Annotated in this window: 47 protein-coding genes, 1 tRNA gene and 2 pseudogenes; 25 read left to right on the forward strand and 25 right to left on the reverse strand. The window is 42.0% G+C overall.

Annotated elements, in window-relative coordinates:
* The first annotated feature begins 1,009 nt into the window (after positions 1 to 1,009).
* A complete protein-coding gene (locus tag PR808_RS04990) occupies positions 1,010 to 1,438 on the forward strand; it encodes a hypothetical protein (protein ID WP_206085221.1) in 429 nt (142 codons plus the stop codon).
* Between the two features lie 219 nt (positions 1,439 to 1,657).
* On the opposite strand, the pseudogene tnpA reads toward PR808_RS04990, so the two are convergent.
* The 4 genes and pseudogenes from tnpA to acs all read right to left on the reverse strand — a co-directional run bounded on the left by tnpA (position 1,658) and on the right by acs (position 6,284).
* Positions 1,658 to 2,099: pseudogene (tnpA, locus tag PR808_RS04995) on the reverse strand (IS200/IS605 family transposase).
* Positions 2,100 to 2,175: 76 nt separating this feature from the next.
* Positions 2,176 to 3,825, reverse strand: coding sequence for a cation/acetate symporter ActP (gene actP, locus PR808_RS05000; protein ID WP_206085220.1), 1,650 nt, complete (start codon positions 3,823 to 3,825; stop codon positions 2,176 to 2,178).
* Positions 3,822 to 4,133 carry a DUF485 domain-containing protein gene (locus PR808_RS05005; RefSeq protein ID WP_206085219.1) on the reverse strand — a complete coding sequence of 104 codons (312 nt, stop codon included), beginning with the start codon at positions 4,131 to 4,133 and terminating at the stop codon, positions 3,822 to 3,824. Before PR808_RS05005 ends, actP begins: the two co-directional genes overlap by 4 nt.
* A gap of 195 nt (positions 4,134 to 4,328) precedes the next feature.
* On the reverse strand, positions 4,329 to 6,284 hold the full coding sequence (acs, locus tag PR808_RS05010; protein ID WP_272538843.1) for an acetate--CoA ligase: 1,956 nt from the start codon (positions 6,282 to 6,284) through the stop codon (positions 4,329 to 4,331).
* Between the two features lie 418 nt (positions 6,285 to 6,702).
* Between acs and sodA the strand changes: the two genes are divergently transcribed.
* Positions 6,703 to 7,329, forward strand: coding sequence for a superoxide dismutase [Mn] (gene sodA / locus PR808_RS05015; RefSeq protein WP_206085217.1), 627 nt, complete (start codon positions 6,703 to 6,705; stop codon positions 7,327 to 7,329).
* Between the two features lie 142 nt (positions 7,330 to 7,471).
* Positions 7,472 to 8,152 (forward strand): 6-hydroxyaminopurine reductase, encoded by a 681-nt coding sequence (yiiM, locus tag PR808_RS05020; protein WP_272538844.1) that lies wholly within the window; start codon positions 7,472 to 7,474, stop codon positions 8,150 to 8,152.
* On the opposite strand, the gene PR808_RS05025 is transcribed toward yiiM, so the two are convergent.
* Positions 8,149 to 9,777 (reverse strand): ATP-binding cassette domain-containing protein, encoded by a 1,629-nt coding sequence (locus tag PR808_RS05025; RefSeq protein WP_272538845.1) that lies wholly within the window; start codon positions 9,775 to 9,777, stop codon positions 8,149 to 8,151. The two genes, yiiM and PR808_RS05025, sit on opposite strands and share 4 nt — an antisense overlap.
* Positions 9,770 to 11,455: an ABC transporter ATP-binding protein gene (locus PR808_RS05030; RefSeq protein WP_272538846.1), complete on the reverse strand. Its 1,686-nt coding sequence runs from the start codon at positions 11,453 to 11,455 to the stop codon at positions 9,770 to 9,772. Before PR808_RS05030 ends, PR808_RS05025 begins: the two co-directional genes overlap by 8 nt.
* A gap of 171 nt (positions 11,456 to 11,626) precedes the next feature.
* Here PR808_RS05030 and PR808_RS05035 point away from each other — a divergent pair, with 171 nt between their 5' ends.
* Positions 11,627 to 12,532, forward strand: coding sequence for a LysR substrate-binding domain-containing protein (locus PR808_RS05035; protein ID WP_272538847.1), 906 nt, complete (start codon positions 11,627 to 11,629; stop codon positions 12,530 to 12,532).
* Positions 12,533 to 12,575: 43 nt separating this feature from the next.
* On the opposite strand, the gene PR808_RS05040 is transcribed toward PR808_RS05035, so the two are convergent.
* The gene (locus PR808_RS05040; protein ID WP_272538848.1) at positions 12,576 to 13,451 is read right to left on the reverse strand and encodes a pirin family protein; all 876 of its coding nucleotides are present in this window, start codon (positions 13,449 to 13,451) and stop codon (positions 12,576 to 12,578) included.
* Between the two features lie 265 nt (positions 13,452 to 13,716).
* Here PR808_RS05040 and PR808_RS05045 point away from each other — a divergent pair, with 265 nt between their 5' ends.
* Positions 13,717 to 14,394: a hydrolase gene (locus PR808_RS05045; RefSeq protein WP_206085211.1), complete on the forward strand. Its 678-nt coding sequence runs from the start codon at positions 13,717 to 13,719 to the stop codon at positions 14,392 to 14,394.
* Between the two features lie 215 nt (positions 14,395 to 14,609).
* Here the strand turns inward: PR808_RS05045 and trpS are convergent, their stop codons facing one another.
* The 11 genes from trpS to pilM all read right to left on the reverse strand — a co-directional run bounded on the left by trpS (position 14,610) and on the right by pilM (position 24,435).
* Complete coding sequence (gene trpS / locus PR808_RS05050; RefSeq protein ID WP_206085210.1) at positions 14,610 to 15,653, reverse strand: tryptophan--tRNA ligase; 1,044 nt, start codon at positions 15,651 to 15,653, stop codon at positions 14,610 to 14,612.
* A gap of 18 nt (positions 15,654 to 15,671) precedes the next feature.
* Complete coding sequence (locus PR808_RS05055; protein ID WP_206085209.1) at positions 15,672 to 16,364, reverse strand: phosphoglycolate phosphatase; 693 nt, start codon at positions 16,362 to 16,364, stop codon at positions 15,672 to 15,674.
* A complete protein-coding gene (gene rpe, locus PR808_RS05060; RefSeq protein ID WP_206085208.1) occupies positions 16,361 to 17,035 on the reverse strand; it encodes a ribulose-phosphate 3-epimerase in 675 nt (224 codons plus the stop codon). The genes PR808_RS05055 and rpe overlap by 4 nt, the downstream gene beginning before the upstream one ends.
* A 15-nt stretch (positions 17,036 to 17,050) precedes the next feature.
* The gene (gene dam / locus PR808_RS05065) at positions 17,051 to 17,953 is read right to left on the reverse strand and encodes an adenine-specific DNA-methyltransferase (RefSeq protein ID WP_206085207.1); all 903 of its coding nucleotides are present in this window, start codon (positions 17,951 to 17,953) and stop codon (positions 17,051 to 17,053) included.
* A gap of 82 nt (positions 17,954 to 18,035) precedes the next feature.
* A complete protein-coding gene (locus PR808_RS05070) occupies positions 18,036 to 18,944 on the reverse strand; it encodes an SPOR domain-containing protein (RefSeq protein WP_272538849.1) in 909 nt (302 codons plus the stop codon).
* Positions 18,945 to 19,239: 295 nt separating this feature from the next.
* Positions 19,240 to 20,328, reverse strand: coding sequence for a 3-dehydroquinate synthase (aroB, locus tag PR808_RS05075; protein ID WP_272538850.1), 1,089 nt, complete (start codon positions 20,326 to 20,328; stop codon positions 19,240 to 19,242).
* Between the two features lie 47 nt (positions 20,329 to 20,375).
* A complete protein-coding gene (aroK, locus tag PR808_RS05080) occupies positions 20,376 to 20,897 on the reverse strand; it encodes a shikimate kinase AroK (protein ID WP_047756505.1) in 522 nt (173 codons plus the stop codon).
* 506 nt (positions 20,898 to 21,403) lie between these two features.
* The gene (locus PR808_RS05085) at positions 21,404 to 22,465 is read right to left on the reverse strand and encodes a secretin N-terminal domain-containing protein (protein ID WP_336298561.1); all 1,062 of its coding nucleotides are present in this window, start codon (positions 22,463 to 22,465) and stop codon (positions 21,404 to 21,406) included.
* On the reverse strand, positions 22,452 to 23,003 hold the full coding sequence (locus PR808_RS05090; RefSeq protein WP_272538851.1) for a hypothetical protein: 552 nt from the start codon (positions 23,001 to 23,003) through the stop codon (positions 22,452 to 22,454). The genes PR808_RS05085 and PR808_RS05090 overlap by 14 nt, the downstream gene beginning before the upstream one ends.
* Positions 22,996 to 23,550: a PilN domain-containing protein gene (locus PR808_RS05095; protein WP_272538852.1), complete on the reverse strand. Its 555-nt coding sequence runs from the start codon at positions 23,548 to 23,550 to the stop codon at positions 22,996 to 22,998. The genes PR808_RS05090 and PR808_RS05095 overlap by 8 nt, the downstream gene beginning before the upstream one ends.
* A 3-nt stretch (positions 23,551 to 23,553) precedes the next feature.
* Positions 23,554 to 24,435 carry a pilus assembly protein PilM gene (gene pilM, locus PR808_RS05100; RefSeq protein WP_206085201.1) on the reverse strand — a complete coding sequence of 294 codons (882 nt, stop codon included), beginning with the start codon at positions 24,433 to 24,435 and terminating at the stop codon, positions 23,554 to 23,556.
* Positions 24,436 to 24,551: 116 nt separating this feature from the next.
* On the opposite strand from pilM, the gene mrcA reads away from it, so the two are divergent.
* The gene (gene mrcA, locus PR808_RS05105) at positions 24,552 to 27,068 is read left to right on the forward strand and encodes a peptidoglycan glycosyltransferase/peptidoglycan DD-transpeptidase MrcA (protein WP_206085200.1); all 2,517 of its coding nucleotides are present in this window, start codon (positions 24,552 to 24,554) and stop codon (positions 27,066 to 27,068) included.
* Between the two features lie 163 nt (positions 27,069 to 27,231).
* Here mrcA and nudE read toward each other — a convergent pair whose 3' ends face one another.
* A complete protein-coding gene (gene nudE / locus PR808_RS05110) occupies positions 27,232 to 27,783 on the reverse strand; it encodes an ADP compounds hydrolase NudE (protein WP_206085199.1) in 552 nt (183 codons plus the stop codon).
* 324 nt (positions 27,784 to 28,107) lie between these two features.
* Here nudE and PR808_RS05115 point away from each other — a divergent pair, with 324 nt between their 5' ends.
* From PR808_RS05115 to pckA, 4 genes are all read left to right on the forward strand, one after another.
* A complete protein-coding gene (locus PR808_RS05115; RefSeq protein WP_272538853.1) occupies positions 28,108 to 30,207 on the forward strand; it encodes an IgaA/UmoB family intracellular growth attenuator in 2,100 nt (699 codons plus the stop codon).
* A gap of 62 nt (positions 30,208 to 30,269) precedes the next feature.
* Positions 30,270 to 30,683 carry a ribosome-associated heat shock protein Hsp15 gene (hslR, locus tag PR808_RS05120; protein WP_047756490.1) on the forward strand — a complete coding sequence of 138 codons (414 nt, stop codon included), beginning with the start codon at positions 30,270 to 30,272 and terminating at the stop codon, positions 30,681 to 30,683.
* Positions 30,684 to 30,719: 36 nt separating this feature from the next.
* Complete coding sequence (gene hslO / locus PR808_RS05125) at positions 30,720 to 31,592, forward strand: Hsp33 family molecular chaperone HslO (protein WP_206085197.1); 873 nt, start codon at positions 30,720 to 30,722, stop codon at positions 31,590 to 31,592.
* 203 nt (positions 31,593 to 31,795) lie between these two features.
* Positions 31,796 to 33,415, forward strand: coding sequence for a phosphoenolpyruvate carboxykinase (ATP) (gene pckA / locus PR808_RS05130; protein ID WP_206085196.1), 1,620 nt, complete (start codon positions 31,796 to 31,798; stop codon positions 33,413 to 33,415).
* Between the two features lie 63 nt (positions 33,416 to 33,478).
* Here the strand turns inward: pckA and PR808_RS05135 are convergent, their stop codons facing one another.
* Together PR808_RS05135 and PR808_RS05140 are read right to left on the reverse strand one after the other, a co-directional pair.
* Complete coding sequence (locus PR808_RS05135) at positions 33,479 to 34,177, reverse strand: pirin family protein (protein ID WP_272538854.1); 699 nt, start codon at positions 34,175 to 34,177, stop codon at positions 33,479 to 33,481.
* A 506-nt stretch (positions 34,178 to 34,683) separates the two neighbouring features.
* Positions 34,684 to 35,883: an NAD(P)/FAD-dependent oxidoreductase gene (locus PR808_RS05140; RefSeq protein ID WP_272538855.1), complete on the reverse strand. Its 1,200-nt coding sequence runs from the start codon at positions 35,881 to 35,883 to the stop codon at positions 34,684 to 34,686.
* A 376-nt stretch (positions 35,884 to 36,259) separates the two neighbouring features.
* On the opposite strand from PR808_RS05140, the gene pitA reads away from it, so the two are divergent.
* Complete coding sequence (gene pitA / locus PR808_RS05145) at positions 36,260 to 37,750, forward strand: inorganic phosphate transporter PitA (RefSeq protein ID WP_206085233.1); 1,491 nt, start codon at positions 36,260 to 36,262, stop codon at positions 37,748 to 37,750.
* A 122-nt stretch (positions 37,751 to 37,872) separates the two neighbouring features.
* Here pitA and uspB read toward each other — a convergent pair whose 3' ends face one another.
* Positions 37,873 to 38,208: a universal stress protein UspB gene (gene uspB, locus PR808_RS05150; RefSeq protein ID WP_206085193.1), complete on the reverse strand. Its 336-nt coding sequence runs from the start codon at positions 38,206 to 38,208 to the stop codon at positions 37,873 to 37,875.
* A 446-nt stretch (positions 38,209 to 38,654) separates the two neighbouring features.
* Between uspB and uspA the strand changes: the two genes are divergently transcribed.
* Positions 38,655 to 39,089: a universal stress protein UspA gene (gene uspA / locus PR808_RS05155; protein WP_206085192.1), complete on the forward strand. Its 435-nt coding sequence runs from the start codon at positions 38,655 to 38,657 to the stop codon at positions 39,087 to 39,089.
* 267 nt (positions 39,090 to 39,356) lie between these two features.
* Positions 39,357 to 40,691: an NADP-specific glutamate dehydrogenase gene (gdhA, locus tag PR808_RS05160; protein ID WP_206085191.1), complete on the forward strand. Its 1,335-nt coding sequence runs from the start codon at positions 39,357 to 39,359 to the stop codon at positions 40,689 to 40,691.
* Positions 40,692 to 40,773: 82 nt separating this feature from the next.
* On the opposite strand, the gene rsmJ is transcribed toward gdhA, so the two are convergent.
* Positions 40,774 to 41,544, reverse strand: a complete 771-nt coding sequence (gene rsmJ, locus PR808_RS05165; RefSeq protein ID WP_272538856.1) for a 16S rRNA (guanine(1516)-N(2))-methyltransferase RsmJ — start codon at positions 41,542 to 41,544, stop codon at positions 40,774 to 40,776.
* Entirely contained in the window at positions 41,537 to 43,579 is a 2,043-nt protein-coding gene (gene prlC / locus PR808_RS05170) for an oligopeptidase A (protein WP_272538857.1), read from the reverse strand. Before prlC ends, rsmJ begins: the two co-directional genes overlap by 8 nt.
* Positions 43,580 to 43,888: 309 nt before the next feature.
* Between prlC and PR808_RS05175 the strand changes: the two genes are divergently transcribed.
* Positions 43,889 to 43,983 (forward strand) — tRNA-Sec (locus PR808_RS05175).
* A 119-nt stretch (positions 43,984 to 44,102) separates the two neighbouring features.
* Positions 44,103 to 44,635, forward strand: a pseudogene (locus tag PR808_RS05180) (virulence RhuM family protein); the annotation flags it as partial.
* 50 nt (positions 44,636 to 44,685) lie between these two features.
* Here PR808_RS05180 and PR808_RS05185 read toward each other — a convergent pair.
* Complete coding sequence (locus PR808_RS05185) at positions 44,686 to 45,048, reverse strand: YibL family ribosome-associated protein (RefSeq protein ID WP_206085186.1); 363 nt, start codon at positions 45,046 to 45,048, stop codon at positions 44,686 to 44,688.
* A 522-nt stretch (positions 45,049 to 45,570) separates the two neighbouring features.
* Between PR808_RS05185 and PR808_RS05190 the strand changes: the two genes are divergently transcribed.
* The 10 genes from PR808_RS05190 (at position 45,571) to PR808_RS05235 (ending at position 53,642) form a co-directional block, all read left to right on the forward strand.
* Positions 45,571 to 45,879: a helix-turn-helix domain-containing protein gene (locus PR808_RS05190; protein ID WP_206085185.1), complete on the forward strand. Its 309-nt coding sequence runs from the start codon at positions 45,571 to 45,573 to the stop codon at positions 45,877 to 45,879.
* Between the two features lie 167 nt (positions 45,880 to 46,046).
* Positions 46,047 to 46,595 carry a type 1 fimbrial major subunit FimA gene (fimA, locus tag PR808_RS05195; RefSeq protein ID WP_206085184.1) on the forward strand — a complete coding sequence of 183 codons (549 nt, stop codon included), beginning with the start codon at positions 46,047 to 46,049 and terminating at the stop codon, positions 46,593 to 46,595.
* An 80-nt stretch (positions 46,596 to 46,675) separates the two neighbouring features.
* A complete protein-coding gene (locus tag PR808_RS05200; RefSeq protein ID WP_206085183.1) occupies positions 46,676 to 47,212 on the forward strand; it encodes a fimbrial protein in 537 nt (178 codons plus the stop codon).
* Positions 47,213 to 47,273: 61 nt separating this feature from the next.
* On the forward strand, positions 47,274 to 47,972 hold the full coding sequence (locus PR808_RS05205) for a fimbria/pilus periplasmic chaperone (RefSeq protein WP_272538858.1): 699 nt from the start codon (positions 47,274 to 47,276) through the stop codon (positions 47,970 to 47,972).
* A 73-nt stretch (positions 47,973 to 48,045) separates the two neighbouring features.
* Complete coding sequence (locus PR808_RS05210; protein ID WP_206085181.1) at positions 48,046 to 50,685, forward strand: fimbrial biogenesis usher protein; 2,640 nt, start codon at positions 48,046 to 48,048, stop codon at positions 50,683 to 50,685.
* A gap of 10 nt (positions 50,686 to 50,695) precedes the next feature.
* Positions 50,696 to 51,232, forward strand: coding sequence for a fimbrial protein (locus PR808_RS05215; RefSeq protein WP_272538859.1), 537 nt, complete (start codon positions 50,696 to 50,698; stop codon positions 51,230 to 51,232).
* Between the two features lie 21 nt (positions 51,233 to 51,253).
* Positions 51,254 to 51,757: a fimbrial protein gene (locus PR808_RS05220; RefSeq protein ID WP_206085232.1), complete on the forward strand. Its 504-nt coding sequence runs from the start codon at positions 51,254 to 51,256 to the stop codon at positions 51,755 to 51,757.
* A 15-nt stretch (positions 51,758 to 51,772) separates the two neighbouring features.
* On the forward strand, positions 51,773 to 52,705 hold the full coding sequence (locus tag PR808_RS05225) for a fimbrial protein (RefSeq protein WP_206085231.1): 933 nt from the start codon (positions 51,773 to 51,775) through the stop codon (positions 52,703 to 52,705).
* An 80-nt stretch (positions 52,706 to 52,785) separates the two neighbouring features.
* Positions 52,786 to 53,100, forward strand: a complete 315-nt coding sequence (locus PR808_RS05230; protein WP_206085179.1) for a hypothetical protein — start codon at positions 52,786 to 52,788, stop codon at positions 53,098 to 53,100.
* A 155-nt stretch (positions 53,101 to 53,255) separates the two neighbouring features.
* Positions 53,256 to 53,642: a hypothetical protein gene (locus PR808_RS05235; RefSeq protein WP_272538860.1), complete on the forward strand. Its 387-nt coding sequence runs from the start codon at positions 53,256 to 53,258 to the stop codon at positions 53,640 to 53,642.
* The last annotated feature ends 100 nt before the right edge of the window (positions 53,643 to 53,742 follow it).

Raw genomic sequence — 53,742 nt, forward strand, 5'->3', positions numbered from 1 at the left:
TAAAAATGACGCAGTTTACGGTGGTTGAGTCGTTCGGTATGCTTCGCTTTGTTTACTCTGCCCGCTATTTTTATGGTTGAAAGAGGAAGAGACTCAAAAGCCATAAGTTAATCAATAATCCACTCAGCAATTAACGTGTTTTTTGATGATACTGTGCTGCGTAAGTGGATTTGATAAAGATTAGCGGGGATTCCTATTGTTGGCTCTGTCTTTTTCAACGCTGGTAAAGTATGGAGATGAAGCGACAAAGCCCCTCGTCAGCTAGTTATAAGCCAATCAGTAGTTCACTTAGCAATTAATTTGTTATCTATAACTCTTTTTATCATCGTTAATCAATAATCGGCTTAGCAATTAACAGGGGTTATCACATTGCTTATTGTTCCCACGCTTTTATTCTGCTTTTTACCATTCAATTGATTGCGTCTATGCATAGATAGTCGCTATAGCGATAAATCTATTTATGGAGTAGGTAGGTTAAAAGATAGGTGGCTTTCATTTACGGCTACTTTTTATCTCATTAGTAATAGATAAATTATGATCTATTAAAAATAATAATGACTTAACGTAATTATCTGGCTTGTTTGTTCTGATCCCGTTATATAATATTTATCAATTTTATGGTTTTTATGGTTTTAATTAATAGGTCAGAAATGTCCATTTTTTAAACGGTAAAGCTATAAAAATCAATAAATAAAAGAATATTAATTAATTTTACTCATATGATAAAACCTTATTCTGTGAGCGAATATTGAGTAAAAAAACAGGCAATTGTTTATTTTTTTATATAAAAATTGTTAAATTGATGTTTCATTTACTTGCATTTATACTGATTCAAAGTCGTTAATGGTGTATCTAGTTATCATGTTATCGATGAAGTTTGCTTATAAATGAAATTCTCAAAGGAAAGAAACTCGCGTTCTGATACGAAAGATAGACCGACTAAGCAAGTTATACCTTCTTATGCGTTGTATTTCTTGTAAACAAAACCTCTGTACCAAAGGTGGATCACATGAATAAAACAAAAAGCGCTAACCATAAAATTTTTGATCAAATCCTTTCTGTGAATAATCAGAAAGAGAAAGAATTTAACAATGGCCAAGATGGTGCAACGATTCTTTCTTTATTAGTGATGTTTTTTGTACCCTTTTTACTGCTAAATGCTGCGAGAGGCTTCCTTGGAATTGAGTATAGTTTTGCGTCCGTTGTGGGTATGTTAGCAATCAGTGGGATTATCACAGTAGCATTGTTTAAAATGCTAAAATTAGGTTCCCTATTTGCAGATAAACATGTTGTATTAGACCAATTACTTTCTCGTTATACGCCGAAAAATAAACAAGAATTCAAAAAATTACAAGAAGAGAGAAAAACAAATTCGGTTGAGTTTTATTCACTTGTAGAAAATTGGGCTGATGTAGAAAGACAACACTACGCAAGATAACAACGAATAACGAAAACAAAAATAAGTCCTTAAATATTATCAATATCCTTCTCTTCTCTATGTAGAAAGAAGGATTTTTTTTGCTTTGGTGAACTTACTATGGATTTTATTCAGGCTATAAACTTAAAGAGGTAAGGACAAAATTATAACCACCTACATAGAGGGTAGTTTGCTCTAGGCCTATAAAGGCTTGTTACCGACAGCGTCTAAATGACGCTTCTAGTTGTGTGTCTTTGTTACTTTGTCTTTTACCCTTGAGGGGTCTATATGCTCTTTCGTTCTCAGTTTATCTGAGATTAAATCTGGCTTTTCTTGCTCTTTGATATACTTCTGAATTGTTGCTTCATTTAGCCCTACCGTACTTACATAGTAGCCTTCTGACCAAAACTTCCTATTGCCAAATTGATATTTTAAATTCGCATGTCTATCAAAGTTCATCAATGAACTTTTACCCTTCAAATACCCCATAAAGCTTGAAACACTTAGCTTTGGGGATACTGACTAGCATATGAACATGATCTGGCATCAGATGGCCTTCGATTATTTCAACGCCTTTATACTTACAAAGGTCTCGTAAAATCTCACCTGCTCTTGAGCGAATATTATTAAAAATCACTTTCCGTCTGAATTTCGGCGAAAAGACGATATGGTATTTACACAGCCACTAAACTGGTTAAAGCCTTAAATAAAAAAACGGCTCGATATTCTGAGCCGTTTTGGGTGGCAATTAGGTGATGCTAGTGTGATTTACCTTGTTCGATACCCAAACCAATTTGTGAGCGAATAAACTGCTCTTTAAAGCGTTCTCTTTCCATTTTTCCTTGTTCTGAATTATCAGTCACAGAGAATAACCATGAAGCAATGAAAGCAACAGCCATGGAGAAAATAGCAGGGTATTCATAAGGATAGATTGGTTTTTCATGATGAAGGATACTGACCCAGATGGTTGGTCCTAAAATCATCAAGACAACCGCGGTAATTAACCCGAACCAACCGCCTGCTAATGCACCGCGAGTGGTGAGTTTGCGCCAGTACATGGACAGTAAAATAATCGGAAAGTTACAACTGGCTGCAATGGAAAATGCCAAACCAACCATGAAGGCAATGTTTTGTTTTTCAAACAAAATACCTAGGCCAATTGCAACAAAACCTAAGATCACGACTGTAATTTTTGAGACGCGTAATTCGTCTTTTTCGTCTGCTTTACCATTCTTCATTGCCATCGCATAAAGGTCATGGGATACCGCTGAAGCACCAGCAAGCGTTAAACCTGCAACAACCGCAAGGATAGTGGCGAAAGCAACTGCAGAAATAAAGCCAAGGAAGAAGTTACCACCAACGGCATCAGCAAGGTGAACTGCTGCCATATTGGTACCGCCAATCAGCGCGCCTGCTGCATCTTTAAATGCAGGGTTTGAGCTGACAAGGACAATCGCACCGAAACCAATAATGAAGGTTAATATGTAGAAGTAACCGATAAATCCTGTTGCATAGAACACGCTCTTACGGGCTTCTTTTGCATCACTAACTGTGAAGAAGCGCATAATAATATGAGGAAGACCTGCCGTACCGAACATCAAGGCTAAGCCGAGTGATAAAGCAGATATTGGGTCGGAAACGAGTCCCCCTGGGCTCATAATAGCAATGCCATTTTTATGAACGGCAACGGCTTCTTTAAATAAGGTATTAAAGTTAAAGCCGACGTGCTTCATGACCATTACTGCCATGAATGTGGCACCCGCTAATAATAAAATTGCTTTGATGATTTGCACCCATGTGGTCGCTAACATTCCACCAAACAGGACATATAGCACCATCAAGATACCGACAATCACAACAGCAACATGGTAATTTAGACCGAATAATAATTCGATTAATTTACCTGCACCTACCATTTGGGCAATGAGATAGAGTGCGACGACGACCAGTGAGCCTACTGCAGATAAAATTCGAATCGGTCTTTGTTTTAGTCGATAGGATGCAACGTCTGCGAAAGTGTATCGACCTAAATTACGTAAGCGCTCAGCAATTAAGAATAGAATGATCGGCCAGCCAATTAAGAAACCAATTGAGTAGATCAGCCCATCATAACCAGAAGTATAAACCAGCGCAGAGATCCCTAAGAAGGAGGCGGCGGACATAAAGTCCCCAGCAATTGCCATCCCATTTTGGAAGCCTGTAATTTTCCCACCTGCTGTATAGTAATCAGAGCGAGAACGCGTTCTTTTCGACGCCCAATAAGTGATATATAACGTAAATCCGACGAACAACAAGAACATCACAATAGCTTGAATATTGACAGGCTGACGTTCAACATCCCCTGTCAATGCATCGGAAAATGCCATTGATGAGGTAAAAAAGAGAATGAGTGAGAGCAAAGATTTCATTTTTCTACCTCTTTTAAAATTTCGGTCGTTAAACGGTCGTATTCACCATTAGCACGGATAACGTATAGCCCAGTTAACACAAACGAAATGACGATCAGTCCAACACCCACAGGGATCCCCCTAGTGATATATGAACCTTCCGCAATTGGTGTACCTAACCAGCTAGGGTCAAAAGCGATAAGAAAAATAAAACCAACATACAGGACAAGCGTTATTACTGATAACAACCATGAAAAGCGACTACGTTTTCTAACCAGTTCTTTGAAGCGAGGGTTATCCTCTACCTTTTCGTAAGCAGTAGCATTCATCAGAGTTCTCCTCTGTTATACTCGTCATACTTCAAGTTGCAGCTTTGTTGACTTCACTCACTCACACGAGTCACATACTTATGCATGCTCCTCGTGATTTGTTCGCTTGTCGCCTAGCTGCACCTCGAATTATTTAGAGTAAACCATCTTGTTGGGATGTATGTAAGGCCGCCTCTATGAGTTGGCCTTTTGGCGTTATGACATACTCATAGACTGTTTTTCTTCGAGTAGTTTTTCGACAACACCTGGATCTGCCAGCGTGGAGGTGTCTCCAAAGTTGCTGGTGTCCCCTGATGCAATTTTTCGTAGGATACGGCGCATGATTTTACCAGAACGGGTTTTCGGCAAAGAATCCGTCCAGTGAAGAACATCTGGCGTTGCGATTGGGCCTATTTCTTTACGTACCCAATTACGAACTTCGGTGTACAGCTCAGGAGAGGGTTCAACTCCCGATATTAATGTGACATAGGCATAGATTGCCTGCCCTTTAATATTATGAGGGATACCAACCACAGCGGCCTCTGCTACTTTTGGATGTGAGACGAGGGCGGATTCAATCTCTGCGGTTCCTAAACGGTGACCTGAGATATTCAATACATCGTCAACGCGGCCTGTGATCCAGTAATAACCATCTTCATCACGACGAGCACCATCCCCACTAAAGTACATGCCTTTAAAGGTAGAGAAATAGGTTTGCTCGAAGCGTTCGTGATCGCCAAATAAAGTACGGGCTTGACCTGGCCATGAATCGACAATGACTAAGTTACCTTCGGTTGCCCCGTCGATAGGTTCACCGAGGTTATCCACGAGTGCAGGACGGACACCAAAGAAAGGTAATGTAGCGGAACCTGGTTTTAACATAGTTGCGCCTGGCAGCGGCGTGATCATAAAACCACCCGTTTCGGTTTGCCACCATGTATCGACCACAGGGCAACGGCTGTTACCAATTTTCTTGTAGAACCATTCCCATGCTTCAGGGTTAATTGGCTCGCCAACAGAACCAAGAATACGTAATGAACTACGGTCGGTACCTTCAATCGCTTTGTCGCCTTCCGCCATTAATGCACGGATAGCGGTTGGTGCGGTATAAAGAATATTGACTTGGTGCTTATCAACGACCTGACTCATTCGATTAACGGATGGGTAATTTGGCACACCCTCAAACATCACGGTTTTTGCGCCATTGGATAATGGCCCATAGAGTAAGTAGCTATGACCCGTTACCCAGCCTACATCCGCAGTACACCAGTAGACTTCACCTGGATGGTAGTCAAAGGTATATTTAAATGTGAGTGTGGCATAAACCAGATAACCGCCAGTGGTGTGAAGAACCCCTTTGGGTTTGCCTGTTGAGCCAGAGGTATACAGAATGAACAACGGATCTTCCGCGCTCATTTCCTCTGGTGGGCAATCAGCGCTAACGCCTTGAGTGACATCATGCCACCATAAGTCGCGTCCTTCTACCCAGCTTGGAACATTGCCTGTACGTTGGTAGACAATGACATTCGCAACAGTAGTGACTTGCGGGTTAGCTAGTGCGTCATCCACATTTTTCTTCAATGGAATCGCACGCCCTGCGCGTAAGCCTTCATCTGCGGTGATAATCAGCTTCGCTTTACAGTCAATAACGCGACCAGAGACCGCCTCAGGAGAGAAGCCCGCAAAAATGACTGTATGGATAGCACCAATACGTGCACACGCTAGCATGGCGACCGCCGCTTCGACGACCATTGGCATGTAAATCGCCACGACATCCCCTTTGCGGATGCCTTGTTTCTTTAAGACGTTCGCAAACTGGCTCACATCATGATGCAGTTCGCGGTAAGTGACATTTTTTGACGATGAAGGATCATCGCCTTCCCAAATAATCGCTACTTGATCGCCTTTTTCAGCCAGGTGGCGATCCAAGCAGTTTGCACTTAAATTTAAAGTGCCATCTTCAAACCAGCGGATATCAATATGACCAGGGTCAAAAGAGGTATTTTTGACACGGGTATATGGTTTAATCCAATCAACGATTTTTCCTTTTTCGCCCCAAAATCCTTCAGGGTCTTGAATCGAACGTCGGTACTCATCGTTATACTGTTGTTCTGTAATCAGGGCATTTTTTGCAATTTCAGCAGGAACGGGATGTTTAGTTATTTGAGTCATATTATTATCTCCTTGCAGATGTTAATACTATGTCAAAAAATAGTTAACTAAAGCACGAAATATAAATTTGTTTTTCTTTTGCGCGGAAGATCACGTATTAATTGTAATGAGATTTGCAGGATTATCATTTGATGCTAAATCCCATATTGAAATATTAACCTGAAAATATTGAAATTGTTGGATGTAAAGAAAAATAAATCGTGCAGATATTGGTATTAGTTACTGTATAAACTAATTCTCATAGGGAATGCAAAAGACCACAATTTTAACATGGGTTTGATAATGATTTTCATTAACAGTAAAATAACTATAATAGAAAGAAATTCACAAGGTGCGAAACTACGCAAGTGCCATACCCTATGAACCTTGTGGTGAAAATGAGAAACATAGTGGTATTTACGTCACTGGAGACAATAAAATGAGTTATACATTACCAGCTTTACCTTATGCTTATGATGCGTTGGAACCACATTTTGACAAGCAAACCATGGAAATCCACCACACTAAGCACCATCAAACCTATGTGACTAACACCAACACGGCGTTAGAAAAATTACCTGAATTAGCAGGTCTTGATATTGACGTTCTCATTCAAAAATTAGACCAAATTCCAGCTGATCAACGTACTTTTGTGCGTAACAATGCGGGTGGCCACTCAAACCACAGCATGTTCTGGAAAGGTTTGAAATTAAACACTGAATTAAAAGGCGACCTGAAAGCGGCTATCGAGCGTGATTTTGGTAGCGTTGATGCATTCAAAGAGCTATTTGAGAAAGCTGCAGCAACTCGCTTTGGTTCTGGTTGGGCGTGGCTGGTTCTGAAAGATGACGGTAAATTAGCCGTTGTATCAACTGCTAACCAAGACAGCCCATTAATGGGTGAAGCGATTTCTGGCGCTTCAGGCTACCCAATCATTGGTTTAGATGTGTGGGAACATGCATATTACCTGAAATTCCAAAACCGTCGTCCTGATTACATCAAAGCGTTCTGGTCAGTGGTTAACTGGGATGAAGCAGCGGCACGTTTTGCAGCAAAAGCTAAATAATTAGACTTTTTAATTAAGTCACAAGTGGGCGTAGCATCGATGGTGCTGCGCCTTTTTTATTTCCTGTCCATTTGATTGTTATCTCGATTGGCATTCTTTATGATAAGGGCTTCGTCACCAATTTATGTGGAGAGCGCCGCCCATGTCATTCTTACCCCAAGTCTTTATCGGTAAAGTCCAAGCAACGCAATCTTGCGGTCGAAGTGCGATTCATAAACATGCGGTAGATGGGTTATTGGCGTTGGGACAGCTTGGGTTAGAGGGCGATGAGCAAGCAGAAACACGTTTTCATGGCGGGCCTGATAGAGCGCTATGCCACTATCCTCGTGACCATTATGAATTTTGGCTAAATGCGTATCCTGAACAAGACGATTTGTTTATGGCATCAACATTTGGTGAAAATATATCCACGATGGGAATGACCGAAGAGAATGTATTTATTGGCGATATCTATGCATGGGGAGATGCGCGAATTCAGGTTACTCAACCCCGCTCTCCTTGCTATAAGCTCAACGGCCTAACTGGTGTGGAAAACTTCGCTCAAATCATGCAAGACAACGGCCGTTGTGGGTGGTTATATCGCGTAATTAAAACGGGGAATGTCAGTGCTAATTCACCAATAACCCTATTGAGCCGCAACAGTGAGGTTTCAGTACAAGAGGCGATAATGATTGCATTTCACGCCCCTTATGATGAACAGCTATATCATAGACTCCTCAGTGCAGCGGGGTTATCTGCCAGTTGGAGCCTAACGATGCAAAACCGCCTCGATAATCATCGTATTGAAGAATTTAGCCACCGTTTATTTGGTAAACGGAGTTAGGAGTGACCGATAAATTGCTGGTACCAAGGCGTACCAGTCATAAGTTCCGCATGGCTGCCTTGAGCAATAATCTCTCCATCTTCCATATACACGATGTTATCTGCTAAACACGCAAGGTGAGGGTGATGGGTGACGACAATACGTGTTTGTTGTGTGGCCTGAGTAATGAGTTCAATCACTGACGCAGTATTGATGTTATCAAGGCTTGCTGTTGGTTCATCCATTAAAATGATGTCTGGATGGCGAAGAAGTAGCCGTGCAATACATAGGCGCTGTTTTTGCCCACCTGAAAGTGCCATACCACTCGCGCCGACGTCTCGGTTTAAAAAATCAGGAATATCCTCAAAATTTAACAGTGAAAGCAGAGTGTTAACCTCTCGGTCATCAATATTAGGCTCTTCTAATGTTAGGTTTTGGCGTACATTACCGCGAAATAGCGCGCTGTTTTGCAATAAAACCCCCCGCTTTGAACATAATGCTTCTTGGGATAACTCCATCAGGTTTTTATTACCGTAACTGACGGCACCCTGAGTCGGATCTTGCAGACGAGCGAGTAAGCTTAAGAGTGTGCTTTTCCCTGCGCCAGATGGGCCAACGATGGCTGTGAAAGTATTATGAGTAAAATTGACAGTAAGATTATTTAAAATTCGTTTCTTTTCATCATTATAGAAAGATAATTGTTGGCAACGGATATCGTTACTTTCAGGTGCAGGGGCTCGATAGGGAAACGTTAATTCAGGGGTAATCAATGCGGATTCGACCTGTTTAATCGATTGTTTTGCTTGTCTTACTGATTGATTTAAATGCGAAAGAAGCCAAAGAGGTTCAATAAACCGTGCTAATAACACCATCCCAGCTAACCATAAGCTCAATGGCATGTCACCCTGGTTCATTTCTTGAATACCTAAATAAAATAAAGCGATAAAAATGACTTGTATAGTGCCTGAAAATAGTAAATGGAATGGCAAACTTTGGCGCTGTAATTGTTTTTGTGTTTGGTACTGTGACGTTAATGCACAGGTGAGTTGTTGGTGTTGTATCTGGCTTACCCCAGCTCGCCGGATTAGCGGCTGGTGGAGCGCAAATTGGTCGAGTTGGCGAATAACATCTTGTTCAGATGCATGGGTTTGTTGCTCAAAAAAAGCCATTTTTTGTCCGCAAAGGCGTAAGGTAAATAATAAAACCAACCCAACAAATAAAAGTATGCATCCAAAAATAGGTTGGTAGAGAAATACGCCTAATACGACAGTAAATGGCGTGATTAGTCCGCTAATTATGGGGTGCAATAAATGAGCGGGAACTGACATAATGTGTGAAACAGGCCCAGCCACTAGGTGATTGACATTTTTTATTGGCTGTAATGACAAGGGTAAGTGGCGAATTAACGCGTTAGCAAGGTAGCGCATCACTAATCCCCCCGCTAAATAGCCTTTTTGGGTGGCAATAAAGGTGATCATGACGGACATCAGACTGCATACCGTCAGTAAAGTCGTCGGTACTATGATGTCTGATGACCAACTGAAAATAACATATACCAGTAATAACCCGCAGATCCCATCTAAAATAGCCGCAAATACCATCCAAAAAATGGCGCTGCGCACCGTATACAATAAGGATTTAAGCATGGTTTTCCTCCAAAGCACGCAGTAATTGCTGATAATCCATTGATGTATTTGCTAAGTCTTCGTGGGTACCTTGGGCAATTAGCTGGCCTTCTTTCAGTAGCAAGACTCGATTAGCGAGGTTTAAGCTGCCTAGATGATGAGTCACTAATACGCAAGTTCTCGCGTCAGATTGCAGTAGTGACAATACTCGTTGAGCATTTTGTGGGTCTAATGCAGAGGTGGGTTCATCGAACAGCAATAATGGTGCAGGAGATAATAAAGCTCGGGCAATGGCGAGCCGCTGAGATTCTCCACCCGATAACAGCATCTCTTTTCCAATCACACTATCGAGGCCTTTAGGGGATTGTTGCACCAGTGGCAATAAATTGAGGGCTTCAAGGTAGTGGTTCATGTCACTTTCTGTGGCGTGAGGGGCGAAAAGCTGTAAGTTTTCCCTTAGTGAGCAGGGCATTGGCTGCGGGTTTTGCATTACAATGGCAACTTGTTGATTTAACGCGGTTAACGAGAGTTCAGGTAACGGTATTTGGTTAAATAAAACAGTACCTTGTGAAGGGTCTAAAAAACGAGCCATGAGCTGTAATAATGTACTTTTTCCTGCACCCGAAGGCCCGACTATCGTGATGAGTTCACCATTAGCAATATCGATATCAACTTGAGATAAAAGGGTTTTGTCACTAAGTACAACGCTAACTTGAGTCAGTTGGAGGTGGCAAGCTATAGTATCGAGCGTTTTTTTGCCGTAGTGCATTTCAGGCTCATTCAATAATTTTTCAATACGTTGTGAGGCACTGACCGCAAGGTTTAATGCATCAGCACCGTGCCCCATAGCTGCAACGGGTGTAGCTATGCTTTGTATTAATAAAATAAATAGAATAACTTGCGCGAGTGAAATGGGGCTGGGAAGCAATATCGCCCCCAAAATAACCCAGAAAGACAGTAAGGTGGCACTGATACCGATTTGGGTGAGTGAACTTAATGCACCAATTTTACCAATCCAACGCATAAAAGCGGTTTCAAAATCTTTCAGTGCGAGTGATGCTCGTTTTTGTATCCCTTGGTTTGGGTATTGCCTAGTGAGTAAAGGGTTATCGGCTAATTCAGCATATTGGCTATAGAGGTGCCTTATGGTTTCATTGCGAGCGGTATATAAGTGTTGGTAGCGTGGTGCTTGCATTGCGCGGAACAAAAAAACTGCGGCAACTAAAGGGGTAAGGCAAAAAAGTGTGAGTAATACGTTTTGCCAGAGCAAAATGAGTATGGCAACAACGGGTACGATCATCAGTTTGGTGAGATCGGCAGGCGCGTGAGCCGTTAATTGGTGGAGATAGCGCACATCACGGTCAATCACCTGTGAAATACCCTCTCTCCCTTGCTGGGTGAAGTGATTTAAGGGTAATTTTCCTATTTTATCAATTAGTTGTAATTGAAGTTGGTGGCACAAACGGTTGTCTGTTTGGTGAGTGAGGTACATGGCGAGCGTTTGGCAAATTAACCAGCTTATTCCCCCAATGCAGGCGATAATGACCCAGTGGATATATTGATGAACGGGTGATACGGCAATTTGGCTGATGGCTACCCATGGTATGAGAGAGCAAAGACCTGCGATGGCTTGTAAAATCACAGCAACCAGTAAAATTGAGCGGTAGGGACGAAGCAATGTCCAAAGTGCGCGGTACATACAAACCTCCATAGCGAATCTATCACTGTAATTTATTTAGCTTTATTTAAGGGATTTAGTTGTTTTGCTGACCAGACTATTTGTTTTGTTTGCAGGGCAGAAAAGAGTGACGTTTCCTGTGTTTTGAGTAAGATAACGAAATGACATCGCAAGAGGATTGGGGAAAGTAAGATGCAATATGATTTAAATGACCTCTATTACTACGTCAAAGTGGTCGAACATGGCGGCTTTTCCCAAGCAGGTTTAGCATTAGGGATCCCAAAATCCAAGCTGAGCCGACGTATTGCCGATTTAGAACAAAAGCTCAATGTTTCATTAATTTACCGCTCAACACGTCAATTTCATGTCACGGAAGTGGGGCAAGTATTTTACCAGCAGTGTAAAAATGTGGTGGATGAAGCGGAAGTTGCCCATGAATTGATTTGTTCTGTTCAGTCACACCCTAAAGGCACGATAAAGCTATCGTGCCCAGTTGCGTTATTACAAGTTTATCTCAACGAATTACTTATTGATTTTATGGTGCAATACCCTGATATCGATATACAGATTTTAGCCGTTAACCGCCCCGTCGATGTCATTAGTGAAGGGCTGGATTTAGCCCTTCGCGTGCGTTCATTACCGTTAGATGATTCAGGACTAATGATGAAAGTATTGGGGTATTCACGGCGAATATTGGTGGCTAGCCCACAATTATTTGCAGAGCAAGGTGCACCCGTTGAGCCTGAAAAGCTGGTGGATTACCCTATTTTGGCGAATACAGAACATTCACAGAATTACACACTGACCTTAAAAAATAGCGATGATCTCAGCTTTACGCAGCATTTCACCCCTAAGTTAGCGACGACTGATGTATTAACCTTGTACCGTGCGGCACTCAAGGGGATTGGTATTGCGAGATTACCTTATGGGGTGGTGGAAAAGGAAATTGCGTCGGGGGAGCTGGTGGAAGTGTTGCCTGAATGGCGTTTCCCTGAAGATATTATTCATGCGGTTTATCCGTCACGTAAAGGGTTACTGCCATCAATCCAATTATTATTAAATTATTTAGCAGATAATATTTCACCGTTAGTGAAATAAAAATCCCCCGATAGCCTAGTGCTACCGAGGGATAATGCGTTATTTATTGCGTTTCAGGAATACGACCAAATTTACCACTGTTGAAGTCACTTACGGCTTCATTAATTTCTTCCATGCTATTCATAACAAATGGGCCATAACCAACAACAGGTTCATCAATAGGGTCGCCGCTTAATAGCAACACCAATGCGTCTTCTGTTGCTTCTAACACAATGTTGCTCTGCGTATCATCAAGGATCATCAGCTCGCCTTCATTTAAGGCAGAACGCCCATCAACAAATATCGAGCCACGTAGCATCACTAACCCTACATTACGACCAGATTTAGTCTGAATACCAACTGTTTTGCCTTTATTGAGCTGTAAATCCCAGACATCTAATGGGGTAAAGGTTTTTGCTGCCCCTTTATGACCTAAGTAATCCCCTGCGATAACGCGCAGTGTGCCTGCGTCATTGGGCAGCGTGACGTTCGGCATCGTTTGGCTTTCCAGTAGCTGGTAGCCAGGTGCGGCAGATTTGTCTTTTGCAGGCAAATTGACCCACAATTGCACCATATCAAGGGTACCGCCTTTTTTCATAAAGTCATCAGACTGGTATTCTTGGTGCAAAATACCCGATGCTGCCGTCATCCACTGAACATCCCCTGGGCCAATGACGCCACCTTCCCCCGTAGAATCGTGGTGAGCGACTTCCCCATCATAGACAATCGTGACCGTTTCAAACCCACGGTGTGGGTGTTCACCGACGCCACGATTCGCGGCATCTGAGCTTGGGAATGCAAATGGCCCTGCTCTATCGAGTAGTAAGAAAGGGTTTAGGTATTTCCCGTGGTTGCTGTAGCTAAACATTGAGCGAACAGGGAAACCATCACCAACCCAATGGCTCCGTGGAGATTGATAGATGCCAATAATTTTTTTCATGGTGAGACTCCTAATTCTGTTTTGATGAGCCAATCATAAAGCAGTGGTAAAACGTCGAGTAGTAGCAAAAATAGGTTTCATTGTTCTAATAAAGGAACAATTAGGGGTAGGGGTATTGTTCTATTTATAGAATAGTGTTTATCAAAACTCGGACTACTCAGCCTAAAATCGATGAATTAATCTAAATAACACGAAAAAAGAGCGAGTATCGTTCTATTTTTCATTCTAAATAGATTTCTTACTTCATCGATTGAGAGGCTTTATTATGAGTATTCCAGCGAATTTTAATGGTCAGCGTCCTGTTATTAACCCAGATGATGCAGTGATGTTATTAATTGATCACCAAAGCGGGCTTTTTCAAACTGTCGGTGATATGCCGATGACTGAATTGCGTGCTCGCGCCGCGGTTCTTGCCAAAATGGCTTCACTGGCAAAAATTCCAGTGATTACTACGGCTTCTGTACCACAAGGCCCAAATGGTCCTCTGATCCCTGAAATTCACCAAAATGCACCACATGCCCAATATATTGCGCGTCGTGGTGAAATCAATGCGTGGGACAACCCTGAATTTGTTGCAGCTGTGAAAGCGACAGGCAAAAAACAGCTGATAATTGCAGGCACCATCACCAGTGTTTGTATGGCTTTCCCTGCTATTAGTGCAGTGATGGATGGCTATCAAGTTTTTGTTGTGATTGATGCATCAGGCACTTACAGCAAAATGGCGCAAGAAATTACGTTAGCGCGCGTGGTTCAAGCAGGTGTAGTACCGATGGATACGGCGGCAGTTGCATCTGAGTTGCAAGGAACTTGGAACCGTGAAGACGCGGCGGAATGGGCGATGGCGTACACACAAATTTTCCCTGCTTATCAATTGCTGATCGAAAGCTACAGCAAAGCGCAGGACGTTTTGAAAAATAATGAACAATTAGATTCAGAACGTTAGTGCGCGATGACACCCACATTTAGCTTACAAAATTAAATCAGCCCGCCTTTATGAATGATAAAGGCGGGCTATTTGCAATTGTATTTGACCTTTAATCTGTCGAAGTTGTGTAATAAGCACATCATTAATTTCATAAATATCTAATGATGTATTTAATGCGCTTATAAACATGGGGGAATAGTTTCCCCCATTGATCCCGATTTAAACGGTGAATACTACAGCTGAGGACGTTTTACAAAGCCAATCGCTTCGTACACTTTGTCCAAGGTTTCCTGTGCACGAGCAGCGGCTTTGGTGGCACCTTCATCCATAATTTGGTTCAGCAATGCTTCGTTATCACGGAACTCATGGTAACGCGCCTGTAAGCCTGTCAGCATCTCAGATACCGCTTCTGCAACGGCACCTTTAAGATGACCGTACATTTGACCTTCAAATTCTGCCTCTAATTCTGCAATTTTCTTACCTGTCACACCAGCCATGATATCCAGCAAGTTGGAAACACCAGGTTTGTTTTCTAAATCATAACGAATGCGAGGCGGCTCTTCAGAGTCTGTCATGGCACGTTTGATTTTCTTCACAACCGATTTTGGGTCTTCAAGTAGTGCAATGACGTTATTGCGGTTGTCATCAGACTTGGACATTTTCTTGGTGGGATCTTGCAGTGCCATGACACGTGCACCGCCACCTGTTGGGATGAATGGATCTGGAACTGTGAAAATATCACCATAAATGGCATTGAAACGCTGTGCGATATCGCGGCTCAGTTCGAGGTGCTGTTTCTGGTCGATACCAACAGGTACTTGATTAGTTTGGTAAATCAAAATGTCCGCCGCCATCAATACGGGGTAATCAAATAAACCTGCGTTGATGTTTTCGGCATGGCGCGCTGATTTGTCTTTGAACTGCGTCATACGGCTTAATTCGCCGAAATAAGTGTAGCAATTCAGTGCCCAGCTGAGCTGTGCATGTTGTGGCACATGGGACTGTACGAAAATAGTACTTTTTTTCGGGTCAATGCCACAGGCTAAATAGAGCGCAAGGGTATCGAGGGTTCTTTTACGCAGTTCGACTGGGTCTTGGCGAACGGTGATTGCGTGTTGGTCAACGATACAGTAAATGCAGTCAAAATCATCTTGCATCTGTACCCACTGACGTAATGCACCCATGTAGTTACCGATGGTTAATTCACCGGAAGGCTGTGCGCCGCTGAATACGATAGGTTTCTGGGATTGCTTTAGTTTTTCAGTGGGAGTGCTCATTTTAAATTATGTCCTTGCTTATTTTATTTCAGATAAACCGATTGCAGGTAATAGGCCTGAAAAATGGGTTAACACGCAGTCAGGTTCAGTCAATGCAATAGATTCACCATAGTTATAACCGTAGGTCAGACCGACACACGGGCATTCAGCGTTTCGCGCTGCGATAATATCATTACGGGAATCACCGACAAAAAGCAATTCTTCTTTGCGTAAACCGAAAATCCCCATTGTTAAATAAAGGGGAGCAGGGTGCGGTTTTAAGGCTTTAACATCATCGCTGCCTAGCACAAGGGAGAAATAGTGGTCGATATTCAGTTTTTTTAGCAGTGGGGCAATGAAGGGAGTTGCTTTGTTTGTCACAATTCCCATTGGTAGCCCATGTTTTGCCAACTGTTCGAGCGTTTCTCTGACTTCAGGAAACAACTCGCTGCCTGTTGTGACAGACACGGCATAATATTTATCAAAGCTTTGGCGAGCTTGTTTTTGCAAATCAGGGGTGATGGTGGCATTAGCCCAAGTGAGCGCCCGTTCAACTAAGACATCGACACCATTACCAACCCAAACTGAGACGCGTTCTTTGCCCGCAGGGGGGAAACCAAAATCGTTTAGCATGTTGTCGATGGCTTCTGCTAAGCCACCTGCACTGTCAACAAGGGTTCCATCTAAATCGAAAGCAACGGCTTTGATATTCTCTAATACAACTTGAGTCATTGAGATACCTTTTGTAATTCAACACGCATTGCATCGATAACGGTTTTGTAATCTGGTTGATCGAAAATAGCCGAGCCTGCGACAAACGTGTCGGCACCCGCTGCGGCAATCTCTGCGATATTATTCACTTTCACTCCGCCATCGACTTCCAAACGAATATCATAACCACTTTCATCAATTAATTTACGGACTTGGCGCAATTTATTGAGGGTTTGTGGGATAAAGGATTGGCCACCAAAGCCCGGGTTAACCGACATCAGTAAAATCATGTCTACTTTGTCCATTACATAATCAAGGTAGCTCAGAGGGGTTGCTGGATTAAATACCAGGCCCGCTGTACAGCCGCTTTCTCTGATTAATTGCAATGAACGGTCAACGTGATCGCTGGCTTCAGGGTGAAAGCTAATGTGTGTTGCTCCTGCTTTTGCGAAATCAGGAATGATTCTGTCGACAGGTTTTACCATCAAATGCACATCAATTGGTGCGGTAATACCGTAATCACGCAATGCCTTACAAATCGGCGCACCAAAAGTCAGATTAGGAACATAATGGTTATCCATAACATCAAAATGCACGATATCTGCACCTGCCGCGAGAACCTTGGCGGTATCTTCGCCTAAACGGGCAAAGTCAGCAGATAAAATAGATGGGGCAATGAGGAAGTTTTTCATTATTGTCTCCGAGTATTAGTCGTTATCTGAGAGCCATTCAGCGCTAGGTACAGGTTGTTGCGTTTTTTTCTTATTCGTTTTTCTAGGAGAAAGGCTATTAAGTTCATTCGTATATAAAGCCAGTAATTCATTGACTTTACTACGGTTTAATATATTTCTACTAATGGTGCGACGTACTTTAACAATATGCAATTGAGCTTGATGATACCACTCTCTGGTTGAGGGGGTATCATGATTTGATATCAACACAGGGATTTTGCTTTCTGTTGATAGTTTATGTGCCAAAATCGCCAAATTTTGTTGTTCTAGCGCACTAAATGAATTGGTGTGGTAAGCCGTAAAATTAGCGGTCTCAGACAGTGGTGCATAAGGGGGATCGCAATATATGACGGAGCCCTCCCTTGCATTTAACAAGGTTTCACCATAGTGCTGGGTGATAAAGGTGGCTTGTTGCGCTTTTTCGGCAAACCACAAAAGTTCTTCTTTGGGGAAGTAGGGTTTTTTATAGCGGCCAAAAGGCACGTTAAATTCACCCTTTGAATTATAACGGCACAAACCATTATAACAGTGGCGATTTAAGTATAAAAAAAGCACGCTGCGCTTTTCCGTATCATCGGAGTTATTAAACGCTTCGCGCATCAAATAATACTGTTCTGAGGTATTAAATTCAGGTGTGAAGATGCGCTGGGCTTCTTCAATAAAAAAGTCAGTTCGGTGTTTAACTGTATTATAGAGATTGATGAGGTCACTGTTAATGTCTGCCAGTATGTATGAATTATAACTGGTATTCAAAAACACTGACCCTGCACCAACAAAAGGCTCAATTAAGCAATCGCCTAGTGGAAGGTGTTTTTTAATTTCTTCCACTAGGGGGTATTTACCCCCAGCCCATTTTAAAAAAGCGCGTTTTTTTTTCATGCCGTCTTATTATTACAATCGTTTAGAGTAACTGCATTTCTACTCTGTCAGGACAACATAATGCGCCCGGGGGAAAACGTTGTTATTTTTGATCCTGTTTGACTTGTTTCATATTTCTCACCCACGGTTTTTTCGCTTGAACAGCAGCAGGTAATGTCCCTATTGCATTTTTTGCGTCAGTGACTGAGTTATAGTTACCGTGAATAAGAACATACCAAGTTTGCCCATTACGAATAGTTTTATAAACTTTGTAGTTGGCAAGTTTGTTTTCTTTTGCAAAAGCTTCCAATGTGTCTGAACGGCTGGCGCTACTTAATTGAAGCGTATAGCTTCCAGCAGGTGCAGACATAACATTACTGCTTTGATTATTGGTCGTTGCAGCGGCTTTTGTAGGTTGCTTCGGTTGAGTTGGTTGTTTCGGCTCTACCGTTTTAGGCGGTGTTCTTTCTGGTGCCACAGGTTTTACCGTTGGCTGTTGCTCAACAGGCTTCATAACAGGTGGGTTCAGTGGTGTCACATTCTGTGGCTGCGTTGTGTCTGGTGTAGAGACCTGGCCTTGGTTTAAGGCGTCAACAACATCACCTGGAATTTCGATTCGCTCACCTAAACCATTTGGCTGCGTTTGGCGCTCACCTTGGGTTGGGGTTGGTGTGATTTGTGAACCCGTAATTTCTTGGGCTTGTCCTTGCTGGGTTTGACCTTGAGAATTAGTCAACGAGGAAGAACCCGATAAATCAATGTTTTGCCCACTATTATTACTGGTTGTTTGCTGACGTTCGTGTTCTGTCGGGGCTTTTAATGCAGAACTGATGGCAATAATCAGTAGTAATAAAACAAGTACACCGACACCAATCATGATGTGCTGGCGTGATAAGGCAATTTTTGGTTTTACAGCCGTCGATTGACGAGAACGCCCTGTTGGCCTATCTGATGTATCTGGCCTAAGGTCATTTTGACCTTGTGGCTGGTTATCTGGTTTAAATTCGTCCATTTTCCTCTCCCGAATAAAATTTGCCCATAGTAGAGATAAAATGTCTCTTATCAGTACAACCTATAACGACCAAATAGAGCTTTATTGCTCACTTTTAAAGCATAGATTCTTTCACGATACCATACTAACCCGAATGGTATTTTTTGTATGCTTTTTTGAAGTTCGTGTAGAGGCGTAGGCATACCGTATAATTTAACGACTTTGAACTGCATCTACCAGTAACATTTTAAAACACCAGTATAAATTAGGCATTTTCTTTGTTTTTGGCGATGCACAAGGCCATTTTGTCATAATTTTATGGTGTACAGGATGTTATTGCGGCAATTACCGTTTGCGAATCAAGATCTGAACGCATTTCTGAGTGCCCGATAGTGGTTGGTAGGATTAAGTGTAATTTTCCCCCCATCACTTTTTTATCACGCATCATATGCGGTAGGTAATCATCCGGCTTCATTTGTGAAGGGCCTTTGACTGGGAGTGAGGCGCGTTCTAACAGTGTAATAACGCGTTGTGTTTGTGCTGGCGTTAATTGGCCAATCAATTCAGCGGTTTTAGCCGCCATGACCATTCCCGCAGCGACGGCTTCACCATGTAACCAGACACCGTACCCCATATGTGCTTCGATAGCATGGCCGAAGGTATGGCCTAGGTTAAGTAATGCTCTAAGGCCACTGGTTTCTTTTTCATCGGCAGCCACAACTTGTGCTTTGAGTTCACAGCAACGGCGGATACAGTAAGCCATTGCTTGGTTATCCAGAGCAACCAGTGAATCAATATTGTTTTCCAACCAAGTGAAAAATTCACCATCAAGGATGATGCCATATTTAATGACTTCAGCGAGGCCAGAAGCTAGCTCTCTTGGTGTGAGTGTTTTTAAGCAATCGAGGTCGATGACAACAGAGGCAGGCTGGTAAAATGCCCCAATCATATTTTTCCCTAATGGATGATTGACTGCGGTTTTACCGCCGACAGAAGAATCTACTTGAGATAGCAATGTCGTTGGAACCTGAATAAAGCGAACACCACGTTGATAGCTTGCAGCAGCGAAACCTGTCAAATCACCGATAACGCCCCCACCAAGAGCGATGAGGGTAGTATCGCGGTTATGGTGTTTTTCCAGTAATGCAGTAAATACATCATTCATAATAAACAATGATTTATACTGTTCGCCATCGGGTAGGGTGATGGAATCCACTTTGACACCAGAAGCCTCTAGAACACGTTTTATCTTCTCAAGATAAATGGGTGCCAGTGTTTCATTTGTCACTATCATTGCTCGTTGACCTGCAGCTAATGGCCAAAATGCACCTGTTTGGTTATATAACCCAGGGGCAATATTGATTGGATAACTGCGTTCGTCCAGCGTAACGGTGACCTTTTCCATCTTGTTCTACCTTGAATTCATTACTGACAAAATAACACGATGATAAATTAGTTTTTTTCTAACATTTCGATGATTTGGCTAGCAACGACTTTGGCGCTTTGTTCATCCGTATGAATAGTAATATCTGCGATTTCTTCATACATAGGGTTGCGTTCGTCAGCCAATTTCTCGAGTACTTCACGCGCAGGTTCATCAACCTGTAGCAGTGGTCGTTTTTTATCACGTTGTGTACGAGAAAGTTGCTTCTCAATTGTGGTTTCGAGATAGACAACGACACCGCGAGCGGATAAACGGTTACGGGTTTCTTTAGACTTAACAGAACCGCCACCTGTCGCTAATACAATGCCTTGTTTCTCTGTGAGTTCATTGATGATTTTTTCTTCGCGATCACGAAAGCCTTCTTCGCCTTCAAGGTCGAATACCCAGCCGACATCCGCGCCGGTGCGTTTTTCTATCTCGTGATCAGAGTCGAAAAACTCCATATTAAGCTGTTGTGCCAACTGACGGCCAATAGTGCTTTTGCCAGCGCCCATCGGTCCAACCAGAAAGATATTGCGTTTCTCTGCCATGTTTTTTGGTATTACTACGATTATTCGTTAATGAACCCGCCCCGCCAATAAAAAATTAGCAGCGGGACCTAAACTGAAACCTCATTAGTGATGATGTGAGATCAGATAGGAAAATTATCTCAACACATCAACTAGGATTGCAACTATATAAATGTGGCACTAAGCGAACAAAGTGCCACATTTTCAATTACAGGTTTCTATATTTGAGCCGTCGTTATTGCCTAATGCATTGTTTAGCATGGTCTTTAACAGATTTAGAATACCATTAGGTGCATATAATTTCTGTTAATTGTAGAGCAAAATTATTGTGGCTGTTTTATAAGCGACTGACAGCTTGTTCTTTAATCTAAGGATAGTTAGAACATTCAATGGATAACCTTGTATGCTAAAACGACGTCAGCGTCAAATTTATCCGGTAGGTTTATGGCATAAAAAAAGTTTTTTTTTGTGTACTTTGACTTATTGTCTATTCAACTAATTGAAGTATAGATGTTATTTTACTCATACTAAATATTGATAAGTTTTGGTGTAATAAAAACGACAAGAACCCGTCTGTCGATATGTTCTGCGCTATTTGTAAACAATGCTCCTAAAAGAGGGACATGAGAAAGGAAGGGCAGACCCGTTTGTGTTGTTTCTTGTTTTTGCTGAAAAATTCCACCCAATATTAGGGTTTCATTATTTTTAATGGTGACTGAGGTGGCGATTTCTTGTTTGTTTATCGCTAAATGGTGATTTTGACTGCTAGTGAGCGCGGTATCTGGCGAGTTATGGCTAATTTTTAGGTTCAACTCTACTTTTTCATCACGGATAATCGTGGGTGTTACATCCATACCTAAGACAGCATCCTTAAATTGTACATGGGTCTTCTTTTCACTACTGGTGACATAAGGGATTTCGGTGCCTTGCTGGATGCTAGCGGCTTTTTGGTGTGAAGCCATGAGACGTGGGCTGGCAATAATAGATAATAAATTTTCTTTTTCTAACGCATTGAGCTTCATTTCAAGTAAACCTTCGCTTAGTTTTAAGACGTTAAATGAAAATTGCCCAGGTGCAAAGTGGTAGCGATTATAGCGATTAAGCCGGCTGTGTGTTGTATTGCCTGCAAGTAATCCCCATTCAAGGCCTAACTCCTGTAGTGCCGTTTTACTACTGCTAATAATATGCGCGGTGATCTGAACTTGTTGTTGAGGTAAATCTTTTTGTTTTATCCATTCTTCAATGAGTGTGAGGCGTTCTTGGCTATCTTTGATGATCACGCTATTTGTTGTCGCTTCGTGATGAATGGTTGCGTTTTTTGACAATAAAGCTATCTCGGGCTGTTTTAGTAATTGGTGAACCTCTTGCGCTTTTATTGAGACTAATTTGAAAATTTTCTCAATCCAAACCTCGTTATTGGTCTCTAAAGGTAAAGAATGTTTGGTGGCTTGAGGGGAAATATTTTCCTCAATTGGCAATAGTGGGACAAAAGGGTCGCGAATTTGCTCTGCAACAGCAGAGCTAAACATGAATATCAAAAAAACAGTTATTAGCCTTACAGCGGGGATTAAGGTGTTATTCATGGCCATTTTCATCCTTGATAGTGGTTAAATGAATTATTGATGACAGTGTCATTGAAGCAACCAATAAATTTTTTTTCGGGTTAAGGGTGACCTCTGAGTAGTGCCATTTATGGGGAGAGGGCGAGGAAATCAGCTTTTGAATAAAATGATAGATATCGGTGAAGCTGCCTTGTATTTCCATAAAATAACCTTCGTTGTTATTTATAGGTTGAAGCTTATTGAGTGTAACGGCGGACTGACTCATGAGTGCATTAAAATGCGAAAATAGTGCTAGAGGGCGGTTATCAAACACAGTGTGTTTTTCAATATTTTCAATTTGTTGTGCTAACTGATAGAGTGCAGGCAGTTGTTGAATTCGTTGTTCTTCCTTTTGAATGTAGTCAGATAAATGAGTTATTTCATTTTCTAATTCAATAAGTTGTATTGAAGACTTTTCCCAATAAATAAAATAGCCCGCAAATAGAAACAACCCAATAAAGACAACAACGGGTAAGGTTTGTCGCCAAAAAGAGCGATACCAAAAGGCATGGAATGTTTCATTCATTTGCCTCTCCTTGATGTTTTGCTGAAATGTGCAGACTATTTAATTGCTGATTTCGGCTGAGTTGTTTTAATTGAATTTCACTTAAATTTTTTTGGTTTTCCAGTTGTTGGCTAAAAAGAGCCATATTTTGAAAGTCATAGCTATTAGCTTTGATATTAAGTTGATCATTAATTAGCTGAAAAGAGGTCAGCCAGCTTTTTGACGGCGTTATCGTTGGTAAGCTACGCAGTAAAACCAGTAGTGCACGGTTGTTTTGTTCGATGACTTTATATTTGTTTTGTTTTTCCATTAGCTGGTTTAATTGAGCCTGTTGATGCGCTATCTTCAGGCTTAATTGCTGGATTTGCTGGCTTTTTTCTTGTGTGCTATATAGTGAAACTTGTTTGTTATTAAGATCAATCTGTTGAAATATATATAAAAAACAACAAGCAGTAAGTGTGGAGCAGCACAGTGCGCTAGTGAAAAGAATAAACTCACGTTTTTTTTTCATTATTTTTTGTTGCCGCCAAGGTAAAAAATTGACTTGGTATAGATTTGTGTTTTTCATGTCTTAAATATCCCCATGGCGTAGCGCCAGCCCAGCTGCGATCACAAAGTCCCCTAATTGGCGTGGCAGTTTTAGATTATGGTGTTGAAAGGCTTGTCGTAATTCCCATCTGTATGATTGCCATTGAGCATGGCAGTCATGGTCGGTTTGTGGATTTGTGATATCGAGTGGTTGGTCTATATTTGGATGATCGGTAATGAGGTAAACAGGCAAAGTTGAGGCGTGACTTTCTGCGTTCAGATGAGGTAAAAGCTGTGAAAGGGAGGTGATTTCATTATCTAGAACATGATTATAATTTGTAGGTAGGCTAATGGGCCCTGACCATAACCATTCACCTTGCCTATAATGAACTAACCATGCATCATCAGGTAACTGGCAATGGCGAGCAACATAACGCAATGCGACAGGGGCGACATCAATGGCCAGTAAATTAAACCCACTTTGTGTTAATAAGTTTTGCCAAAAGGTGATATCAGCTTTTCGAGCCCCATTAAGGTAAACGTGTTGATTGATCACGCGATAGTCAATGGCGAGCTCATGAACATTCATTGGAAAGCATTTTTTAGCTTGAGATTGCAGATACCAGCTTAGTTCAGGCTGTTGCAGATGGACTTGGTTCGGCAATGACAGTTGCTGTTTTAACGTACGAACAGCGGGCAAGGCGATAGAAACGGTACAGTTTTTCGGTAATTTCTGACGCCACTGCGTTAAAACTTTCAGTAGAATTTGGTGTTGTTCTGGATCTGAACTCTCAGTTATTTCGAAAGGGAGTTGCTGTTGCCAACATTCACATAAAGACCAGTATTTACGGCGTTGTTTTGTGGCAACTAATTGAATTTTATTTTGATAGATATCGATCCCAATGTTCCATTTTGATGTGTACATAGTTAATTTCCTTATCATTAACGGTTAAATTACGTTTTCTATTGTGCTGTATAAGCTTTATACTATGCGTTAGTGATATCTAAACCCTCTTGTTAGCCGAGCATGGGAATTTTCCGGTGAAGTTCGTAAAATATTTTTTTATTCTTGTTTTCTGTTGCATTTTTTTGGGAACCGCCTCGATTTATGGCATGTATAAATATGTCGAAGGTGAGCTACCTGATGTTGCAACGATGAAAGACATTCGTCTGCAAATTCCAATGCAGGTATACAGCGCTGATAACGAGTTGATTGCCCAATACGGTGAAAAACGTCGGATTCCACTCCCATTAGCGGAAATTCCACCATTAATGGTGAAAGCGTTTATCGCGACAGAAGATAGCCGTTTTTATGAACATCACGGTATTGACCCGATTGGTATTTTCCGTGCGGTATCAGTGATGGCGTCATCTGGTCATGCGTCACAAGGTGCGAGTACCATTACTCAGCAGCTGGCGAGAAACTTCTATTTAAGCCCCGAAAAAACCTTAATGCGTAAAGCCAAAGAAGCATTCTTAGCGATTCGCATCGAACAGCTTTTTTCGAAAGATGAGATTATGGAGCTGTACCTAAATAAAATTTATTTGGGTAACCGTGCTTATGGCGTTGGGGCTGCGGCTTACGTTTATTTCGGGAAAACAGTGGATGAGCTCACATTGAGCGAAATGGCCATGATTGCAGGGCTACCAAAAGCACCCTCAACATTTAACCCATTATATTCTTATGATCGTGCCGTCAATCGTCGTAATGTCGTGCTTTCTCGTATGTTGGAAGAAAAGTACATTACGAGAGACCAGTATGAGCAAGCGAGAAACGAAAAAATTGTGGCGTCTTATCATGCGCCAAAGATTGATTTTTCTGCACCTTATCTTGCCGAAATGGCTCGCCAAACGCTGTATGATAAATACGGTGAAGATGCGTATACCGACGGTTACAAAGTGTATACCACGGTGATCCGCAAAGATCAGGAAGCTGCAACTGATGCTGTTCGCAATAACTTGATCGATTACGATACTCGCCATGGTTACCGTGGCCCAGCAGAAGTGCTGTGGAAGCCCACTGAAATGGCATGGGCAGCTGAAAAAATTATTGAAAAGCTGAAGAAATCCCCTGTTTACGGGCCGCTTATGCCTGGGGTCGTGCTATCCGCAACGGGTTCTGAAGCGAATGTTATGTTAGCAGATGGCTCAAAAATTGATATTACGATGACCGGTGTACGCTGGGCGCGTAAATTTATTTCTGATACACAACAAGGCGCATCCCCAAGAGCGGTGAATGCGGTTGTTCAAGTGGGTGAGCAAATTTGGGTTCGTAAAGTGAAAGATAATTGGTGGCTGGGGCAAGTTCCTGATGTAAATGCTGCTTTTGTTGCACTTAACCCTAATGATGGTGCGATTATCGCATTAGTCGGCGGTTTTGATTTCAATATGAGCGAATTTAACCGCGTGACACAATCACTGCGCCAAGTGGGCTCGAATATAAAACCCTTTTTGTATACTGCGGCAATGGATAAAGGCCTTACACTATCTTCTTTGCTGAATGACGTGCCTATTAGTCGTTGGGATGCGGGGGCTGGCTCTGACTGGCGGCCGAAGAACTCGCCTCCACGCTATGATGGTCCAATCCGTTTACGTCAAGGGTTAGGGCAGTCAAAAAACGTGGTAATGGTTCGTGCAATGCGCGCCATGGGGGTCGATTACGCAGCTGATTATTTGATGCGTTTTGGTTTTCCGCGTGAAAATATTAACCGCACAGAGGCGTTAGCCTTGGGTGCGCCATCATTTACACCAATGCAAATGGTGCGTGGTTATGCGGTTATGGTCAATGGCGGGTATCTTGTTGATCCGTACTATATTTTGAAAATTGAAAATCACAATGATGAAGTGATTTTTGAAGCGAATCCTAAGCTAGCATGTCCTGATTGTACTAATATTCCAGTCATTTACGGCGATACAGAACGTACCATCGAAATAAAAGGGATTGATGATGAATCTACAGAAGAAGTCACTCAATCAGGCCATAATGTTGTGAATCAAGAGCCAACAATGGAAGTGGCAACCTCGGGTGACGAAAATGTGAGTTCAGAGCCTCAATACGCGCCTCATGTGATTAGTACGCCGCTTGCGTTCTTAATTCGAGATGCGATGATGACGAATATTTATGGTGAACCAGGCTGGTCTGGAACGGGCTGGCGCGCAGCAAGAGATTTAGGTGGACGCCGAGATATTGGTGGTAAAACAGGGACGACTAATAGTTCAAAAGATGCTTGGTTCTCGGGTTATGGTCCGGATGTTGTGGCATCAGCGTGGATCGGGTTTGATGATAATAGACGGACACTCGGCCGAGGTGAAGCAGGTGCGAAAAGTGCTCAGCCAATGTGGGATGATTTTATGAAATCCATCCTGACAGGTGTTCCAGTAAAAATGATGAAACCGCCGAAAGGGGTTATCTCTGTGTCAATTGACAGTCGTACGGGCAAATTAGGCTCTTCACGCCGTGAATATTTTATCGAAGGGACTGAGCCTAAAGAGTATTCTGTACAAGAAGTGGGAACAACCATTTCAACAGAAGGCGGTTTGAGCCAAGAGTTGTTCTAAGAAAATACGTTTAGTAATATCGTGATAAGCACCCCATTGTTATTAAAACATGGGGTGTTTTTTTATGCTCAAAAACACTAAATGAGTGTAAAATAGCTGATAACGATAAGAATAGGCGTAGAAAAAAAACGTGGCTTATATAAAATACAAAAAACAAGTAGTATTACTTACTACTTTTTAAGTAACGTTCTAAGTAGAAAAGTGCGCTAATATTTCTCGCTTCGTTGAAGTCTGGGTGTTCCAGTAGTTCCATCATACGCGCAATTGGCCACTTAACTTGTTGCAGTGGTTCAGGCTCATCGCCTTCAAGCTTTTCGCTATAAAGGTCTTGTGCTACTAATATGTTCATTTTACTGGAAAAATAAGATGGTGACATAGTCAGTTTAGCGAGCTGAATGATGCTGTTTGCGCCATAGCCAACTTCTTCTTTGAGCTCGCGCTGTGCTGCTTCTAGCGCAATTTCGCCTGGGTCAATAGCCCCTTTAGGGAAACCGAGTTCGTAGTTTTCAATCCCAACGGCATATTCGCGTATCAGAATTAAGTGGTCATCAATAATAGGAATAATAAGAACGGCTTCGCGTTTTGCTGGGCGCATTCTTTCATAGACTCGTTTTTCACCGTTGCTAAATTCGAGATCAACTGACTGGATACTGAATAATTTTGATTGAGCAACATCTTGAATATTCAAGATTTTTGGTTTTTTTAGCTCTGTCATAACGATTTCCAAACAAGATGGGTGGAACCTCTTGCTAAAAGCATGTTTCATTTATTTATGTGGTAAATTTACTCTGCGTTGCCAGTATGTTGGCATCATTATGTCACTATGACCTATATCAAAAAAAAATGATAGAGATGATCGAGTAGATAAAATATTGTTAACTTGCTTCGTGCACAAATGTAGCACAGATAAATAAATAAAGATTTTTTTACAACGTATTGTAAGTTAAAGAAAAAAGTATAAATAGAATAGGAATCGGCTTATTTTGAGAAGGCAGTAGGATTGCTATGCTTTTCTTATTAATTTTCTGTTGGGGAAACAATGTTAAACCATGTCATTATAACGGCTATAATTGTTATTAGCCTAACTATAATGGCTTCCTTCCTGTATTTCAGGCGGGGGCGGCATTCTGGCATCTATCAGATACCTTCGGTAGCCGCACCTTCCTTTCGCAAAATGATTGATTCAGATTACCAAACAATCACTCAGTATTTAAATTATTGCGCTACAGCTTCGAATTCCTCTTCACAAAGTCCTTGGCAAATTAAGCGAAATTCGACAATTGGTACAGTTTGTCATTCGGTAACGCGTTTTAATTTACGCCAGGAGCAAGGGAATAGCTGGCGTTATTTTATCGATACGATTGAAGTGCAGCTTCCATCACAGTTGGAGCCATATCTACAGCGACAAAATGTGATGGAGATTGTGGAGACAGATCATCTGCCATTGATTATTTCAATGAATAGCCATTCACTTCGAGATTTTAGTAATGAATGGCTCGGTAACTCAGCATCGACTACGACCTTACCTGAAGCGGCTATTCGAGAGCGTGGACAACAGAATGTAGAATTATTACGTGTCCGCCAAGAAACAGCGGAGGAACATCGTCTACACAACTCCACGGGGTGGTTAGGCGCAGGGTTGATTTGTTTAAGTTTTGTATTGGGTTATCTCACGTTAATTTCGATTCGGATTTTGCAAGGATGGGGGTTAGCGAGTGCAGTACTGATTTTTATTATTGGTACATTAGTGCTCTTTCGTTCAAAAATGTTCCCTCGTAAGTACCAAGATATTCAATGTATTTATGGGCAGCCGAAGCGTTGGGAATTGTATGGTGAATTAGATAAAAAATATTCCACGAGTGCTTCCGTTAGCGGGACAGATTTACATTACCCTCTGCATTGGGAGGAGTATTTAAAATACGAATCAGATAAACCCGTTAATATTGATTTTTACCCTACGGGGGAGGTTGTTCGTCATGGGCAGTACCTCTCTTTACATGAAGAAGAACGTTATTACCCTTACAAGCGTTACAAAAAAAATGTCCTGATGTTTATTGGTGCGTTATTGGTGATTGTGTTGGTGTTTTCATACCAATCTATGAGTCTACCCATTAAGTTGGGTTTTGCTTGGTTTGGCGGAACACAAAAAATTAATGTAACGGAAGTGACGGAGCTTGTTTCTCATAAGCTCAATGTGGGGGATACCCTAACAGCACAGGGGCAGGGGATGTGCTATCGTCCACCGAATTTAGATGACACTAATCAGGCGAATTTTGTCCCATTTGATTGCTCTGGCATCTATTGGAATAACATCAATGTGTCGACAGAGCCGCAGTCTGAGATTGCTGATCTATCGATATCTTTGCTCAATATAGTTAGAAATCAATTACATCCTGATAAAAATTCTATTGGCGTGAACCCAAGGTTACAGCGCGATATTATGAAATCAGGGATGAACATTATCTTTGATTTTTCAGCCATTATTATAGAAACGAACAAGTTGTGTCATGATGAGAACGCTTGCCTAAAACTCAAAAATGCGCTGACAAACCTTGGTAGTACAGATGATTGGCCGACCTTAGTGAGTAAGGCGTCATCGGGGAAATTAAGTGGTGCGCATGTTTTATTACGAGCAGGAAGTGCCGAGGCCTTGGAAAACATCGTTGAAGACACCACATATGACTTTATCAGAAAAGAAATAGACAAAGAAGTGCGTAAAATTAATAGTCCTTCCCCAGGTGGCGTATTGTTTGTGAGTGATGAAAACAAGCCTCTGGTGGATTTAATGATAGGGCCATCTTTTAATTTTAATGAATTATCACAGTTGGAACGTTGGAAAGAGCTCCACCGTTTATCGAATTTGTTAAGCAATACTCCCTTTAGTGTGGAAGGCATTGTGACTAAATTATCGACAGATGCTAATGGCACTTTGCATATCGTGTTACATGAAGAGCCGAATGAAGATATCGTCTCTCAATATGTTTGTAGTGCGTTTTTTATCTTGTTTCTTATCTTTTGTGTATTACTAAACGGCTCACTAATTGTGTTCCGTATTTTGAATAATAAGAAGCGATTACGTAATATCACTCAATATTACGATAAATGCTTTGAGGCTAATAACCCTTCCAATCGTCATTAGCATTATCCCGAAATGGTGGGAGCCTCATTGAGTTTGATTCAGACTGATAGTGAGGAGGCACCATGAATCAATCGTCTATAGAACCTGTTCGCCTCGATAAGTGGCTTTGGGCTGCGCGTTTTTATAAAACACGTTCCATGGCGCGTGAAATGATTGATGGGGGCAAAGTTCATTATAATGGACAAAGAACTAAGCCTGGAAAAATCGTTGAACTCCATGCTTTAGTGAAGCTGAGGCAGGGGAATGATGAGAGAACGATTGAGATCCTTGAAATCAGCAGCCAGCGTAGAGGTGCGCCCGAAGCACAATTACTTTACCGTGAAACCGCCGAAAGTATTGAACATCGTGAAAAAATAGCGTTAGCGCGCAAAATGAATGCGTTAACCATGCCCCATCCAGAGCGCCGCCCAGATAAAAAAGAGCGACGAACTCTGCTAAAATTTAAACAAACGAATTCTCATGAGTCATCTGAATGATGGCCTGAGCAACTGCCCGAGCAATAGAGAGAAATTATGTCAAAACAAGACCAACTCCACCGTTTTCTGTTTGAACAGCATTCCGTTCGTGGAGAAATGATTAGTGTCGATGAGACCTACGAGCAGATTTTAGAAAATCATGACTACCCTGTTGCAGTAAAAGGCTTATTGGGCGAACTGCTTGTTGCTACCAGTTTATTAACAGCAACACTGAAATTTGATGGTGATATTACCGTTCAAATTCAAGGTGATGGCCCAGTTAAAATGGCTGTTATTAACGGTAATAACCTACAACAAATGCGAGGTGTTGCGCGTGTTGATGGCCCCGTTGTTGCGGGTAGCACACTGAACCAAATGATTGGCGATGGCTTTATGGTGATCACGATAACGCCTAATCAAGGTGAACGTTACCAAGGGATTGTAGCGATTGAAGGCAACTCCATCGAAGAAAGTATTGATGCGTACTTCCGCCAATCAGAGCAGCTGCCAACGCGTTTATTTATTCGTGTGGGTGAAGTGGATGGCAAAATGAGTGCGGGTGGGATGTTGCTGCAAGTTTTACCTGCCGCTGATGACACCAGCCACGATTTCTTTGATCACCTCGTACAACTGACGGCAACTATTAAAGGCCAAGAGCTGAGCACTCTGGGCGTCAAAGAGGTTTTACATCGCCTTTATCATGAAGAAGATGTCACTTTATATGACCCGCAATCTGTGGAGTTTCGTTGCACCTGCTCAAGGGAACGTTGTGAAAGCACATTAGCAACTTTGCCAAAGGAAGATGTTATCGATATTTTGCACAAAGATGGAAAAATTGATATGGAATGTGAATTTTGTGGCTCACACTACGTATTTATTGAATCCGATATTGAAGGGTTAAATGATGAGCGAAATCAGCAACTTCACTGATACGATTTAGCAACCTAATTATGTGACAAGGGTGCAATTCTGCACCTTTTTTTTATAATTTTAAAGCATTATTACGTGCTCTAAGTCTCATTATGAATTAAAAAAAATTATACATTTTCAATTCTTTGATAACTATCGCTGTTAATTAGTCGTAAAGAATTATGATCATCTGCAGATTAGTTATGTTTACCAGGAGCAATATAATGAGCGCTAAAAGCATTACCCTGAAGGAACTTGAAAAGTACGGTATTCATGATGTAGCTGAAGTGGTTTATAACCCAAGTTACGAGCTATTATTCACGGAAGAAACTAAGCCAGGACTTGAAGGTTATGAACGCGGCACGGTCACCACATTAGGTGCGGTTGCAGTAGATACAGGTATCTTTACGGGTCGTTCACCAAAAGATAAATATATCGTTCGTGATGATGTCACTCGCGATACTGTATGGTGGGCAGACCAAGGTAAAGGTAAGAACGACAATAAGCCAATGTCACAAGAAGTGTGGAGTGATTTAAAACACATTGTAACAGAGCAATTGTCTGGCAAACGTTTGTTTATCATTGATGCATTCTGTGGAGCGAACGCAGATACACGTCTGAAAGTCCGTTTTATTACGGAAGTGGCATGGCAGGCGCACTTCGTTAAAAACATGTTCATCCGCCCATCAGATGAAGAGTTAGTTGGCTTTGAGCCTGATTTTATCGTGATGAACGGTGCAAAATGTACGAACCCGAACTGGAAAGCACAAGGTTTGAATTCAGAAAACTTTGTGGCGTTCAACTTAACTGAGCGTATGCAGTTAATTGGTGGCTCTTGGTACGGCGGCGAAATGAAAAAAGGGATGTTCTCAATGATGAACTACCTGCTGCCATTAAAAGGCATCGCATCAATGCACTGTTCAGCGAACGTAGGCGAAAAAGGCGACGTTGCGATTTTCTTCGGTTTATCGGGTACTGGTAAAACTACGCTGTCTACCGATCCTAAACGTAAGTTAATCGGTGATGATGAGCACGGTTGGGACGATGACGGCGTATTCAACTTTGAAGGCGGTTGCTACGCAAAAACTATCAACCTGTCTAAAGAAGCTGAGCCAGATATCTACGGCGCAATCAAGCGTGATGCACTACTTGAAAACGTGATGGTATTGGCAGATGGTACCGTTGATTTCAATGATGGTTCTAAAACGGAAAACACGCGTGTTTCTTACCCGATTTACCACATTGAAAACATTGTAAAACCTGTTTCTAAAGCAGGTCATGCAACAAAAGTTATCTTTCTGACGGCAGATGCGTTTGGTGTGTTACCACCTGTTTCTCGTTTAACCCCAGAGCAAACACAGTATCACTTCCTGTCTGGTTTTACTGCGAAATTAGCAGGTACAGAACGCGGTGTTACTGAACCAACTCCTACGTTCTCAGCGTGTTTCGGCGCAGCATTTTTATCACTGCACCCAACACAATACGCGGAAGTATTAGTTAAACGTATGGAAGCTGCGGGTGCAAAAGCATACTTAGTGAACACAGGCTGGAACGGAACAGGTAAACGTATCTCGATTAAAGATACCCGTGCCATCATTGATGCAATCTTAAGTGGCGACATCGAAAAAGCCGATACCATTAAGCTGCCAGTCTTCGATTTAGAAGTCCCTACAGCATTACCAGGCGTGGATACCAATATCCTCGACCCACGTAATACTTATGCAGATAAAGCGCAGTGGGATGAGAAGGCGAAGGATTTAGCGAACCGTTTCGTGAATAACTTCGATAAATACACAGACACGCCAGCAGGTGCTGCTTTAGTAAAAGCAGGTCCAAAACTGTAATTTGCGAATGCGTTTTGTGTTATAGAGAAAGGCGCTACGTTGTAGCGCCTTTTTTGTTAGTGATTACTCAGCAGAAGGCAGGTCGAATAACAGAATTTCGCTGTCTTCATCTGCCTTGATGGCTAAGCGAGCTTCTTCCCAAATCGCTAAACCATCACTGGTAGAGGCTTTTTGGCCGTTAATTTCAACGGTGCCTTTGACGACTTGGATCCACACCACTCGTTTTTCGGCGATCTCGTGGGTTTGTACGTCGTTTGCAGGCAATGCCCAGCGCCATAATTCCATGTCTTGATACACTTTCAGTGAACCGTCACGGGCGTCTGGTGACAGAACCAACTGTTTACCATCAAGTGAATCAAAGCGTTTTTGTTCATAACGTGGCTCAATACCTGTTTTCTCAGGAATGATCCAAATTTGGTAAAGATGCAGCTCTTTATCACTGTTCGGGTTGTATTCTGAGTGGCGAATGCCCGTACCTGCACTCATGATTTGGAATTCACCCGCTGGAATTTGCTCCATATTGCCCATGCTATCTTTGTGCTCGACGGCACCATTAAGCACATAGGTCAAAATCTCCATGTCTTTATGGGGATGAGTACCAAAGCCTTGGCCTGCGGCAATAAAGTCTTCGTTAATCACTCTCAGAGCTGAAAAACCCATAAATTTTTCATCATAATAGCTAGAGAATGAGAAAGTGTGCCAGCTATCAAGCCAACCATGGTTAGCATGACCACGTTCATTTGCTTTGCGTAAATAGATCATTGTGTTATCTCCTAGTTGGATACCCAACCGTGGTTGAACTTCTCTCTAAATCAATTGCAAACAGTTTAACCGTTTCGCTAAGAGAGAAAAGTAGCCGCCATTAACCATAGGATCCAAAAAATTTGAATAAGTGTATTTGAGATAAGTTAAGAAAATGGATGGAGAAAGGGACGGGGGGAGTTTTAGTCAATTAACCAATTGATGCAGATAAAAAAATAGCCAGCACAAGGCTGGCTAAAGTAAACACTGGAAGCAATGTGAGCAATGTCGTACTCCCAACAATAAGTGACTAAGTAACCTTATCGAGGAAGTGATGATAATGATAATGCTTATCACTATCGTTTGTAAAGCATTATTTTTAACCAAAATAATATATCTTATAATTAATACTGCAATTATATGATTTCTATGAAGTTAAATATTAACCATTATTTTTCAATGGATTAAGGGATTTTTCCTAAAAAGATGTTAACAACAAAACATTGCGGATAACTATTAACCTTAAATTATTTATGGTTAACTGGCAGGCTTTCTGCGCAAGCTGCCGCAGAGCTCCATGCCCATTGGAAGTTATAACCGCCTAACCAACCTGTCACATCCACAACTTCACCGATAAAATACAACCCTTCTGTTTTCAGTGAACCCATTGTTTTTGATGATATTTCATGGGTATCAACACCACCTAGAGTGACTTCAGCTGTACGGTAGCCCTCAGTCCCATTAGGTTGAACTTGCCAAGCATGTAGTGTGTTATGCAGCGCTTCAACTTGTGGGTGGTTCAATTGCTTTAGGGCGCATTCAGGGATTTGCCCTTGCGCTTGCATGATTTCGATTAACCGCTTAGGTAATAATTTTGCGAGGGTGTTTTTTAAAGATTGATTCGGGTGCTCTTGTTTTTCTTCCATTAAAAAATCGCTGAGCGAAAGGGTCGGAAGTAAGTTAATACTTACATACTCTCCAGGGTTCCAATAGTTAGAAATCTGCAAGATAGCAGGGCCAGAGAGGCCGCGATGAGTAAAGAGGATATTTTCTTTAAATAGCGTTCCGTCAGCCGCTGTCACAGTTGCCGCGACAGAGATCCCTGATAGCACTTGCAGCGCTTCTAAAAGGGGCTTGTGCAGTGTAAATGGGACAAGGCCTGCACGGGTTGGAATAATCGAGTGGCCAAATTGTTCTGCTAAGCGGTAGCCGAATGGTGTGGCACCAAGACCTGGCATCGATAACCCACCCGTTGCTACAACTAGTGAGCGAGCACTTACTTGGCTTCCATTCACGGTGACGAGAAAGCCCTCTGGCGTTTTTTCGACCTCGGTGACTTCACTGCGAAGTTTGATCGAAATATTCGGTAAATTACACTCATTTTGCAGCATATCGACAATATCTTGCGCACTATTGTCGCAAAAAAGCTGCCCTAAGGTTTTTTCATGATAAGGAATATTATATTTGGAAACTAACCCGATAAAATCCCATTGTGTATAGCGAGCAAGTGCTGACTTACAAAAATGTGGGTTCGTGGAAAGATAGTTGCTGTGCTCAGCGTACATATTCGTGAAATTGCAGCGTCCGCCTCCGGACATCAATATTTTTCTGCCTAATTTTTTGCCGTTATCAAGGACAAGTATGTTGAGTCCGCGTTTACCTGCGAGTGAGGCACAAAATAGACCCGCGGCACCTGCACCTAAAATAATAACGTCGATATTTTTCACAATGGCTTTCTCTATAGCTATTTGATTTTTAGCACAATTAAATTATGAGTATGGGTATTTTACGTCATCTTGCGGTGGTTGTAATGTAAAGGTTCGAGCGAGATCGGATGAAAAGTGTGTAAGACGTATTATAATTAGAAAAATTCGCGCAAAAAGAGCAAATAACTTTTATTTTCGGGAAAAATCGTTAAAAAAGTTTCAAAAATTCAGAATAAGTTTGTTTTAGCTAATGCATTGATATTTATGGGGTAATTGCTATGAGGTACTTTTTTGATGGGTAGTTAAATCAAAAAAAGGTTAGATTTTGCTTCCACCGCCAGCGTTTGTCACTGATAATGCGCCGCGTTCATGTCCAACATATAATGGCTTAACGTCTATGCTACATCTTTTTACAGGTTTAGAATTTCATACAGGTCTATTATTAGTTCTAGCACTGTTATTTGTGCTGGTCTATGAGGCTATAAATGGCTTCCATGACACCGCTAACGCGGTAGCAACGGTTATTTATACCAGAGCAATGCGGGCACAGTTCGCAGTTGTCATGGCAGGGGTTTTTAACTTTTTTGGTGTCTTGCTGGGAGGGTTGAGCGTTGCCTACGCGATTGTCCACCTCTTACCAACAGACCTCTTGCTTAATGTGAGCTCTGCTCACGGCCTTGCAATGGTTTTCTCATTGCTACTGGCTGCAATTATTTGGAACCTTGGAACGTGGTACCTCGGTATCCCTGCATCCAGTTCCCACACACTGATTGGTGCCATTATCGGGGTAGGTTTAACCAATGCGATAGTGACAGACTCATCAGTGGTTGACGCTCTGAATATACCGAAAATGATCAGTATTTTCATGTCGTTAATTCTTTCTCCAGCGATTGGTTTCGTGATTGCCGGTTTGATGATTTTCTTTTTACGCCGTTATTGGAGCGGAACAAAGAAACGTCGCCGTATTCACTTAACACCTGCAGAACGTGAGAAAAAGGATGGTAAGCGTAAGCCGCCATTCTGGACCCGTACCGCGCTGATTTTATCCGCGGTTGGCGTCAGTTTCTCGCACGGTGCGAACGATGGGCAGAAAGGTATCGGTCTTATCATGCTTGTGCTGATTGGTGTTGCGCCAGCTGGTTTCGTCATGAATATGAACTCGAACGGTTATGATATCGCGAGAACTCATGATGCTGTAGTCCACCTGCAACAATACTATGAAACACATAAACCTGCGTTAAACCACGCGATAGAAAATGCCCCTGCAGTTGCTGAAAGTAGTAATGAGCCTGGTGGCGAATTCCATTGCGATAGTTCACGTACAGGTGCAATTTTAAATCAAGCTCAGACGATGCTAAACGGCATTCAGAGCTACGAAGAGCTAACGCCTGACCAGCGTAACCATGCGCGCCGTTTATTGATGTGTATCTCTGATACAGCGAATGCGGTAGCTAAATTACCAGAGACGAGCTCGAAAGATGCAAGTTTACTGAAAAAACTCAGTAATGACCTGCTGTATACTGTTGAGTATGCACCTCTGTGGATCATCATTGCGGTTGCTTTAGCCCTGTCTTTAGGCACCATGTTTGGTTGGCAGCGTGTTGCAGTCACGATTGGTGAGAAGATTGGTAAGAAAGGCATGACCTACGCACAAGGTGTTTCTGCGCAGGTGACTGCGGCAGTGTCAATTGGTGTGGCGAGTTATACGGGTATGCCTGTTTCAACAACCCAAGTTTTATCTTCCGCTGTTGCGGGAACCATGGTTGTTGATGGTGGCGGTGTACAAACTAAAACAATCAAAAGTATTGCGTTAGCGTGGTTACTGACTTTACCTGTCTCGATTGTTTTATCTGGTGGGTTGTACTGGTTATCTCTGCTGTTTATCTAACAGCACTTCACTTGGCTTCACTGTTGTGAAGCCGTCGAAAGTGACATGAACACAGTGATATAAGAATACAAAATAGTGATGATCGTAAGGTCATCACTATTTTTTTACGTCAAGAAAGCGGGTTAACCCGTCATTAAAAGATAAACTAAGCTCACGACAACAAGAATACTGAGCCGGCTTATTGTCATAAATTGTTTACGGATTCGTTCACAACGCGCAATGACTTCAGGGTCATAGTGCTCAAGATACTGTTTGCTATTGATATATCGGACAAGCCGAAGTTGTTTGTTCAGTTGACCATGGGTGGTGAAAAAACCATTCCCATCAACGGATTGGTAGAGTAACGGATCGGAATCCCGCAAAATAGATAATAAAACACGAATGGACGAAAAATAACGCATCATATTCAAAATGCATAAAATGCAGAGTGCCCAAAATAAAGCAATCATACTGAACATAATCCCCTCCTTAGAAACCCAGCTCACAGCACTTGTCAAAAAGGAAATACAGCAAGATATTTTATTTATACTCAGTCATTTCATTGTAGGATAAATTATTGTTTAAAAAAAGTGCAATCCCTGCAAATTTTTGATTACTTTTTGTTTATATTGAAAAAAATACTTCATTGCTGCTTATCATTGGATATCACACTTTAGTGTGAAATTATGTTGTTTCTTGTCTGTGGAAGTGTAGCCATAACTCGAATTACTTAGGTGAATATATTAATATTGAAGGAATGATGTTATTGTTTTATAAAATGTTATATACACTTATGGTTTTAAGGTTAATCTGCTTAGATGTGATCAGTGCAACACTTAATTATCACAGTTAGCAGGTATAGTATTATTAAGATGTGGTGAAGGCATAACCACTGGATTAATCAGCATTCGGAAGGAGTTTACTTATGGCTTACAAACATATTCTTGTTGCGGTAGATTTATCACCTGAAAGTAAAGTATTACTGGATAAGGCTGTCTCTATGGCAAAACCTTACGGTGCCAAAGTATCCATGATCCATGTTGATGTTAACTATTCAGACCTGTACACCGGACTTATTGATGTCAATTTGGGTGATATGCAGCAGCGTATCACTGATGAGACGCGTAATGCGCTGAAAGATTTATCTGCAGGTGCGGGCTATGATATTCAAGAAACGCTGAGTGGTAGCGGCGATCTTGGTCAAGTACTGGTTGATGCCATTAAAAAATACGACATGGACTTAGTGGTCTGTGGTCATCACCAAGACTTTTGGAGCAAACTGATGTCATCCGCACGTCAGTTAATCAATACAGTTCATGTGGATATGTTGATTGTTCCGTTAAATGACGATGAAGAGTAATCTATTCTCTCTTGTTTGAAATATTATTCACTAAAAACGCTTGCTTATGCAGGCGTTTTTTTTGTGTCAAAATATGACATTTAGGGTAGATATTGGCAGGTCAAGCAATTTTTTTTGCATTATAGTGAAAAAAAACCTTGAATTTAGAATACAAACTAATGATATATTCAATAGGCAAAACACAAATCAACCTCACATTTCCTAAAAATAATGACAAGAAAGAGTGAGGCACATCACAACAACCACATGTTAAAAAGGAAGACATAGATGACACAATCACTATCTTCATTCTTGGAGTCTGTCCAAAAAAGAGACCCTTCACAGCCAGAGTTTTTACAAGCTGTGCGTGAAGTATTCACTTCCCTTTGGCCTTTCCTTGAGCAAAATGCAAAGTACCGTGACCAAGCACTGCTTGAGCGCTTTGTTGAACCTGAAAGGGTTATCCAATTTCGCGTATGTTGGATGGATGACCAAGGCAAGGTCCAAGTTAACCGCGCATGGCGTGTGCAATTTAGCTCAGCCATCGGTCCATTCAAAGGCGGTATGCGTTTCCACCCATCTGTTAATTTATCCATTCTGAAATTCTTAGGCTTCGAACAAACACTGAAAAACGCACTAACTACCTTACCAATGGGCGGTGGTAAAGGCGGTTCAGACTTTGATCCGAAAGGAAAAAGCACGGGTGAAGTCATGCGTTTCTGCCAAGCATTGATGACGGAACTGTATCGCCATATTGGTTCAAACACTGACGTACCTGCAGGCGATATTGGTGTGGGTGCGCGTGAAGTTGGCTTTATGACGGGTATGATGAAAAAGCTGTCTAACGACACCTCTTGTGTATTTACAGGGAAAGGCTTGTCTTTTGGTGGTAGCTTAATTCGCCCTGAAGCAACGGGTTACGGTTTAGTGTACTTCACTAATGCAATGTTACAGCGCCATGGTTTAAGCTTTGATGGTATGCGAGTTGCGGTCTCTGGTTCAGGTAACGTGGCACAGTACACCATTGAAAAATGTATGGAACTGGGTGCGAAAGTGGTTACTGCATCGGATTCTAGCGGTACGGTAGTTGATGAGGCTGGCTTCACTGCAGAAAAACTCGCACGCTTAGAAGAAATCAAAAACAATTATGGCCGTGTTGAAGAATACGCGAAAGAGTTTGGTTTAACTTACTTAGCGGGTCAGCAACCATGGAATGTCCCTGTTGATATCGCATTGCCATGTGCAACACAAAATGAGCTGGATGTTGAAGCAGCGAAAGTGTTAATCAAAAATGGCGTTAAAGCGGTCGCAGAAGGCGCAAACATGCCAACGACGATCCCTGCAACAGAGCTGTTCCTTGAAGCTGGCGTGTTGTTTGCTCCAGGTAAAGCTGCTAACGCAGGCGGTGTGGCAACATCAGGTTTGGAAATGGCGCAGAATGCGGCTCGTCTTGGCTGGAAAGCAGAGAAGGTCGATGCGCGCTTACACCACATCATGTTGGATATCCATCACCACTGTGTTGAGTTTGGTGGTGAAGGAAAACAAACCAACTATGTTCAAGGTGCGAACATCGCGGGCTTTGTAAAAGTCGCTGATGCAATGCTTGGGCAGGGTGTGTTGTAATCCTCTGACAAAAAAACGTACGCGAAAGGGCGGTTGTATCATACTGATAATTCACCTGTACATACGCCCTTCGCCGTTACGTTTAATCGTTATTTTTAATGCACGGATAGATATCGAATCGATGGCTTTTTGTTGTAACCGCTGACGGTGCTTTTTGTCCCGCAAGGGGCTCTGCATAGTCAGGGCGTTTGACCACTACACGGCGTTTTGCCAAGGCAATTGCAGGCGCTAATAATGCATCTGCATCATCATCTGCTCCCACCAACGACTGAAATACCCGCATCTCTTTCTTAACTAACGCACTTTTTTGCCGATGTGGATACATCGGGTCAAGATAGATAACATCTGGTGCAGGAGTGATTTCACTCAATGCGGTTATACTTGATGTGTGGATCAAGGACATACGTTTTTGTAGCCACGGGCCGATTTCGGCATCTTGATAACCACGTTGTAAGCCATCGTCCAGCAATGCCGCAACCACAGGGTGACGCTCTAACATTCGAACGTGACAACCAAGAGCGGCGAGCACAAAGGCGTCTCGGCCTAACCCTGCGGTGGCATCAATTACATCAGGCAAATACTCTTTTTTAATCCCAACCGCTTTTGCGACTGCTTCACCACGTCCACCGCCAAATTTTCGGCGATGAGCCATTGCTCCCGAAACAAAATCGACAAAAATACCACCGAGTTTGGGTTCATCAAGTTTGCGGAGCTGCAAATTTTCGGGGGTAAGCACCAGTGCCATAGTGGCATCTGGTGTATGGGAAAGCTGCCATTTTTCAGAAAGTTGAGAAAGGGTGCCTTGATCGGCACCCTCTTCACAGATCAACTGGATCTTAATGTGATTAGCCATGAATACCGTAGCTCTTCAACATCGCATCAAGTTCTGGTTTACGGCCACGGAAACGCTCAAACAACGCCATTGGCTCTTCAGAGCCGCCACGACTTAAAATATTGTCGAGGAACGATTGGCCTGTTTGGCGGTTAAAAATGCCTTCTTCACTAAAGCGTGAGTAAGCATCTGCTGCGAGTACATCAGCCCATAAATAGCTGTAGTAACCTGCTGCGTAACCGCCTGCAAAAATATGGCTAAAGGCATGTGGGAAGCGAGCCCATTTCGGTGAAGGTACCACCGCGACTTTATCTTTAATCGCATATAGCGTCGGCATGACTTGCGCACCTTTTGCAGGGTCATACTCTGCGTGTAAGGTGAAATCAAACAGACCAAACTCTAATTGGCGCAGGACAAACATTGCGGATTGGTAATTTTTCGCGGCTAACATGCTACTTAACATTTCGGCTGGTAATGGTTCGCCAGTTTCATAGTGGCCAGATATAAATTCCAGCGCTTCAGGCTCCCAACACCAGTTTTCCATAAATTGACTTGGTAATTCGACGGCATCCCAAGGCACACCATTGATCCCTGCGACATCAGCGACATCGATTTGCGTCAACATATGGTGCAAGCCGTGACCAAATTCATGGAACAGGGTGATGACTTCATCATGGGTGAAGAGAGCGGGTTTATCGCCTAATGGCTGGTTAAAGTTACATGTCAGGTAAGCCACTGGGTTTTGCAGTGAACCATCTTTATGCACCATACGGCCAACACAATCGTCCATCCAAGCTCCGCCACGTTTGTGTTCACGTGCATAGAGGTCAAGGTAGAAGCTACCACGCAGGGTATTAGTATCATCATACAGTTCGAAGAAACGCACATCTTTATGCCATGTTTCGACGTCATTACGTTCTTTGGCGGTTAAACCATAGATTCGGTGAACAACTTCGAACAAACCATTTAGAACGCGTTGTTCAGGGAAATAAGGGCGTAATTGCTCATCACTTAATGAGAATTTATGCTGTTTTTGTTTCTCGCTATAATACGCTAGATCCCACGATTCTAAAGACTCAATGCCATAATGTTCTTTAGCAAAAGCGGTGAGCTCAGCCAGTTCGTCTTTACCTTGCTGGTGGGCGCGATCGGCTAAGTCATTGAGGAAGCCTAAAACTTGCTCTGGTGATTCTGCCATTTTTGTTGCTAGGGATTTATCTGCGTAATTTTTGAAGCCAAGCAGTTGGGCAAGCTCGTGGCGTAACGCCATTAACTCATCGATAAGCTCGCTATTATCCCATTTGCCCGCATTTGGTCCTTGGTCTGAGGCGCGAGTACTGTATGCATGGCTCATTTCACGGCGCAGTTCTGCGTTATCCGCGTAGGTCATGACAGGCAGGTAGCTTGGCATGTCGAGAGTTAAGAGGTAGCCTTCTTCGCCTTTGGCTTCCGCCATGGCTTTTGCGGCGGCAATGGCGCTTTCTGGCATACCCGCTAATTCTTTTTCATCTTTAATGAGTTTAGTCCACCCCATGGTGGCATCAAGCACATTATTGCCGAATTTAGATGCGATCTCCGACAAACGTGCAACAATTTCACCGTAACGTTGCTGTTTTTCAGCAGGTAAGCCGATACCTGATAATTCGAAATCACGTAAGGTGTTTTCGATAGATTTACGTTGTGATTGGCTAAGTGAATTAAACTCAGCACTTTCTTTTAAGGATTTATACGCTTGGTATAAGGGCTCATGCTGGCCCATCCACGTACTGAATTCAGACAATAGTGGTAAACATTGCTCGTAAGCTTCGCGCAGTTCAGGGCTATTTTTCACGGAATGCAGATGGCTCACTGGTGACCAAACGCGAGACAGCTTATCACTCGCTTCTTCTAACGGCTGACACAGGTTATCCCATGTATAGTGGGTGGTTGCATTCAGGAGGTTTTCAACTGTTTGGCGGTACTCGGTGAGCACATGTTTGACAGCAGGAAAAACGTGAGCAGGTTCAATGCTAGAAAAACGGGGTAATGCAGAATCGGCTAATAATGAATTTGTCATAAAAACATCCTGTGATTGCAGGCTTGTGCTCGTAGGCCAAGGCTTACAGTGTTGACAATAAAAGTTAAATGGCGAGCTTATCTCCAAACAATTCATGTTATCGGGTGATAAAACCAGCACACCATTATGAATATAAGAAAGTATATGGGGGCGGATATGGAAACCTCAATATCAAGATAACGTTTTTTCTTATCAGTGCTTATCAATAAATGGGGTTTTTGTTGGCTTTTATCAATAAAGAGGATAGTTGTAGTTTCAATGCTTTGGAAAATAATGAATTCAGTCTATAATCACTTTCCAATCTATAGAGGAAGATCGTCGTCTCCGGTGAGGCGGCTGGATTTCAAATCCAGTTGGGGCTGCCAGCAGTCCCGGGCAGGTTCGACTCCTGTGATCTTCCGCCACTCAATGGCTATCCTGAAAACATTCTCTGTATTCTTATCATCTTAATAGTTCCTCTTTTTTCAATAAATTATTGTTGTTCATCGTTTATGCATAACGTATAGAAAGTGGAGGCAATTTGATGAGCGAAAATCTTCCTGAAGCACCACAGGGTGAATTTGTTTTGTTTCGTAGTGAAGATGGGCAAACTCACGTCGAATGCCGGTTTGAGTCTGATACGTTGTAGTTATTTCAATCATCAATTGCTGAACTGTATGGAAAAGACGTTCGTACAATTAATGAGCATCTTGTTAATATTTTCTCTGAAGGGGAACTTGCTTAAAACGCAACCATCTGGAAATTCCGGATAGTTCGATTAGAGGGAAATCGTCAGGTTTACAGAGAGATAGATCACTATAGTTTACCCGCCATTCTTGCTATTGGCTACCGTGTCCGCTCTGTCCGTGGTGCACAGTTTCGCCAGTGGGCGACACAAACTTTAGAACAGTATCTGATTAAAGGGTTTGTGATGGATGATGAGCGGCTAAAAAACCCGTCTATCGGTCAGTCAGCCGTGCCTGATTACTTTGATGAGAAGCCCGAACGCATCCGTAATATTCGCACCAGCAAGTGACGCGTCCATTAACTATTTTCACTATGGTAGCGGACTACGAACTTTTCAGTTGTCGTGGCTTATCACAGGTTTCGTGGGGCTGATTTTCTAACTAGAAATCACTCTTAGAAAAACCCGTCATTTCATCCAGTTCCATTTCGCGACCTAAGGCCGTCATTGGGTGGACAATCACTAAACCGCGTACGGATTTCTTCAGTTTGCCAAGATCAGCTTGTTCTTTCTTAGTGATGGCGCGTTTGAATGGCATATTCACCAATTTTTGTGCTTCTTTGCTTAGCTTCTTGTTACGCAACGCTTTCAGATGAGTAATTTCAATTTCTAGCGTCGCTTTTTCTTTCTCAAGCTCTGCGTATTTTTCTGCTTCGCTCGTCAGTTGCATGCTTGCCATCTGGTGACGAATAAGGTCTAAACGGTCGCTAAGCAGTTTAATTTGTGTTTTTTCGATTTCTTTCATTATTAATTAACCGTGAATAAATTTCTTGTCGGCGAGTATACACTATTCTGAGAGGGAGGGTGAAAAGGGATAGGTGGGAACCGCGACGTAAAAATTTTATTTGGATGTGAAAAATAGTTAAATATTTGTGAGAATAAAGTTTTATTTAATAAATAAACGAATAGGATTTATCTTATAATTTTAGTTTTATTAAATTCTATCTTAAAAAATGCCCCACATACACTCGAAAAAGGTTTGAAATTTACGATAAGTATAAAATACAGATACACTCAATGGCGTGTATATGTGAATAAATCTGTCAATATAAAATAAATATACCCTCTAATAACCTGACTTATGATAAGTTTTGGCGATCAATATTATTGCATTGATTGTTAATTTCTATCAATCGATGGGTATTTGATCGACCAAAACGATTAGCCAATACTCATTTTCATTGTTTACACTAAGTGAAATTTTATAGCCCATTAGTAATAGCATCGGTTTTAAAGCGTCACTTATTATAAACAAACCGGAGGAAGGATGTTGGATAAACCACGATCTCACAATATTTCCATTTATATAGGCTCATTATTAAGATGCTACCGAAAATCGTTGGGAATAACGGGAGCTGAACTTGGTGCACGCTTAAACATAAGCCAGCAACAAATTTCACGTTATGAGTGTGGAACAAATACATTAACTATTGATGGGTTAATGAATTTCTTATTTGCTCTAGGACTTAAAAACTGTGATATAGAATATTTTATGGAAAATATCCTAACATTTTATAAAAGTGAGCCTGAAAAACCAACGTATGAAAATTCATTTATAACAGTAAGAAAGAGATAGTTATTTCTCTTTTTTTAAAATTATATTTATTAATAAAATTTAAAAGTGTTTATCAATATAAAAACAATCATTAGGTTTCAAATCTAATGATTCTATTCGTCACGCGTTAATAAAAGTTTTTGTAGTACACATGTCCATTAGGAAATATTAATAAAAAGGTAAATTTCATGAAATTTAAAGTTATTTCTTTATCAATCGCTGCTGCGCTGTCTTTATCTTCAATGGTGGCTTCTGCTGCTACAACGACAGTAAATGGTGGCACAGTTCATTTTAAAGGTGAGCTAGTGAATGCGGCATGTGCTGTTGACGCGGGTTCCGTTGAACAAACTGTGCAGCTTGGTCAAGTTCGTACTGTTAAATTAGCACAAACAGGTGATGTGAGTACGCCTGTTGGTTTTAACATTCAATTAAATGACTGTGATACCACTATTGCGACATCTGCAAAAGTTGCATTTACCGGTGTGTCTGCAAATGCAGCAAACCCGACAGTTCTATCTGTAGCCTCTTCTGCTGCTGGTTCTGCAACGAATGTAGGTATCCAAATTTTAGATTCTAAAAGCATTCCTCTAGGCCTTGATGGTGCAACATTTAGCACCGCGATGACATTGAAAGATGGTACTAACATTCTGCCATTCCAAGCTCGCTACTATGCACTTGATGCAACTACCGCGGGTGTGGCAAACGCAGATGCAACATTTGCTGTTCAGTACGAGTAATTTTTAAGCAGATTTAGGATGTCGAATTAGTTAGCCAAGGACGGCTTTATTTATCAATAAAATTAGAAAGGTAAAGTCTCATGAGAGAGGTGATGTTTGCGCTACTACTTTTATTCGCTCCACTCCTTGAGGCTGGAAACAAGTGGAATGTTCAGTTACCAGGCGGAGGAATGCACTTCCATGGGGAACTCATCGCAGAAGCGTGTAGTGTCGAAACTTCAGACAAAAATTTGACTGTAAATATGGGACAACTACGAACGAATATGCTGACTGCCCCAGGTCAAGAAACCGCGCCTGTTCTATTTGATATCCATTTACGCGAATGCAGCAAAACCGCGACTGAGTATGTCTCCATCACTTTCTCGGGGATTGCAGATAATACCAACCCAGATATTTTTGCTATTGGTGATGGCCCGAATAGCGCCAGTGGCGTAGGGCTAGCTGTTTTTGATTCCGCTAACACCTTAATTCCTATTAATAGTACACCTCGGAAAATAGCACGCGTTATTAATGGTGATATGACGTTGCACTTTATCGCTAAATATCGCGCGACGAGTTATCAAATTACGGGTGGAAAGGCAAACGCACAGGCTCTTTTTTCGCTGACCTATGAATAAAACATCCGTAAATAATTTATATACCTATTTAATTTTTTGTTAGAAAAGGACAGACGTAACAATGAAAAACGTAACAATCCGCAAACTAATTAGCGCCTTATTAATATTACTCTGTTCAAATATATATACTCAGGCATATGCCGGTGTTGCATTAGGCGCGACACGTGTTATTTACCCTGCTGGGCAAAAACAAGTTCAGCTTGCAGTGACAAATAATGATGAAAAAAGCGTTTTTCTTATTCAATCTTGGGTAGAGAATACATCAGGGAAAAAAGATAGCCAATTTGCGGTTACGCCACCCTTATTTACCATGCAAGGTAAAAAAGAAAATACATTGCGTATTATTGACGCCACTAATAACCAATTACCTCAAGATAGAGAAAGCCTTTTCTGGCTCAATGTAAAAGCCATTCCTGCCATGGATAAATCCAAGCTGAATGAAAATACGCTTCAATTGGCCATCATCAGCCGGATCAAACTGTATTATCGCCCGACCAATTTATCTGTTTCGCCTGAAACTGTTGCGGAATCATTACGTTTCAGGCGCCAAGCTGGCAGCGTTACCGTTATTAATCCTACACCTTATTACGCAACAGTAACGTCATTAAATATCGGTTCAACCAAACTCGATAATGTATTGGTTCCTCCGTTTGGTGAGGCATCTGTCTCTGCGCCAACCAATGCGAATGGTGGCATTACTTTCCAAACGATTAATGACTATGGTGCGTTAACTCCCAAAATGACCGGAAACATCCAGTAAAAACGTTTTTTACTCACTACTACTTTGATTTAAATAACTTACTGGGCGACATGGTTGTTCAGGGAGAGGGAATATGTCATATCTGGCATCTGAAAAAAGGCAATTCATTTCGGGAAAAGAATCATTTTTTGGATATATATCCGAACGCCATTTTCCCTTAATTCCATTGACGCTATTAATTAGTGCTTGCCTGTATCCTGCTTGGGCTGAGGCAGAACTCTACTTTAATCCACGATTTTTAGCAGATGACCCTTCCGCTGTTGCAGACCTATCTGCTTTTGAGCAAGGCCAAGAAGTACCGGAAGGAACCTATCGTGTTGATATTTATTTGAATGATGGCTATTTATCAACCAAAGATGTTCGTTTCGTCGCAAATAAAAATGAACGCCAGCTTATGCCTTGTTTCACACTCGGCGAATTAGCAAAAATGGGTGTTAATACACCCGCAATTTCAGGAACAAATACCCCAGAGCAAAATAACTGCCAGCCTTTGAATATGCTTATTGAAGACGCGACAGCACGCTTTGATGTTGGTTTGCAACGGCTCTACATTACGGTTCCACAAATATTTATGGCTAATCGAGCTCGAGATTTTATTCCCCCGGAATATTGGGACTCAGGTATTACGGCGGGTATTTTAAATTATAGTTTAACGGGAAATAGTGCACGTAACCAAAATGGTAAGCACAGTAGCTATACCTACCTAAATATGCAAAGCGGGCTAAACCTTGGGGCATGGCGCTTACGAGATAACTCGACGTGGAGTCACAGCTCAGGAACGTCGACGACTGAAACTCGTTGGGAACATATTAATACCTATTTGGAGCGTGGGATAAATCAGATACGCTCCCGCTTAACAATAGGTGACAGTTATACCCCCGGTGAAATCTTTGATAGTTTTAACTTTAGAGGAATTCAGCTAGCTTCTGATGACAATATGCTACCGGAAAGCCAAAAAGGGTTTGCGCCAGTTATTCGCGGTATTGCTCGTGGTACGGCTGATGTCTCCATCAAACAAAATGGCTATGAAATCTACCGCAATACTTTCCCGCCAGGGCCTTTCATTATTAATGATTTATATGCCGCAGGAAACAGTGGTGACCTCAACGTTAGTATTACTGAAGCGGATGGTTCGGTGCAAAGTTTTACGGTGCCTTACTCATCTGTACCATTACTTCAAAGGGAAGGGCATACCCAATATGCAGTCACTGCGGGTGATTACCGAGCAGGAAATGGCCAGCAAGAAAAACCGAGTTTTATGCAAGCGACATTAATGAGAGGTTTATCGTACGGGTGGACACTTTATGGAGGTTCGCAACTCGCTAGTCGCTATCAATCCTTCAACATCGGTATGGGGAAAAACATTGGTGTATTTGGTGCGCTGTCTATCGATATTACACAGGCAAATGCGAAGCTGCCTGACGATAGCAATCATCAAGGGCAATCTATTCGTTTTCTTTATAACAAGTCGATGAATGAAACGGGCACAACCATACAATTGGCTGGCTATCGTTATTCAACCAAAGGCTATTATTCATTTGCGGATACCACTTATAAGCGCATGAATGGTTATAGCCTTGCGACACAAGATGGTGTCATTCAAGTCACTCCAACATTCTCGGATTACTATAATTTAGCCTATAACAAACGTGAAAAAATCCAGCTAAGCCTCACCCAACAATTAGGTGAGCAATCAACATTGTATGTGACAGGAAGCCATGAAACGTATTGGAACACGAGTAAGTCCGATAAACATTTACAGGTTGGTTTCAATACACTGATTGAAGGTATTAGCTGGGGGATCAATTACAGTCTGTCTAAGAACTCTTGGCAAGAAGCAAATGACCAGATGTTAGCGATGAATGTGAATATCCCATTTAGCTATTGGATGCGATCTGACAGCCAATCAATTTGGCGTAATGCGAGTGCCAGTTATAACGTCTCCCATGACCTAAAAGGTCGTATCACTAACATGGCAGGCCTTTATGGCACATTACTTGAAGATAATAACTTAAGTTATAACGTGCAAACGGGTTACGCAGGGGGCGGCCAAGGTAACTCTTCGGCATCTGGTTACACGGCGCTGAATTACCGCGGTACATATGGCAATGCTAACGCGGGTTACAGTTATACCGATAACGTACGCCAAATGTATTATGGTCTGAGTGGTGGTGTGTTAGCTCATGCTAATGGCATCACGCTTAGTCAGCCAATGAATGACACTGTTGTCCTCGTGAAAGCACCAGGGGCGGGAAACGTAAAAGTTGAAAATCAGACAGGGGTTAATACTGATTGGCGTGGCTATGCCATCTTACCTTATGCCACCGATTACCGAGAAAACCGTATTGCGCTGGATACCAACACATTAGCCAATAATGTCGATTTAGAAGACCCCGTTGTCAGTGTCGTTCCTACTCGAGGTGCAGTTGTTCGCGCTGATTTCCACCCTCGAATTGGGGTAAAAGTACTGATGACATTACTAAAAAGTGACGGAAAGCCCGTGCCATTTGGCGCGATTGTTTCTTCAAGCGATAACAATGGTAGCAGCATTGTTGCTGATGACGGTCAAGTTTACTTAACGGGGTTATCACTTTCTGGTCATCTTATTGCCCGCTGGGGAGAAGGTCCCGACTCACAGTGCCAGATTAACTACACATTACCTGAGCAAAGCCAACACGAGATGCTCAGTAAGTACCGTGCACTGTGCCGCTAAGGAGCCAATAATGCCGAATAAGTTCATGATTTTTTCTGCCTCTCTATTTGCACTTTTATCATTATCTCAAAGTGCATATGCGGCAGACAGTACGATCAACATTAAAGGGTATGTGCGAGATAACACGTGTGCGGTTGCACCGGGGTCGCAAAGCCAAGTTGTTGATTTACTTAATAACGCGGTGAAGCAACTTTATGCCGTGGGGGAAGTGACCCCTGTCATTCCATTTAATATTGAGCTCACCCCTTGTGGCAACTCGGTTACTGCGGTGAAAGTGGGTTTTGTGGGAATTGCGGATACCAACAATCAGACCTTATTGGCGTTAGACCCCGGAAGCCTCAATGCATCAGGCGCAGGTATACAAATTTTAGATGGTGCCAGAAAATCACTCGCACTCAATGCTACCAGTAACAACATGGTTTGGACCCCTTTAGTGGCAGGGAAGAATAATACACTGCATTTTTATGCTCGATTAATGGCGTCTAAATTACCAGTCACAGCGGGGCATGTTCGAGCTACCGCCACTTTTACGCTTGAGTTCCAGTAAGCAGAGGATGTCATCATGAACATTAAATGGAAGGGAGCAGCCCCGTTTATCTGGCTGATTTTATTTTCACTAGCCACATCCTCATATGCCGCTGATGTGACGATTACAGTGAATGGGAGTGTTGTTGCGAAGCCATGCACTGTTGCAACGACGAGTGCCAATGTTGATTTAGGTGATTTATACACTTTTAATTTAATCACGCCAGGTTCTTCCTCAATATGGCACCCCGTTTCATTAGATTTAGTCAATTGCCCTGTAGGAACGTCCACGGTGACCGCCACTTTCAGCGGTATCGCTGATACGACGGGTTATTATAAAAATCAGGGAACAGCAGGCAATATTCAGCTACAACTCCAAGATACCGCGGGTAATAACTTAAACAATGGTGCGCAAAAAAAACTGCAAGTTAACGACTCTTCATTATCCACCCGTTTTCCTTTGCAAGTCAGAGCGCTTTCCGTTAAAGGCCAAGCTACTCAAGGGAATATACAGGCTGTTATTGATGTTACCTATACTTATCAATGAGTTAATATTATGAATATAAAAAAATGTGTTCAGTTATTTGCAGCAGGTTTAACGATTTATACCGTGGGTATTTCTTTGAGCTATGCTTTCACTTGTACAGATTCTACGGGGAATATTGTAAATAGCGATAAAGGTACGAAAATCGCAGATGTTTATGTAAACCTACAGCCTAGTGTGCAGCCTGGGCAAAATCTAGTTGTTGACTTGTCACAATCCATTTCATGTAAGAATGATTCACCAACAACGCGTCGGGACTTGGTGAGTATGATCAGAGGGTCTGCATTTGGCGGGGCACTTGCCAGCTTTGATGGTTCACTAAAATACTATGGTATCAACAATAAGTTTCCATTAATACAACCCACTCACCAGCAAAGTTTTCCGCTAGGGAGTTATGCCCCTTGGAATACCCAATTATTCCTAACACCTATCAATGCCGCAGGTGGGATTGCCATTAAAAAAGGCTCTCATTTTGCCACCCTTGTTATGCATCAGGTGGGCTCTGATATTATTGGAGGAGGAAATGTACGGACGGCTACCTTTACATGGAACCTCTACACCAATAATGATGTGCTCATTCCTATTGGTGGATGTGATGTATCTTCACGAAATGTTATTGTAAATCTACCCGAATACCCTGGCACAGCACCTGTTCCGCTTTCGGTCCACTGTGCCTCAGGGCAAAACCTGTATTATTATCTTTCAGGGACCACAGATACTCGTTCAAATATTTTTGCGAATACATTTTCGGGAACAAATGCGGCAAAAGGCGTCGGTATTCAACTGGTCAGTAATGGGAATGCGATAGCTGTTAATCAAAAAGTGGCTTTAGGTAGGGTCACCACAGGTGCTGTTAGCCTTGGCTTAAGTGCACGATATGGACGTACTTCAGGCCAAGTTTCAGCAGGGAAAGTGCAGTCTATTATTGGTGTCACTTTTACTTATGATTAGCATGCTGGTTGAATTATTGGTTAAATCACTGGTGGGGTTTAATTCTCCACCCATCAATATTCACCATTGCGAGCCAGATTATGAAATATAAAATTCGATATAAAAACAAGGTGATTGGGATTACTGCATTAGAAGGGGGAGATCCTCCGATGGGGTTTGTGTTTGGTATGCTGGAGCCAACTGTATTTTATACCGCAGATATCGATAAAGTACATTTGAGCCTATATACCGACGAAACCAATGAAGAAATTGCCTGTAACTCTATCTCGTTTGACGATTATTCCGCAGAACTGGGCGAGCAATGTATCGAGGTCACTGTTTTAGTTGAATCCGCCGAAGAATATGCGAAATTTTTTAAGCATCACCTCGATGCTTATGAAAAACAATTTGGGTAGTACACACCTATCGCCTTCATTATTTACCATTCATTGTAAACTCTGATATTTTAGCTTATTTAATAACCATATGGCTGCCTATCACTATGGTCTCTGGATAGTCTTTGGAATTAAAAGTACTCACGCCATATTAGGGTGTAGCTAACGTTTTTTAATTGAGCGTTAAGATCTTTGATTTTGTTGTCAAAAATTACCTAAGTGATTCTTCTTCCGATCTCTCTAATATGAATGGGCGTGTACTGGCTGTTTGGGGAACTAATGACCTGAATGTGGATGCTCAATTCAACGCGTGCCGTTACAAGTCTATTTTGTCTACTAATCCTCGAGCGAGCGTCATAGTATTGCCAAATGCAAGCCATGGGTTACTTCGTTCACCTGAGTTTAATTACCAGCTTGAAAGTGATTGGCCCGCATGGCGGAAGGGGTATTTTCTTTGGTCTGGACGTGATGCTTATTACGCGGATGGGTTGAAGCTCATTACCGCATGGGTAAAAAATCAAAAGCCTGATTTAGAGAGATATAAAGCGATATGTGGGTCATAAATAGTCTGAGATAAGGAAAAATGCCATCTCAAATGGCATTTCAGACGGCTGACAAACCTATGAGGTTTGACTACATGTTAGATTGGTTTTGAAAATAGAT

Source organism: Providencia sp. PROV197 (genome assembly GCF_028479625.1).
Lineage (GTDB): Bacteria > Pseudomonadota > Gammaproteobacteria > Enterobacterales > Enterobacteriaceae > Providencia > Providencia vermicola.

What these genes read in the sequence shown, in the direction of transcription:
- PR808_RS04990 (WP_206085221.1), top strand. Translation starts at nt 1,010, where the DNA reads ATGAATAAAACAAAAAGCGCTAACCATAAAATTTTTGATCAAATCCTT.
- actP (WP_206085220.1), bottom strand. Translation starts at nt 3,825, where the DNA reads ATGAAATCTTTGCTCTCACTCATTCTCTTTTTTACCTCATCAATGGCA.
- PR808_RS05005 (WP_206085219.1), bottom strand. Translation starts at nt 4,133, where the DNA reads ATGAATGCTACTGCTTACGAAAAGGTAGAGGATAACCCTCGCTTCAAA.
- acs (WP_272538843.1), bottom strand. Translation starts at nt 6,284, where the DNA reads ATGACTCAAATAACTAAACATCCCGTTCCTGCTGAAATTGCAAAAAAT.
- sodA (WP_206085217.1), top strand. Translation starts at nt 6,703, where the DNA reads ATGAGTTATACATTACCAGCTTTACCTTATGCTTATGATGCGTTGGAA.
- yiiM (WP_272538844.1), top strand. Translation starts at nt 7,472, where the DNA reads ATGTCATTCTTACCCCAAGTCTTTATCGGTAAAGTCCAAGCAACGCAA.
- PR808_RS05025 (WP_272538845.1), bottom strand. Translation starts at nt 9,777, where the DNA reads ATGCTTAAATCCTTATTGTATACGGTGCGCAGCGCCATTTTTTGGATG.
- PR808_RS05030 (WP_272538846.1), bottom strand. Translation starts at nt 11,455, where the DNA reads ATGTACCGCGCACTTTGGACATTGCTTCGTCCCTACCGCTCAATTTTA.
- PR808_RS05035 (WP_272538847.1), top strand. Translation starts at nt 11,627, where the DNA reads ATGCAATATGATTTAAATGACCTCTATTACTACGTCAAAGTGGTCGAA.
- PR808_RS05040 (WP_272538848.1), bottom strand. Translation starts at nt 13,451, where the DNA reads ATGAAAAAAATTATTGGCATCTATCAATCTCCACGGAGCCATTGGGTT.
- PR808_RS05045 (WP_206085211.1), top strand. Translation starts at nt 13,717, where the DNA reads ATGAGTATTCCAGCGAATTTTAATGGTCAGCGTCCTGTTATTAACCCA.
- trpS (WP_206085210.1), bottom strand. Translation starts at nt 15,653, where the DNA reads ATGAGCACTCCCACTGAAAAACTAAAGCAATCCCAGAAACCTATCGTA.
- PR808_RS05055 (WP_206085209.1), bottom strand. Translation starts at nt 16,364, where the DNA reads ATGACTCAAGTTGTATTAGAGAATATCAAAGCCGTTGCTTTCGATTTA.
- rpe (WP_206085208.1), bottom strand. Translation starts at nt 17,035, where the DNA reads ATGAAAAACTTCCTCATTGCCCCATCTATTTTATCTGCTGACTTTGCC.
- dam (WP_206085207.1), bottom strand. Translation starts at nt 17,953, where the DNA reads ATGAAAAAAAAACGCGCTTTTTTAAAATGGGCTGGGGGTAAATACCCC.
- PR808_RS05070 (WP_272538849.1), bottom strand. Translation starts at nt 18,944, where the DNA reads ATGGACGAATTTAAACCAGATAACCAGCCACAAGGTCAAAATGACCTT.
- aroB (WP_272538850.1), bottom strand. Translation starts at nt 20,328, where the DNA reads ATGGAAAAGGTCACCGTTACGCTGGACGAACGCAGTTATCCAATCAAT.
- aroK (WP_047756505.1), bottom strand. Translation starts at nt 20,897, where the DNA reads ATGGCAGAGAAACGCAATATCTTTCTGGTTGGACCGATGGGCGCTGGC.
- PR808_RS05085 (WP_336298561.1), bottom strand. Translation starts at nt 22,465, where the DNA reads ATGGCCATGAATAACACCTTAATCCCCGCTGTAAGGCTAATAACTGTT.
- PR808_RS05090 (WP_272538851.1), bottom strand. Translation starts at nt 23,003, where the DNA reads ATGAATGAAACATTCCATGCCTTTTGGTATCGCTCTTTTTGGCGACAA.
- PR808_RS05095 (WP_272538852.1), bottom strand. Translation starts at nt 23,550, where the DNA reads ATGAAAAACACAAATCTATACCAAGTCAATTTTTTACCTTGGCGGCAA.
- pilM (WP_206085201.1), bottom strand. Translation starts at nt 24,435, where the DNA reads ATGTACACATCAAAATGGAACATTGGGATCGATATCTATCAAAATAAA.
- nudE (WP_206085199.1), bottom strand. Translation starts at nt 27,783, where the DNA reads ATGACAGAGCTAAAAAAACCAAAAATCTTGAATATTCAAGATGTTGCT.
- PR808_RS05115 (WP_272538853.1), top strand. Translation starts at nt 28,108, where the DNA reads ATGTTAAACCATGTCATTATAACGGCTATAATTGTTATTAGCCTAACT.
- hslR (WP_047756490.1), top strand. Translation starts at nt 30,270, where the DNA reads ATGAATCAATCGTCTATAGAACCTGTTCGCCTCGATAAGTGGCTTTGG.
- hslO (WP_206085197.1), top strand. Translation starts at nt 30,720, where the DNA reads ATGTCAAAACAAGACCAACTCCACCGTTTTCTGTTTGAACAGCATTCC.
- pckA (WP_206085196.1), top strand. Translation starts at nt 31,796, where the DNA reads ATGAGCGCTAAAAGCATTACCCTGAAGGAACTTGAAAAGTACGGTATT.
- PR808_RS05135 (WP_272538854.1), bottom strand. Translation starts at nt 34,177, where the DNA reads ATGATCTATTTACGCAAAGCAAATGAACGTGGTCATGCTAACCATGGT.
- pitA (WP_206085233.1), top strand. Translation starts at nt 36,260, where the DNA reads ATGCTACATCTTTTTACAGGTTTAGAATTTCATACAGGTCTATTATTA.
- uspB (WP_206085193.1), bottom strand. Translation starts at nt 38,208, where the DNA reads ATGTTCAGTATGATTGCTTTATTTTGGGCACTCTGCATTTTATGCATT.
- uspA (WP_206085192.1), top strand. Translation starts at nt 38,655, where the DNA reads ATGGCTTACAAACATATTCTTGTTGCGGTAGATTTATCACCTGAAAGT.
- gdhA (WP_206085191.1), top strand. Translation starts at nt 39,357, where the DNA reads ATGACACAATCACTATCTTCATTCTTGGAGTCTGTCCAAAAAAGAGAC.
- rsmJ (WP_272538856.1), bottom strand. Translation starts at nt 41,544, where the DNA reads ATGGCTAATCACATTAAGATCCAGTTGATCTGTGAAGAGGGTGCCGAT.
- prlC (WP_272538857.1), bottom strand. Translation starts at nt 43,579, where the DNA reads ATGACAAATTCATTATTAGCCGATTCTGCATTACCCCGTTTTTCTAGC.
- PR808_RS05185 (WP_206085186.1), bottom strand. Translation starts at nt 45,048, where the DNA reads ATGAAAGAAATCGAAAAAACACAAATTAAACTGCTTAGCGACCGTTTA.
- PR808_RS05190 (WP_206085185.1), top strand. Translation starts at nt 45,571, where the DNA reads ATGTTGGATAAACCACGATCTCACAATATTTCCATTTATATAGGCTCA.
- fimA (WP_206085184.1), top strand. Translation starts at nt 46,047, where the DNA reads ATGAAATTTAAAGTTATTTCTTTATCAATCGCTGCTGCGCTGTCTTTA.
- PR808_RS05200 (WP_206085183.1), top strand. Translation starts at nt 46,676, where the DNA reads ATGAGAGAGGTGATGTTTGCGCTACTACTTTTATTCGCTCCACTCCTT.
- PR808_RS05205 (WP_272538858.1), top strand. Translation starts at nt 47,274, where the DNA reads ATGAAAAACGTAACAATCCGCAAACTAATTAGCGCCTTATTAATATTA.
- PR808_RS05210 (WP_206085181.1), top strand. Translation starts at nt 48,046, where the DNA reads ATGTCATATCTGGCATCTGAAAAAAGGCAATTCATTTCGGGAAAAGAA.
- PR808_RS05215 (WP_272538859.1), top strand. Translation starts at nt 50,696, where the DNA reads ATGCCGAATAAGTTCATGATTTTTTCTGCCTCTCTATTTGCACTTTTA.
- PR808_RS05230 (WP_206085179.1), top strand. Translation starts at nt 52,786, where the DNA reads ATGAAATATAAAATTCGATATAAAAACAAGGTGATTGGGATTACTGCA.